Raw genomic sequence first — 57,671 nt, 5'->3', positions numbered from 1 at the left:
CTTTTTTTAACTTATATTTTCGAGTGAATTAACGTTATTGGCGAATTGGTTAATAAGACTATTTTCTTATACCAATTGCATTAATCAAATCTGTATAATTCTGTTATATATTTTTGAACACTGTCTTCCCATGAAAATCGACTTTGTCTGGCGCAGTTCGAAATGTCATACCATGTACTTTTCTCTTGGCAAAAAAGCTCAATAGTTAATTCAAATTGCTTCAATAAGTCTTCAACTTGTTCATGTTCATCTTTTCCGTGAAAAACAAAGCCATTTTCCAAGTGTTTAACGGTATCAGCCAGTCCGCCAATGCCATGTACTAAACAAGGTTGGCCATTGCGCATTGCTAGCATCTGGCTAATACCACAAGGTTCAAATGAACTTGGCATCAAAAACAAATTCCCCAGTTGATATAATATGTCGGGTAACTTGTCACTATAGCCGTTGAGAAAAAGTAGATTTTCGTACTGACCCATTAACTGGCACAGTTTATCCTCTATCAAGCCATCGCCTGAGCCGATCACTATTAAGCGACCACTACACGCCGCCAAAGATTCTAGAATTTGGATAATTACTTCACCGTTAGTCGTGCTTTTTAATAGCAGATCAAATTTTTGCCCTGTTAGCCGCCCTACACTGGTAACTACAAATTCTGCCATTGGCGAATTCTGCCACTGAATTAATCTTTGCTGAGCTAGGTAGTGGCAAGACGCTATGTGCCTATCTTGGCTCATCCATAATTGAACGGTGTTTAACGCTGATTGGTAAAACGTTTCCCAACTAACTTCGTTTAGCACTTCAACGGCATCATAATCGCAGCCATTTAATATGCCAATGAGCCGTCGTTGTGCTAGCGCGTTTTGTAAGTCAAGATGGAGATTTTCGCCGCCATAAAATCCACGTTGATGATCAGAGGCTTGGGTAATCTCCAGAGCATAAGTGGGCGATACCACATGTACCTTGTCTACCAGATTGATAGCTGAACGGACAGGATTAAAGCATTCTGGATACATCGGATCGGCAAGGAGCGACTTGTCATATGGCAAATTAGGAAACCACGCATTAAATGATGAAGTGGCACCGTTAAAAGGTCTAATACCTTGAATAGCAAGATTGTGAATAGTATAAGCGCATGGGTAGTGTTTCAACATGCTGAATCCAGGGTCAAATTCACGAATTACTGCAATAAAAGCAGCATGCCAGTCATGTAGATGTATTGTTCCAATTCTGTCTCGCCAAATATCACGAAGCAGCGTACATACTGCACTGCCAAACAATGCAAATTTATGTGCATCAAAGGCAAAAGGCCCTTCTTCAAATTCTGCATCACTGTATATTCCGCTCCTTGAAGCAGTAGTAAATGCAGGATGGTCCAGTACCCATTGATTACAACCTTCACTACTTATCTTTTGTAATTTATAAAGTCGAACTTTTTCGAAAAGCCCGCAAAACGGCACTTCAATTTCGCAACTGAACTCAGTTTGGTTTTCTTGAACAATAAAGCCATAACTCGGCAATATAACGTCTACGCAGACATCCTGCTTGACCAAATATTTGGGAATGTCGCGGATTACGTCACCAATGCCACCGACTTTTACATTATTTATCGCACCGTTTTCAGCCGCTACCATTAATACATTTCGCATGGCCGTACCTAAATTGCTTTCCGATTGTAATGTTTTTGCATGTACGCAATTACCATATCACGCGTGACTAACACAACGCCTTTGTCAGTCACCCTGAAACCATTAGCGCGGTCAACCGTATGATCTAAGCCAATGGTTAGCCCTTCCGGAATTTCGCAACTTCGGTCGATAATCGCTCGGTTTATTTTGGCACCACGACCAATAATTGCAGACGGCATGATTACAGATTCATTGATTTCACAGTAAGAATTAACGCGTACCTTTGAAAACAATAACGAGCGCCTAACAATAGAACCAGAAACAATCGCACCTCCAGCAACTGTTGAATCGATTGCAACACCACGTCGGCCGTCTTGATCATGAACAAATTTAGCGGGTGCAGTTTGTTCTTGATACGTCCAAATCGGCCAATTTTCATCGTACATGTTGAGTTGCGGATTGCAATTAACCAACTCCATATTGGCTTCCCAAAATGAGTCTAACGTTCCTACGTCACGCCAGTAGGGTTGATTGTCTGAATTTGGGTCAGTAAAGGGATAGGCATAAACTTTTGCGGAATCAATTATAGCGGGAATAATATCGTGACCAAAATCGCCGCCAGAATGTAGCGAGTTGTGATCTCTTTCAAGTACTTTAAACAAGAACTCGGTATTAAAAACATAATTACCCATGGAGGCTAAGCTATATCCGGGTTTTCCTGGTATTTGAGAAGGGAATGCAGGCTTTTCATCGAAACGACACACGCGATTTTCTTCATCGACTGTCATTACACCAAACGCTCCAGCAGCTTCTTCGGAAGGTGCTTCAATACAACAAACCGTCATATCAGCCCCCTTTTCCACATGTTTTGCCAGCAATGGGCCATAGTCCATGCGATAAACGTGGTCACCCGATAAGATCATCACATATTTTGGTAGTTCATAACGTATGATATCAATGTTTTGATATACCGCATTCGCGGTACCTTTGTACCAATCGTCTCCGTAGCGCTGTGAAGCCGGTAAGATTTCAATAGACTCACCCAACTCTTTTTTAAAGTGCCCCCACGCCCTATTAATGTGCCGTATAAGTGAGTGAGACTTATACTGCGTTGCAACGCCCACTCTACGAATTCCTGAATTTATGCAATTAGACAGCGGGAAATCGATAATCCTGAATTTACCACCAAAATATGTCGCTGGCTTCGCCCGCCAATCTGTGAGCTCATGTAGCCGAGAGCCTCGGCCTCCTGCCAAAATTAGTGCATAAGTATCTCTGGTTAAATTACTAATGTATCGATTTACATAGAGCGGCATAGCAACTCCTTTCAAATAGCGAACTTTTTCGCAGGTTCAATCCATGTAACCAAGCACAGTAACTTAGCAACACTTTATTTTAGACACGCAACAACCACAGGATTCAATGAACCCTCTAGCAATTTATAAAACGGTTCGTAACGTTTAATTAATCACGACGCTGTTTTCTGTACCATAGACATTAGGTACATAATGATCTGCTTTATAATCATTTTCCCATTCAGCTTCGTTTAACAAATACTTGAATTGAAACGCTTCACCTTTGGGTAAACGCACTTTGGTTTTAAACGCGTTCGATGATTTAACATACTTCATCGACAATGGTTTCCAATCATTAAACTCAGCGACTAGTTGAACTGAATCAACATCGCCACGGCTAAACTCAAAAGTCACTTCAACTTCATTTACAGTTTTAAAATACTTTTTTTTAAGCATGGTAAAGTCCCTTCACTGTGCGATTTGACACATTTTTACTCATTGGTGGTAAAGCTTTAACACGAGAAAATGAACGTTTTACTATCAATAACATTCAAAGATAAAAGTTTTATTAATCTTTTATTTTAGTGCAGAAAAAAGACTTCACTTGCGATCCATGAAACTTTTTTATGAGATTTTGATATTTGTTTATACCTTTAATGTTTACCTTGCAGCCATTCTGTTCATTCGTAGGTTATATATAAACAAAAAAACCGCCATCCGGCGGTTTTTCAAAGACTATTATGGTGGGAATTGCTATTCAGCTTCGTCCTCAACGCGAACACCCCAAACATCGTGTTCGTCGGCATGAATAATTTGTACCCAAATTTGATCGCCAGGTTCAACGTCAAATTCATCGGTTAAGTACACTTTACCGTCAACCTCTGGTGCGTCCATGTACGAGCGCGCTACTGCGCCTTCGCCATTCACTTCATCGATTAGCACGAGGTATTCTTGGCCAATTCGCTGCTGCAATTTTTGTGCACTAATTTCAGCTTGTACTGCCATGAATCGCTGTAACCTGTCTTCCATTACGTCTTCTGGTACATGATCAGGTAATTCGTTGGCTTTTGCCCCTTCAACAGGAGAGTATTTAAAGCATCCTACGCGGTCTAGCTGAGCTTCTTTAAGGAATTCTAATAATTCCTGAAATTCTTCTTCAGTTTCACCCGGAAAACCAACGATAAAAGTAGAACGAATCACTAGTTCAGGGCAAATCTCTCGCCATTTTTTGATTCTTTCAAGAACACGCTCTGAGCTACCAGGGCGTTTCATTAACTTAAGAATTCGCTTATTGGCATGCTGAAACGGAATATCTAAATACGGTAAGATCTTACCTTCTGCCATTAAAGGAATAACATTGTCAACGTGTGGGTATGGATAAACGTAGTGTAAACGCACCCAAACACCTAACTTAGCAAGCTGCTCACATAACGCCATCATGTGCGTTTTTACTGGCATGCCATCCCAAAAGTCAGTTTTGTGTTTAACATCTACCCCATAAGCTGAGGTATCTTGAGAAATAACCAATAACTCTTTAACGCCAGCGTTAGCTAATCGCTTCGCCTCGCCCAATACATCCCCGACCGGACGAGAATCTAAATCACCACGCATTGATGGGATAATGCAGAACGTACAACGATGGTCGCAACCCTCTGATATTTTCAAGTAAGCGAAGTGTTTCGGCGTGAGCTTAACACCGTGATCAGGCACTAAGTCGATAAATGGATTATGCTTAGGCTTCTCCACATGCTGATGTACTTGACTCAATACTTCTTCGTATGCATGAGGGCCCGTTACGCCTAATACGTTAGGATGAATTTCGGTAATTTCATCTTCCTTGGCACCCAAACAGCCAGTGACCAGTACCTTTCCATTCTCGGCTAAGGCTTCGCCAATCGTGTCTAAAGACTCTTGTACTGCAGAATCGATAAATCCACAAGTATTCACAATAACCATGTCAGCATCGTTATAGCTAGGCACTACATCGTACCCTTCAGTACGCAATTGGGTAAGAATACGCTCCGAGTCGACTAAGTTCTTCGGACAGCCCAAGGATACGAAACCAATCTTTGATCCCTTTGCTGTGTCACCTGTCTGGTTAATAGCTTGCTCAGCTAAGACTTTCTTTGGTGTTTCCATTGTGGTGGTTTGCTTAGGATCAAATTGCTCTACAGTCATTGGCTACCTTGGTTAAAATTACATCAAAATTCAAAGTGCGCGGATTATACAGGAAAGTTAACCTAAAATCAGCTTATGCGCACCGCTTGTAGATTTTTCGGGCAACAGACAACGCTTGTTTGCTCCTTGTTAAGATTTTTTGTTGGCCTTGAATGCTAAAACTAGTCTAATCTTTAAAGTTTCCATCATTGATGATTGGGCCAGCCTGGAATTTTATAGTCTAATTCAATATTAGTAACACTAAAAAAGATTCGCTCTGGATGAAGTATACGGAGACAGGAGAAGTTCAACGTTCTCCTACCAGTTTGTTGTAATCGATAGCATGACTTCAAACGAAGCCTGACTGCATTTAAGATTAGAGTGGGAAGCTAATTATAGCGCGGCAATTAAATACAAGAAAAAGCATCAATATACTAAATAAAGCTACTCCACCTCCCTTAGTTTCTTCTATAGAATTTTCATTAGTTAATGTATCTTCATTAAGCATTGTGTCTTCAACCATTACAAACCAGTTAGAACTGCCATTAATATAAAGCTCATCATCAGAGTGACTTTTTAGATAAAATCGTTTTTGCCCAGCTAATTTAGAGATACAATCAAACTCTACTTTATTTGAAGCATATGACACTAGTTTACAAGCCTCATTCTCTCCATCTATTCTTGCCTCACTAGTGGCCAGTAAGTCACTTCCTGTAACAGTGATCAAAGCAAATTCACTCTTTTTAAAGGTTTTTGGCGTAAAATCGTATACAACGGGCGAAACTGGTACCGGTTGCACATCAATGTACCAATCACCACTATTTTCGATAAAGGATTCATCTTCAGGGTGTGCTCTCAATTCCAGTCGTTTTTCGCCAACAGAGCTAAAGTCACAATCAAACTCGACACTGGTAGAAGAATAATAAACATTGATGCAAGACGAATCTTCACTTTCAATACGTGCAGTTACGGTATTAGGAAAGTTGTCACCCGTGATAGTAATTTTACTCGTTGAATTATTCTCAGCCGTTTTTGGATTAAAGTCATCCGCAAAGATTAGTGAAGAAATTGGAGATAAGCTTTCATCATCATTTACTTCAAATAGATAAGCATTATTTGCTGCTCCCGATACTAACAAGCGATCGCTATCTAGGTTTAAGTGTACAAAACTAAGTTTATCGTTACCTATCATTTGCTGATTAATTAAATCAAAACTCCCTACAAGGTAGATATTTACCAAAGTGTTATTGGCTTCATCTTTTGAAAGACAGTAGAGGTACTGATTGTTGGGCGACAATTCAATGTTGGTTACGTCATTACAAACAACTTTAACTAACTCCCCACTGTTAAGTGAAATGACCTCAGTTCCAGTAAACGTTGATACAAATAAAAACTCGCCATAACGCTTCACATGAAAAGCTCCATTGCTTCCCTCGTACACAGTATTAATGATATTGCCAAAGCTTGAACTTTGTGGTTCACCATCAACCTCGAACACGTTCACTTTGCCTGCATAAAATGCAGATAAGTAAACTAGGTTGCCTTCGCTAAAGCTTGAAATATTCAGGTTATACATGCCTGTATCAATTTCTTTAACAACTTGTCTTTTGTCTAAATCAATAATAGACAAGGCTCTTCCGCCGTTTGATGCTACCAGTGCAAATTGTTCAACCAACACTAAATTTGTCGGTTGAAAAGGCAAAGAACTCACTGACGCGATAACTTGATGGAAAGTTGGGCTACTTTCTTTGATATCGATAACATTAAGCTTCCTATTAATTTGATCTACTGTGTATAGTTCCATTTTGTCAGCTGAAACAGCAATATCATCAGCCATCCCTAAAGATTTCAGATATTTACCTGTAAGTTCATAAGGTGTATATTAACACCTCTAATCAGGTGGCCAAATTAACTATGCCACTACATAGTTCCTGATCGCGTTGCAGAAGCGACTGCCTTTCTCTTAGCAATTGCTCCTGTTGTTGTTTTAACTGAGATAACTGCTCATCAATATCAGTAATCTGTTGTTCAATTAACTTACGCTCATCCATAAAATTAAAGCCAATTATCCAAAACCAGTGTTAACTTGTCGATTGCCTGCACCTTCTTAGCAACCGGAATTTTATTAATGTTTATAAGCTTCCATTTCACAGCCGGAAGTTTGGCAATATTTGGATCCGGTGAAAGCTCCCAATCAGGCTCTCCTGTTTTAAACGACAACAGAAAATCATAGTCTTTGCGAGTAAACTGGTTTTTCAGTGTAGTGATTAATTGCTCCGGTATGACTTGTAATTCTTCCAACGACACCGCTTGTGTCGTCATGCCATTAAATTCATTGATAAAGGTTTGCTGTATATCTTTTATTCTTGGTGCCATTACCTCAGCAATTGGGCGTGGGTGACTGAGTAGATATGTGATAAACCCTTCAAATATATCTCTGTCTATGCCTTGTGATAGGCCTTTTTGTTCTAGCAATAATTTTACATCGAATAGATCTCTAGGGTGCTGTCTATCAAGTGCTGCGCAAATTTTTCCGCCATATAAATCTGGTAGAGAAACAACCGAGATATTGGCGTAACCAAATTCATCTTCAACTGCTTCTATCAGATCCATATCGGCTGCTAATTTTAATGTACCGCGCATAACTGGCGAAACTTCAACCTTTATTTGTGCTTGTTGGCCAGTTACGATAATGCGCATTTCATCGGGACGATTGAGTTGTAATTCAGCTTTTGCCAAGTTTGAGCTATTAATGTTGTTCGCTATACGACCTAGTGCTTCTCGTGCGTTTTTAATAGCTTCATCACGTTTATCTAACGCCATATAAGCTAAATCGATATCAACTGACAATCGAGGAAAGTCCTGAATGAAAAGATTGATAGCCGTACCGCCTTTTAGTGCAAAACATCTCTCTTTTGCAACATAAGGTAATACGGATACTAACAATTGTACTTGTTTGTAATATTGGCTATTTCTATCCATCGATTTGTGCTCTTAGCTGAAATTGTGATGGCACAGTGATTAAATATTTCTTATCAAGCGTACCCCCTTTAACTATTTGCCTTTTCCCGCTACCTAAATCGATTTTGGTTTCATTTAATCGTTTTAACCATGGATGATGGTAATAATGAGCTAAGAACAAAAATAGTCGTTTTACTTTTATCGCTTTTGACCGCTCTAACAATGACTGTAGGCGGCGAGGCCGAAGTGATGTTAATCCTTGAAATAATTCAGCGGCAAATGTAAAGCTGCTTTCATCGTTAACATTTTCCAATACTTCCAGTACGGCTAATTCTATAGTGCTGGCTTTTATTGTTTGGTTGTTTACTACCATTTCAGTTAAATCATTATCTTCTAAACCGTCTAGTACTTTTGAGGTTTTAAAAGATAAGCTCCAGTTACTATCAGTTAGCCATTTGGGTAAACGAAGGCTTGAAGTAGCGTTAACTTGTATATTTTCGTTATTGAATGACAGGTAATGGGATATGCCTTGTTGAGCCAAACTCGATGCGCCAGCTAAATGCACTGGCAAATCTAACTGAAACTGAACCGCAGATAATGCCGAACTCCAACTAAGTACTTGTTTTGGTTTTTTGTAAACGCCTTGAGTAAAGGATTCCAACCACCCGCTTTTAAGGTAGTTTTGTACATGAGAACGCATTATCTCATGCCGGCTCAAATATGAACTGAGCAAGAGATCATATTGAGATAATTCTGAATTTATCCATTGTAGCTTAGATGACATTAAGTTTACCAATTTACGTAAAGGTACATTTAAAGTGTACAAATATGTATTTAATTAAACTAGCAATAAAGACCGCATAAAGCAACGAAAGTGATATTTTAAGGGAGAATATTTGAAAGGGTAACAAAGTTATTACTTGGTCTAAATGAATTAGCCTTTATAACATGAGGGTTTTAGCTTGGGTTTACCTTTGGCTTTAGGTCAGCCCAAAGATACAAAACCATTCTCGATCAACACAATTGTCGACACTTGGAGTTTTTCCATATTCGCAGTCTGCTAAGTAACTATCACCTTTCACATGTAAAAAACCTCTTAAAAGCTAATAGCTTTGTGCAAAGAGCAAACGCAATCATCGCAAAAAACATCAACTAAGTTTTAGTACAAATATAGGTAGTGAGTACGCTTAATCGAGCGACCCTTTATCTATAATCAGATACCCCTACCCCAAAATACTGTGATAATCGAAACTTTACGTTAACTACAGTCACGAATAAATTGCGTAAATCCCCTCTTTTTTGAAATTACTAGCTATATTTAGAGATAATAGCAAAAACCATATTTGGGCATAATATGCATCATTCATTCAAATGGTTACCGACTCTATTCGTTTCATTTGCTTTGTTTTCCACCCAATGTCGCGCAGACCTTTCCGTCACTGTCACGGCTGCATCAGACTACCTCTTTAATGGCGTGTCTCAAACAAAGGAAAGTACGGCTTTGCAAGGTAGTATTGATTGGTCAAATGATCGTGGCTGGTACGCTGGAAGTTGGGCATCAAATGTAGACTTTGGCGACGATACCGATGCAGAAGTCGACTACTACGCAGGCTTTACGCAAGAAATAAATAACTCACTATTCTATGACGTTGGTCTAGCGCATTATACCTATGTGGGCGGCTCAGGTAGCAGTGATATTAATTACACTGAAATTTATTTCGCTATTGGCTATCAATCAACTCAAATCAAAGCTTGGTATACCAACGATTACGCAGGTACAGATGCAGGTCACTATATTGTCGCGTTATCCCACAGTATAGAAATGAATGAACAACTCACATTAACTTTTCAAATTGACCGCTCAGCAAGTTTAAATGACGATAAGTTTGTTTGGGATACCAATGATGATAGTTATATCCATGGAAAAGTCGAAGCCGCTTTCACCTGGCAGGATTTGGCGTTCACCCTATCAGTAGAAAAAACTGACCTTGATTATGATCGCGATATGAAACTGCTAGGCACGGTGAGCTACACCTTTGGTTTTTAATACAAAATTTCACCTTCATACCTATTAAACATTAAGGGTTAGGAAATGATTTTTAAAGAAAAAAGTTTATCTTTCAAGTTGCTTGCTGTTGTTGGAGCTTTGTTCATATTAATGTCAGTAGGCTTCATGGCAGTAACGGCATATTCCCTAGATAACACTGAAGAAATCATCGTCGACCAAGTTGGAAATGAAGTATCAAAACAAATTGAAGAAACCGTCCGCTCTAAAACAAACGCAATTGCACACAAAATATCTAATCTGTTTGAGCAATCTTTTGCAGTTCCCAATGCGTTAGCCAATCAGATTACCGGTAACATTGATGGTAAAATCGCTCAACCACTAAGCCGTGAACAAATTGAGTCCGTTGTTAGAAATACACTTGGTTCAAGTAATGTTTCATCGATATACGCGCAATTTGAAAGTGATCTATTCGATGGCAAAGACAGCGAATATAATGAAGGTTATACACATTCAGTTGCTGGAAGTGGCAATTTCGAAATCTATTTCGTAAAAGAAGACAGTGGCACTATTTCGCAAGAAATAATTGATGATGCAAGCGAAAAACATGACACCACGCTTGATGAATATGGCTTCCGCGCAGCTGAATGGTACTTATGCTCGATGGATTCACTTAAACCCTGCGCTTCAAATCCATACAATTATGAAATCCGTCCTGGCTACAGTGAATTAATGACCAGTTTGGTTGTTCCCGTTATCGCAAAAGGGACTTTTAGAGGGGTTGTTGGTGCAGATTTAAACCTCCCTATTTTGCAAAAACTGGCAAAAGAATTAAAAGCCTCTCTTTACGATGGCCAAGCTAAGGTTTTTATTGTAAGCCATAAAGGCTTCTTGGCGGCAGCTACTGAACATGAAGATAGCTTAACTAAGCCATTTAAGCGCATTTTTGAAAAGAGTGAAGCGTTAATTGCCACTTCAGGAAAAGACCAAACAACGACAATTAATGACTTTTTATACGTTGTCCAGCCGATAAAAATAGCCACAGCCAATGTCGATTGGCAATTAATCGTTGGCGTCAATGTAAATAGCGCAATGCAGCCAGTAAATGACGTTTCCAGCATGATTTCTGCAGAAGTAAACAGCATATTATCTAATACGCTCTTAGTTGCAATCATTCTGATAATTATTGCTTTAATCCTTATTAAGTCATTTACTTACAGTATCATACGCCCTGTACAAGCAGTTGCCGCCCGCATGCTCGAGCTTGCAGGCCAAGGCGGTGATTTAACCCAAAAATTGGAAGTGCACTCACATGCAGAGCTAATAAACTTAAGTAACGGTTTCAATCAATTTCGCGAAAAAGTCAGAGAACTGTTAGACCTCGCAAAGAATTCAGGTCTTCGCGTAATGGAAATGAGTAAAGAAAGTAAACATCATGCGCAAGAAACGCATGAGCACATTTCGACACAAAGAAATGAAGTGAATACAATCGTTACTGCTATTACTGAAATGTCTGCAACCGCACAAGAAGTTGCAAATACGGCCTCATCTGCCGCCGATAACGCCAGCGCAGCTACACTTTCCGTCAAAAATACAGAAAACGAAGTATCTATAGCATCAACACAAGCCTCTGAACTTTCGAACGAAATTGGCTCCGCGTCAGAAGCGGTAAAAGCAGTTTCTGTACGAAGTGACGACATTAAAAAAATACTTGATGTTATCGGCTCAATTGCAGAGCAAACCAATCTGCTCGCACTTAATGCCGCAATTGAAGCAGCAAGAGCTGGCGACCACGGGCGAGGATTTAGCGTAGTTGCAGATGAGGTTCGCGCCTTAGCGTCAAAAACAGCAGAGTCTGTAGACGAAATATCGCAAGTTATCACCGCACTTCAAAATGAAGTATCACATACGGTCGATATCATTGAGAATGGTAGTGTCAAAGCTAATAATACAGCGCATAGTGCAACGGGAGCGTTTGAAAAAATGCAAGAAACTGTGATTCAAATAGAGGAAATCAACCAGCATATTATTCAAATAGCCACTGCCGCCGAGCAACAAAGTAAAGTATCAGAAGAACTCAACAAAAATATGTTAGTTATGGGGGACGCTACTAATGAAGTTGCCGCACTTTCAGAAGCATCTGAGCAAAGTGCCGCAAACATTCATCAATCAGCGCAAGAATTATTTGAACTACTTAACAAATTGAAAACAAGCTAGTGGTTAACACGAAACCAGCCTGCGATTGAGTGTCGTTCGCGCTGCGTAGGTAAGACTTCATGGGGAAATTGTTCACTTAGGAACACAGCAACCGTGCCAAATGTTGGCGCTATTTTAATCCCAATGGTATCTTTTTCATTTCGATACAGCACCATTTCACCACCATCTTTAGGTTGCCAGTCTTTATTTAAATAGACAACGACAGATAAAACACGGTTAGCCTCGCCATGAAATGCGTCTAAATGTCGACGGTAATGCGCTCCTTCCTTGTATTTAGCAAAATGACTCTCAAAGGAAAATAGCCCCAAATATAACCGTTTATTCAAGTAAACTCTGAGATTTTCAATCCAAGCTAGCCAATGCTTTTCCGCGGTTGTTTCACCATAAATCCATGCTATTTCATCACTTCTAATGGTTTTAACGATGTCGTAATCGTCTCGTCGACCAACACCTGCACTGTCAAAATTTTCACTATTGCTAAGGTTTACTTGCATATACAATTGCTCTGCCAGTAAATCACCTAAGCATTCGTTATCAATACAGAATCCATAATCAGTGAGTTCTGAGGCAAATTTTTCAAAGACGTGTTCATAGCTGCCCACAGGGCAAATTAATTTATTAGGATTAAACATGAATGTAGGACTGATTAGGAAATATGGTTGATTGAATTAAAGAGAGAAAGGGCTTACCTTTCTCTCAGTACAAATTTACTCTTTGATATACGCAAGTAATTCAGCTAGGGAAGCGAATGTTTTATACCCTGATTCTGAAAGTTCTTCGTTTACGCAAGTGAGCAAGGCGGCATCTTTGCCACTCGTGATTTTTTCCTCTTCAACATATTCTTTACAGTATTGATAGGTTTCACGTACTTCTTCGACACTTGCTTGTTCATCGCTGGCAACAGCGCCAAAACTAACAAACAAAATTGCTAATAACCACTTTTTCATCGACGGCTTTAACCTCGTAATTATAAAACGCTGCCAGCATTCACTGACAACCTAACGTCGGATGGACGATATTAGATAACTGTTTGTGAGTACAACGATAAATTTTTGTCGTGAAGACAAATTTTTGAATAAAATTACTAAAACGTGTTGATTAATTCAAATATACAACCAACGAACCTAATAGTACCGACATCGCTTGATATTTTAGTCATAGTGGTATTGGCCAAAACGCCTGTAGTCGCCTTTTTTCAGTTTATATTGCTTTCTTATCCCCCTCACTAAATTTGATTAACTTAACTCATTAACGCTTAACAAATCCCCTCATTTGTTTACACAAAATAGTGTTACAGTTATAACTAACAATGAGGTGAATAAATACTGTGCAGGAACAAACTCTTAAATCGAAACGTGTCATTATCTGGCTGGTGCTATTTATATGCGCTCCCTATTCATACGCGCAAAAAATCAAAGCATATCTATATCACATGCAACCACCGTTTGTAGTAGAGCCACTACGCAACTCCAATATGCAAAACGGGCTCGCAGCAGATTTTGTCCAGTTGTTAAATCAACACAAACTCAATACCTCATATGTATTTGAATTAAGCCCTCGACCAAGGCAAAGGCTAAATCATGAACTGGCTCCTTGGATATCTGGGCGCTGTGACAAAAACAGTTTACATTGTGATAGCAATTGGATTGTGCTTTTCGTCACCCCACAATGGGGCTGGGGTGAAAATGCCGAGCGACGATTTCGTTGGATTGCTTTATTCGAGGATGCAGATCTCATAATTTCAAATGTGAATAACCGCGTGCACTTTGATGGTTTTCACTCGTTCAAAAATAAAGTATTTGGCACGATGCTAGGCCATAAATATCCGGCCGAGCTAGAAAAAATGTTTCAACTAGGAATTACCCAACGTGACGATGCTACGCAAATGAGTGTTGTCCTTAACCGAATAATGCACAATCGTGTTGATGTCGCTATGATCCAGCAATCACATTTACACTATCGAATGCGCCATGGCGATGAAGCGTTTAACATCAACAGTAATATTTATATCTCAAATTCACCGTTCAAATCGTTTACGGTGCAAGTAATGCTCCCGCTAACACAATCATCGGCGTTTGAAGAACTTATCAAATCCGTTGCAGCAAGCAAGGAATGGGTTGAACGGTTATGTTATTACGGTATTAAACCACTTAATGATGAAGCAGATTGTTTGTCAGAAAAAACATCCATTAAAAAGCCATAATCGACTTAAAGTCATAATTCAGCAAATTAGTGTCAACATTCTTTACAACATTATTTCTAAAACCTAAGGGTAGCCTTCTATATATTTGATAATTAATATAATTTCTATATTGGCTTGATAATTGCCAGTTCGCACAGTGAATGTTAAAAAGGCAGTAAACATTTCTAGAAAACATCTAAACAAAGGGAAAATTGAATGAAAAATAATACCATAAAAGCTTTGACTGCAAGTTTAATTTTATCAGCTAGCACCTTTGCTAACGCTGGCCTTGTGGTTACTCAAAATAACAATGTTAACGACCTTGTAGATACAATTTTAGGAGGTGGTATTGCTTCCACGAACCTTAACAGTACTGGTGCTTCAAATGCATTCGGTACATTTACTGGTGGTATTAGTGCAGGTATAGGCATTGAAAGTGGCATAATGCTATCGACAGGTAATGTAACTGACGCAGTAGGACCAAATACGTCAAATAGTACAACAACAGATTTTGGTACTGCGGGCGACACAGATTTAACGGCTATTGCAGGTTTCGATACGCACGACGCAGCTTTTATTACGTTTGACTTTGAAACTACTACTGGCAATTTATTCTTTGATTACGTTTTTGCGTCTGAAGAATACAATGAGTTTGTAAATAGTACATTGAATGATGTGTTTGCCTTTTTTGTTGATGGCGTAAACATAGCGCTGATTCCAGGAACAGATACACCAGTATCTATCAATACGGTAAACGGTGGTAACCCATTGGGTACTGACGCTTCAAACAGTCAATACTTTAACAATAATTCTTTGCAAGATGGAGGTCCATTCTTTGACATTGAATATGATGGTTTCACTGATGTATTTACTGCAAAAATCTTAGGCTTATCTGCAGGCACTCATACAATCAGTATTGGTATTGCTGATGCAGGAGACTCGTCTTACGATTCAACGGTATTTATTGAAGCAGGCAGCTTTTCAAATACTAACCCAATTGATGTACCAGAACCTACAACGCTTAGCATTTTAGCTTTAAGCGCACTAGGCTTGGCCTCACGCCGTAAATTAAAATAACAGCAAGTATCCTCTATATTTATAGGCGCATCTAAATGCGCCTTTAGTCAATTAACCTCAATTCGTTTATTTTAAATTAGCTGTTTTAACCGCTTCAGCATAAGTTCTTGAAACGGGTACTTTCAAATTATTACTCATTTCCAGCAGTTGTTTTCTGCCTTCTCGGGTAACCATTCTAACGTGTGACAAAGCCACCCACCATGAGCGATGAGTTTGAATACCATGAGCGTTTTCTAGCTTTTCAAGTGCGTCCTTAAAACGCATTAACAGCATATGGTGTCCTTTGTCGGTATACACTTTTAGGTAATGATCTGACATTTCAAGACAAATTAATTCACCACGTTTTTCAATAGGCAACAATGCCATAAATTGCGCTAGTTCTTTGTTCACCACCTCTTGCTCTTGCTGCACAAGTTGTTGTTCTATTTCTTTCGCATTCTGTTCATTTTCCGCAAGTTTATTTTGCTGAGTTTCAATATAGTCTTGCACATAGCCAATAAGCGTAAATACAGACCCTATCACTAACGACTTAACAAAAATACTGAAATACTGGGCTCGATAATCCGTTTCATAGCTAAAGATTCCCCAGGTAATTAAAGGCACAATCAAACTAAAAAGCGCGCTTCCTACAACAACAGCGATAGTCATTCGAACAAATCTTTGACTAATGTAATCTGCCAGATAACGCTCACTAAATTCAATGCATGGGCGATAAATTAAATAACCAATTGAACATACTAGCACCCAATAAACAATGGTTAAGTGAAGTGGAAATGTGTCCATTCCAAATGGTCGTAGAAAACCAATAAATACACCAACTATAGCAACAATAAAAAAGGGCTGTAATTTCTGCCGACTCAGTTCCATTAAACTTAAACTCTTAATTTTAAAGGTTACATTCGCGATTCGTGAACGACACGGGCCATTAAAAGTGCGCACTTTACGAAAAAATAGTATCAATCAACGAATTGCCGCTGTTCTTATCAATCTCCGCATTTTATCGTCAAAAACAACCGAAGCAAAACATTAACCACAATAAGAGTGAGAATTAACATGCACAATCTTAAAAAGCCGTTTTCGATGATTAGTCTACTAAGCCTTTCAGCAATTAATATTGCAACGGCAGCAGAAATATCCTTTAGTATCGACGGAGTAAAAAACAATAACGGAAAGTTATTAGTTGCGCTTTTTAAAGGCGAATCAGGGCACAAAAGTGGCAAACCTGCTCAATATAATGCCGTTGCAGCAAAACAAGGAAGTGTAATTGTTTCGTTTAAGGAAATAGAACAAGGCGAATATGCTATTCAAGTATTTCATGACGAAAACGACAACGGTAAGTTAGAAACTAACTTAGTTGGCATGCCAACAGAAGGCTACGGTTTTTCAAATAATGCGCAACCTAACTTCGGCCCTGCAAAGTACAGTGACATGAAGTTTGCCGTATCAAATGATGTCGCAGTAATTGAGAACAGCACCAGATTGATTTATTAAATACTGAGGAATCTCTTATGCATCGCCGTCAGATACTCAAAAGCTTAACAATGCTAGGTGCCAGTTCTATATTGTTAAAACCTTCGTTGTTAAATGCATTTCAAACAAAGACTCCTGATACCAACATTGTAAATGTAAAGGAGCTTTTCAATCAGGCATTGGCTTACGATCCATCGTTAATTGGTTTTGCCGACATAGACAACAACTTTAATTTCAAAGCATTATCTATCGAAGGAAAAATACCCGTTGATTTGCAAGGTTGGTTTTATAGAAATGGACCAGCGAAACACGAAAGACAGGATATTCGCTACCAACACCTTTTTGAAGGTGATGGCATGATACAAGAATTTGCGATATTTGACGGTAAAGTGCAGCACAGAGGTAAATTCATCGACACACCAAAATTTGATAATGAACAAGCAGCTAAGCGCTTCTTGTATTCTGGTCCAGATACTAAATTAGCAAATTCACTTCCCGTATCTAGTGCTGATGCAATCAATACCGCCAATACCAATGTAATTGCTGTTGGAGATGATTTGTGGGCATTGTGGGAAGCTGGTTCACCCAGCCTATTAGATACCGAAAACTTAGCGTTTAAACAACACGTTTCATTAGGTGAAGGTAGCCAATACGGCAACACACTTAACGGGCTTCCGTTTTCTGCCCACCCTAAAGTTGAATCGAATGGAGAAATATGGAATTTCGGTTTAGACCGCACTGGCAACGTGATTGTTTATCATTTAACGGCAACAGGGCGAGCCAAAAACGTTGGCATCATCAATGCCAGATACTATGGTGGCATGCTGCATGACTTTCTAATTACTCAAAATCATGTGCTGCTAATATTGCCCTCATTAATCAGAAAGGCATCAGACACAACGGTTAAACAAGGCTATTTTAACCAAGTAACTTACAACGATACTCAAGCAATGCGTGTTGTTGTTGTGAATAAGTCTGATTTAACAGTCAAGAGAGAATATGAGCTTACACCAGGCTTTGCTTTTCATTTCGGCAACGCTTGGGAAACGGCCGATGGCACTATTTATTTTGATGCCAGTTTGTACCCAAATGCCGATATAATTCAAACACTAGGCAATGTTATGAGAGGCCAAAAAAGTATGGTTCATCCTAACGCACAAACTACACTTTTTACGCTTCATCCTTCAGGAAAAACCACGCAATCAAACCTAGCGATTAACAGCGAGTTTCCCCGTATATGCAGCCATTTGGTAGGAAAGCGTAATAAAATGGTTTATTTTCTTTCGAGCAGAGACAGTGCGATATGGAGCGATAGTGTTTGCGCGTTAAATACCGACACGGGAAAAATTGATCGATATGATTTTGGTGAAAACTATTTGGTTGAAGAGCACATTCCTGTCTGCCCACAATTTAAAGAAGGCACTGGTTATTTGATTGGCACGGCCCTACATGTTCCAACAAAGCGCACATGTTTGAATGTTTTTGTCGCCAATAACCTTTCCGCTGGTCCAATCGCCAAAGCCTGGCTACCTTATCATTTACCCCTTGGTTTTCATGGCAATTTTAAAGCAGCAAGTTAGTAAATTAACAACGCTCATTCACATGACATGAATGAGCGTTAAATTTTTAACTGGTCAGACTAATTTCTTGCGATGAGTCTATTGCCAACTCTTACTTTCTGACCATCTCTTACACTTTCACCACCACGTATAATCACTTCATCGCTAGCACCAATCCGGCCGGTAACTGCGATCCAGTCACCACTACCTTGCCCTATTAGTACAGATACTTTGCTTGCGGTATCATCTTCATTTACTTTTAAAATAAACGTCTCTTTCTCCCTTATAACTAACGCATCTCTTGGCACTAACGTGGCCGTTTCTGGTGCATTTTTCGGTAAAGAAACCGTGACTGCACTACCAGGAAGTAGATTCAAATTATCGGCAGACAATCTAACGTCAAAGGTACGGGAAGTTTGGTCTCCCGCCATACTCCAGGTACGTACGGGTAATTCGGTGAGCTTGTCTTGCCACTTAACATTCACACTAGCACCGGCTTTCAAATAGTTAACTAATTGAATAGGAGCAGCAATTTGGATGTCCAATGCATTGGTATTTACCAACTGAACTAATGGCCTACCAATTGAGACTAATTCGCCCAGATGTGCGAATCGTTGACTGATATAACCGGTAAATGGCGCTACGATATTGGTTTTTTCTATCGCCAATTCAGTTAACTCCACCTGAAGTGAAAGCTCATCAACTTCAGCTTCGGCAATCGTTAAATCTTTAACAGTACGCTCCAACTCGCTCAACGCCGTGTTGTTTTTGGCGTTAAGCTTTGACAGTCGTTGTTTTTGCTTAGTTAAATATTCAACATCTGCTAGTTTTTGCGTGACGCGAGATTGTTGCTGAGCCAATTGTAATTTCAAATGTCGGTTATCGATTTTGGCGATTACTTGCCCCTTTTCGACTTTACTACCAACATCAAGAATCCACAACAATTGCCCGACTTGTTCAGCAGAAATTGGCGCATTCTCACGACTGACAACGTTTCCCGGCAACCATAGCGTTGGCTCCACCTTTTCAACTTTAACTTGATCTACGCTTACCAAATGAGACGTATCTTGCCCGAAACTATTAATGCTATGTAGTAACAATGAACACGCTAATATAGTAGAAATTTTCATTACAGATCCTTAACCTTAGTTACTTGAATTAATAGAGACGAAATCTGTCTCGTTACTAGAATTTGATGTATGTGGTCTTGTTTTAAAAAAGTCTGCTCGCGTTATTTGTAGCAAGCACGGTAATAAAATAATGGTAAATATCGTACTTACCGCTAAACCGCCAACAATTACCGCCGATAGTCCTCGGTAAATAACACTGCCAGTACCAGGCATAAGTAATAATGGCAACATGCCGAAAAAGCTGGTCGCGGTACTCATGAAGATTGGGCGTAATCTCAGGCTTAAAGCTTGCTCTACCGCTTCTGTGCGTGATAATCCCGATTGTTGCCCCATGCGAGTTTGATGCACGAGCAATATGGCATTATTAACAACAAGACCAAGCAAAATAACAAAACCAATCATGGTTAATAAGTCCAATGGCTGGAAAACGATAGTGTTTAACACTTGCAATGCTACAACGCCACCAACTGTCGCTAGCGGAATAGTAATGACAACGAGTAAGCTATCTTTGATTGAACGAAACAAGGCGGCCATCAGTAGAAATAAGATAACAAGTGCAAATGCAAAATTTTCCCCCATTACCTTAATAGCTTTTGCAAGCTGGTCAGCACTACCGTCATAAAGGATATTTCCGTCTTCAGGCATCGCAGCCATAATTTTGGGTGCAACCTGCTGCTTTAATACATCAATAGTTTGTTCTAGTGACCAGCCCTGTGGTGGCGATACATTTAAGGTAATAGTTCTGTTGCCATCAATTCGAGCTATGCGCGATGGTCCCACGGTTCTTTCGATGTCGATAAGTTCTGACAGTTGAGTTATTGAGCCATTGCCAGTTACTACAGGTACGTCAGCCAGTCCTTCAGGATCACTCCAACTATCCGTTCGCAAGATCATATTCAATCGTTTATTGCCATTGAAATATTCACCTACATACAAGCCATCGCCTAACGTGCGAACCACATTGCCCAGTTGGCGGCGATTCCACCCGTTTTCGAGTATCGCACGGTCATTAGGAATAAGTTGTAGCTCAGGTTCTGCAAACTCTAATCCCGGATTTGCACGTACGCTAACGTCAGGTATTGCTTCTCTCACCCAATTCAGCGCATTTGAAGCGACTTCTTGCAACTGTTCAGTTTCTCGTGATTGCAAATGAATTTGAACTTGACGTCCTCCGCCAAAGCCACCAAACAAATTCCCTTGAAATGCAAAAGCACGTGTATCAGGTAAATCTACTAGCACTTCGTTTCGTACGATTTCAAGTAATTCTTCTACACGATCTTGATCTTGCACACGAACGCCTAGATTACCGCCGAAAGGTCCAGTAAATAGATAATAATTCTTTAGTGCCGGTTCCTTGGTTCCATCCATATATGGCTTAAGGCGTTCAACAATAGGCTTAACCACTTCTTCTTCAATCGTTGCAATATTTGCGCCCGGAGGAAATTGTAAATTAGCATCAACTGCATCACGTTTTACAGGCGGAAGATAGTCAAGAGAAGGCATCGCCAAATAAGTTACTATGACAGGAATCATCAGCAAACTTCCCGACAACACGAGTCGCTTAGGTTTGCTATTTGTCGCTTTCATGACAAATTTGGTCATCGCTTGCCAAGTTTTAATATTCGGGTCTACATGGTTGGTTTTTTTGATAAAATATTTAGCTAGCACTGGTAGCAGAATTACCGCTACGAGCAAAGACACTGACACTGCAATTGCGATCGTTAGCGCAAGATCGCCAAATAACTGCCCTTCTATATCTTTTAAGAAAAACACTGGTAAGAAAATCGCCACTGTTGTCGCGGTAGACGCCAACAACGCTCCCCACACCTGTGCAGTACCTTGTAGCGAACTTTCATCGGCATCAAGCCCTTTGTCACGCATTCGAAGTATGTTTTCCAGAACCACAATGGCAGCATCAAGCACCATACCTACCGCAAAAGCTAATCCGGCTAGCGAAATCACGTTGAGTGATCGCCCTGTAATCTCCAGTATAATAAATGTAGTAAGTAAACTAATAGGAATGGCGGTCGCAATAATTAAAGTCGCGCGCAATCGTCGTACAAAGAACCACAGAATTGATAGCGAAAGTATCACACCAGCAAATAGATTGCTTGTTACAAGGTTTATTGCACGATATATAAAGACTGACGCATCAAATGATTGCACCATAACCAGTTGTTTGTCAGCCAGTACTTCTTTATTGAGCACTTCTATTTCTTGCTTAACGCGATTAAGCGTTTCTAACACGTTTGCGCCATTAACTCTATCGATGCGTAGTGAAAATGCTGGATTGCCATTTTGAACAGCAATTCCCTGACGATCATTGCGGCGCACTTCGACTTTTGCTACGTCGCTGAGCAAAATATTGCGACCATTTCTCGTTTCCAAGATTAAATTAGCAAGCTCATCAACTTTATATTTGCCGTTGAACCTTAATGTATACTGTCTTCGCCCAACATCAACAAACCCACCGGAAACATCATTGGTTTCAGATACTAAGGCGATAAGCTGTGGAATTTGAATACCGAACTCTGCCGCCTTAATTGGATCAAAGCGAATTTGTAATTCTTCTCGGTTTTGTTCGTTAAATGTTTGGACGCTTGAAACCCCTTCAACCGCTTCAATTCGGGGTCTTATCGTGTCATTGGCAAAGTCTATGTAATCTTCAATAGGGTTGGGATTACCTTCAAGTGCCTGTAAAAAATAAAAGGTTAAAGCTGGCGTTCCACCACCAAAGCCACCCAACATTATGCGTGGTGGACGTGCATCTCGAGGTAAGTTGTTAACCCGGGTCATACGGCTAATAACTTCGATAAGCGTTTGTTCCATATTGGTTTCAACGCCAAACTCTAAATTGATAAACGCAGCCCCTCTGTTCGCAAAAGCATTTAAGGAAGTTAACCCTGGTATTCCCCTAAGTACTTGTTCTTGAGGCTCTATTATTTCTGATTCTATTTCATGAGGAGCAGCAGCTCGCCAAAACGTTTGAATGGCGATTCGTGGGCGCTCTATATCTGGAAAAAGCTGCACAGGTAGCTTAAACAAACTGATAACACCAACAAGCAGTATAAGCGCTATGCCTACTGCGACAGCAGCAGGACTCGCAAGAGCCGTTTTGGTAAGCTTCATTTCTTACTCCAAATTCCCGTTTAACGTACAATTAGTTACTGATTAATAGCAGTAGATTACAAATGCACTAGCACCAGTACGACTAATGGGATTAAATTTCAGATGAACAGCAGCAATGACACGCTTTGTTATAGTCAGATATAAATAGAAACATTTTAACTGCGACAAAATGCAGTTAATACCAATCCGTATAAGTAATGGAAGACAGAAAGCAGTGAGATTTTCCAAAAACAGCAAGTTAACTTGCTGTTTTAGAAAGATTGTAATTAAAAGTACCTAGATTTGTTCTCTAGGGTAAAAGTAATGACTAAACAACAGCATACAACCAGCTAACAAGCCTAAGTCTTTGACAATAAACTGTCCACTCCCCGTTAACAAAGGTATTCCGCTATCAAGACTAAACGCAGGTAATGTAATGATAAATGTTTGCGTAGCAATAAATGTCAGCGCACACATGGCTAATCCCACGGCATAAAACGACCTATTCCATTGATAACAACAAATCGCTAAAACAGCAATTAATTCAACTACACCAATAAAATAAGAGCCATGCAATGAACTAAATAACGTATATATCCACGAAAAAAATGGACTGGTACTCATTAACCCATAAATACCATCAGCTTCAATTTGAGTAAACTTCATACCGCCAATCCACGTCATTACCAGCAAAACACCAAGTAACATCATGTACTTTGCCACCTTCTGGTAAGAATCATTTTGTTGAAAATAGCTAGCTATATACAAAATAACGCCAGATATACCAAGATATTTGATCAATCCTTGTCCAGCACCAATCGCAGGAAATCCCCCCAAACTATCAATCCAAACGGGATGGGTGAACAGCATCACCATTGGAATAAGTGCAAGCACGGCATATGTGTAGAAAAGACGGCGGCTCCACAAGCTTCTGGGTTTAAGCAAAGCAATAACAACCATAATCTGAATAAGTCCGATCATGAATGAAAGCCCCACTAACTCGGGTAAGCCAAGTACAGACAGTTGCTTATTAAAATACGCTACGTCTTCATTGTTAAAACGATTCATTGCGGTTGTTAACAAAAAAATACCAACCAAAACACGAGCACAGAGCACAGCATTGGTGCGATGAAATAAAGTCATTAGATCTCTCCGTATAAACGTACACGGATAGACCTGAGCTTCACATTGTTTATTTCAATCTTAAAGTTAAATTCTATTTATGGCGCGGATGAGAGTTACCATAAAATGCGCTTAATATGGGTGTTTTTCCACGTGCTTGTCGATAGTAACAACTGACCATTATCAACCGACATAGCCCTAATGCGGTGTGGTATGTGAATCTGTTCCACTTTTCCGTTAGAAAGATCCATTCTGTACAAAGCAGAGATACCATCACTACTATAAAAGTATTTCTGGTTAATTGTGCTAAATATTCTAGCGGCCAAAGGAATGTTTAAAGGAAAACTTTCAGAACCATCTAAATGTATTAATTGGTCTGCGTGGCTATAGTAAATTTCATTGTTCTCATCGCTAATTAACTTACGGCCCAATAAATTGTTATATCTTGTCAAATCTCGCGTTCGCATATCAAAATGCCAAATCTGACTTTCCTCACCTATCACCTGCGTATAAAGGATACCTAGCGAATCTTTTGTCCAAACATAGCTATCGACATCTATATTCTTTAGTTCTTCTACTGTATGAATTTTCTTATTGTTAAGTTCAATAAACTTTAGCGTCTTGTTATGCTTAAACAAAATGAACTCTTCGTTCGAAGACATCATAGGCTGTCCAATAGAGGCCGGAGACGTAAATCGAGTAAGCTGCTCTAAATTGTCACCATTTTTTTGCCAAATTTGATTGCTACCGGAACGATTTGAGACGAAATAAAGATGATTGCTTTCTAAACGAGATGGTAAGGCGTAATAACTATCGGACTCAGATTCAAATAATGCTTCAATCTCAGGTGTCTGATTATCAAAACCGCCAGAATACCGAACCACACTTAGTTGCTGGGTGTCTCTTTCAGAAACGAGCACCTGATTATCATTTTCTACTGCCAAATAAAAAGGCTTAATGTTTTGCGGCAATTCTACGTAGTCAGCAGCCCCTGTAGACGATTGAATTTTATAAATCTGACTTGCATCTGCGAAATATATAAATTGGTTATCACGAGACCAATCGAATGCAAAACCTATCTGCGTATTTTTCGCTTGAAACAGTAATTTGTTTTCCATTGATGAAAAGTCATACAAATAGAGCTTCAACGGCTGACCATACTCAGACATTAGATAAGCTAGTCGCTTTCCGTCGAGCGACAATTTAAGATGAAGTACACCATTGCCTGGCTTAAATGTAGGAATCAACAAGTCAGTAACACCTTTTTCAATGTGGTGTCGATAGAGAGCATTGCCTGTGGTTTCAGAAACATACTTAGCAAAGTACAAATAGTGGCCGTTTTCACTTATTTGCGCATAACCATGCGCCCTTGCTTCGCATGACATTACTATATTGACATCTCCCTGTTTAGGAAATGATGACAAATCGACAGTGGCATAGTAGCACTCGGATTTGTCTTCATTGGTCAGTAGTGTCAGTAGATTCCTACTTGCTAGTTGCCAAGACAAAACACCTACATTAAACCCAGGATACTCAATTTTGATTTCATGTTGGTCATGCGTTCTTTTTACTAGCGCATCAACTTGGTTATCATGTAAATTACTGTACGCGAATAACATTCCATCCGGCGATGCAACAGGATTACCTTCTGCGCCAATATTCCACGTTGCAGCGGTCACGGTTACTTTATCAACAGGCGTTATTATTTCTTTCGCATCAGTCCCCGATGTTTGTGATGTATCATTCGACTTGCTCAGCCACATCATCCCGACAACTATACTGACGATAAAAATACCAATATAGGTAGCATGAATAAAACGTCTACTGCGGTTATTAATGCTTGGAGGCTGTGTAGGTTGCGTGTTAGCTTCAGAATGAGGTTGCTCGTTAGCCGTTTGTTCAGCCAAAGACTTCGAGGGCGCAGCAACGTGTTGCTCTTCAGGTTGATTCGTTTCTTGCTTCTGTTCAACGGTTTCGGCTGCTTCAGTAACCGTCACGACCAGACTATAACCTTTACGATGATGGGTTTTGATAAATTGGCCGTCAAAACCGTCATGTTTGAGTAGCTTACGAAGGCCAGAAATTGCTCTGTTTATGGCGTTATCATCTACAAAAGGCTGTTGCCAAACATGTTCGATCAAATCATCACGCGAAATAATTTGGTGGGCATTTGCTACGAAATAACTTAATAACTTGAATGATAGAGGATCAAGTTCACGACAAATATTATTACTACTAATTTGGTAATGTGCAGGAGAAAATAACCAAGGGCCAATGAGATAATTCACAATTTAACGGCAAATAAACATAAAACGACGTGCAAGTTAACATATTCTCGCACTGCTTGAAATACATAAACTTAAAATAAACGCCATAATTCAACATGATGTAAAGTCGCTGACTAAGAACAACTTACATCACCACTCCAACAAGAGTTTGATGGAATCTATAGTTTCATAACACGAATTGTACCCGACATACCTATTATTACGACACGATTTTTGCCCGACAGGCAATTAAAACAACTAGTAAGCGATAATTAGTTTTTAAATTAACATTGATCTTAATTAGTATCGGCTAATACAATTAGGCAAAAAAAATGGCTCGAATGAGCCATTTTCAAATTTCTAAAATTTAGGGGGTGTAATAAATTGGAGAGCCAGGGCCAACCGGTAGGCCAAAACCAAATACCCAAACATAAAACAACGTCACCCAACCAACGAAGAAGAACATACTATAAGGTAACATCGTGGCGACTAACGTCCCTATTCCCATATCCTTCTTGTATTTACTCGCAACTGCCAGAATTAAGCCGAAGTAGCTCATCATGGGCGTTATTAGATTGGTGACAGAATCACCTATACGATAAGCAGCTTGAATTGTTTCAGGCGCATACCCTACTAACATCAGCATAGGAACAAAAATAGGTGCTGTAGCAGCCCATTGTGCAGAAGATGAACCCAGACTTAAATTGATCAGTGCACACATAAAGATAAAGAACACGAAAATTTCAGGTCCAGTCAGGCTAAGCGCTTGCAATAATTCTGCGCCATTAACCGCCATAATCGTTCCCAAGTTAGTCCACTTAAAGAACGCAACAAACTGTGCTGCAAAAAATACGAGTACGATGTACATCCCCATAGAACTCATGCTCTTCGACATGGCATTGATAACATCACGGTCATTTTTCATGGTGCCAACGACTTTACCGTAAACAAAGCCTGGAATTGCAAAAGTAATAAAGATAATGACTACAATACCTTTTAGGAACGGCGAACCTGCAACCGCCCCAGTTTCAGGGTGACGCAAAATTCCATTTTCAGGCACAATCGTAAGGGCAAGTAAAGATGCAGTAACTAGAAACGCAACCCCTGCCCACCTTAAGCCACTTTTTTCTGTGTGCGTTAAATGCTCAACTTTGTTGTTAGATAAGTCTTCTGACGCTTCAGATGGATCATAAGCGCCTAGTCGTGGCTCAACGATTTTTTCTGTAATCCAAGTACCCAAGATGGCTATCATAAACACTGATACAAACATGAAATAATAGTTGGCTTCAGGCCCTACTTGATAGCTTGGGTCAATAATTTGAGCTGCTGGTGTCGTAATACCTGCCAGCAATGGATCAATAGTACCAAGCAACAAATTCGCACTATAACCACCAGAAACCCCAGCAAAAGCAGCCGCTAAGCCCGCTAACGGATGTCGACCAAGACTATGAAAAATCATGGCAGCTAGTGGAATTAGTACAACATAGCCGAGCTCAGACGCGGTGTTTGATAAAATTGCCGCAAAAACAACAGCAAACGTTACGAAGCGCTTAGACGCCCCCATTACCATGCCTCTCATAGCTGCTGATAACATGCCAGAATGCTCAGCAATGCTCACACCAAGAAGCGCTACCAATACCGTGCCTAACGGCGCGAATCCGGTAAAGTTAGTGACAAGACCTGTCATTATACGTTGTAAACCTTCTGCACTAAGTAAGCTTACAACCTCAATTACACCGTCGGCTTCTCTACCTTTAGCACCTTCTGGACGTGGATCAATTGCGCTCAATCCCATCCAGTCTGCTATACCACTAAATACAACGATGGCAATACAGAAAATAGCAAAAAGTGTAATTGGATGTGGTAATAAATTACCGAGAAACTCTACGCCCGCTAAAAATCGGTTAAACCAACCTTTGTTTGCGTCGCGAGCTTCAGATACTGCTGTTGACATACTAGCCTAATCCCCAACTTCAATTTATGATTTATAAAAGCCCTGAAACATAACATAGTCACTTTCAATCTGCGAGTAAATCACAAAAAAACTTCCTGAAGACTAGGAAATACACGGGCTTCTCGCAGAATATCGCAGAGCATCTCAGAAACCCGAGCAAAATAGTCATTTAAGTAGCATTAAGGAGCAAAGATGGTACTTTGATAACGTTGTGCAAGCATTCGTCCTTGTAACGATGAAAACTCCACCATTTGCTCTGCAAGATGCGTAATACGTTCTGTAGGCGTCGGATGGGTTTTATATAGTAACGCTAAGCTAGAATCATCTGGAGCTATGGCTTCTAATAATTGCAAAGCACTATAAAACTCCATCGGATCGTAACCAGCTCTCGCGAGTAGTGCTATTCCCTTACTATCAGCCGACAATTCATCGTCGCGTTCTAATCCCTTACTATAGAGCTCTTGTGCAGCTCCGGACACAGTTCTGGCCCACGCGGTGTATTCTCTGTCTTTTTGATCAGCGTTAGTATTTCCCTGATAGGCTTCTGCAGAAATAAATAACGTTTCTGTTATTGCTGTGCGCATCGTACCAGATTTAATCGCATTGAGGTGATGCTGTTCTGTAACATGAATTATTTCATGGGCAAGCACCGCAGCTAACTGTGCTTCGTTGTCTAGTTGCATCAGCATACCGGAAGTCACAAACACAAAGCCTCCAGGCGCAGCAAACGCATTAATCGCATCACTATTTATGACGCCAAATCGCCAGTTCAAATTTGGCCGCTCAGACAAACTTGCTAACCATAGTCCCACTTTATTGACATATTGATTGATCGTAACGTTAGGGTGCAATTGGCGGGTTCCTAACAATACCGCAGACATGTTTTGTCCAAATTGCTCTTCTTGCGCTTCATCAATCGAACTAACATCCCATAATGCGATACCCTGATTAACTAACCCTCCGACATCCAGATTACCAATTTTTAGACCAGGCGCCTTACAAGCAGTCGCCAGCAACAGTATACCTACAAGGCTACAAATACGGATAAAACTAATCATCTGCTGGCTCCTCAGAGGTAGATTTAATTTTTCGTGCGCTTAACTGACCATTCACAACAAAACGTTTTAGATCACTTGAATCAATTACAAAATTCTCTAATAGTGCCACTTGATCTAAATTAGCACTTGCGCTCATTAAATCTTCTTCGTCAAAACCTCGAATACCAGTCGAAGTAGTTGGTTTTGACTTAAGCGGATTTACACTATCGAGCAATGTCACCACGCCCAGCTCACCTTCCCGTTTTACACGTCCAAGCATACGTAAATTAAGCATTTTCACCCACCCTTCGTACATATCCGAAGTGGTTACGCGATACCAAGCGCGCTGACGTTCATATACGTTTAAAGACTGATTTGGACTGAGTTGCTTGATATGTTCACTAGTATTGCTCGGGGTTTCTAAAAGTGGAGATTTCTTAACGACTTCTGCTTTTTTAGCTGTATGATTTTCAGCTTGAGCAAATGTTGATGATGTCAAAATTACCATCAGCACAAGCGCAATTTGATATTTTTGGTTCATTTCTTTCTCCCCGTCGGGCGATAGAGTTCAACTTGGTGCTCTCTACCCTTAACGCTAAATTTCCCTACAAATTCAAACGTAAAGGAACACTGAGCTGCTGTCATCGTTTCTTTCGAAACTAGGATACGCGATAAGCCTTTTGTCAGCCCCTCGATTCGACTGGCAACATTCACGGTATCACCAATGACAGTATAGTCCACTCTCAATTCAGTACCTACTAAGCCAACAATAGCTTCTCCCGTGTGTATGCCGATACCGATATCGAAATCAGTCAACTCATGTGGTAAAGATAAGCGAAACTCTTCGATAAACTCAGACATAGCAAGCGCTGCTTCAATAGCGTTGATTGCTTGGCGATCATCAGGCTTTGGTGCTCCCCAAAATGCCATTATGCAATCACCGATAAATTTATCTAATGTGCCATTATGTTTAAAAATAACACCAACCTGATAGGCAAAATACTGATTTAGTAATGCTAATACTTCATTTGCTTGATGTTGTTCAGACAAATGTGTGAAATTACGAATATCGCTAAACATCACAGTAACTTTCGATTTTTTATTGAGTTGTGCGATTTCCAATTCACCTTCTTCATATAAGGTGTTCACTATGTTGGGATCGAGAAACCGTCCAAACACTGACAGCGCATATTGCCGTTGGCTGTACTCCAAATAGCCGTGAACAATCGACAACGTTAGCAATATCAATAACCAGCACAGTATGGGCGTTACAACCAGTAACTGTTGTAAATGAACAAGAGACCAAAAGCTCCATAGGGTAGTGATCGCAGACGCAGCAGTAAATATTATGATGCCGCCCAATATTTGCTTGCTATAGCTATCAAAAAAGGCAAATGTTAAATGAAATAACACAAACACAATCAGGTAAAATGCGACCAACAGCGTTTGATCGGCGGGTTGGACAAATCGATTATTTTTCAAATTATCAATGGCTGCTGCTAACGAATAAACGCCGGGCAATTCGGCATGTATGGGCGTGTTGTGCGCATCGAACAACCCAGCTGCCGAGGCGCCAACCAATACAATTTTATTAGTTAGTTCACTTAGTAGCTGCTCATCACCTTCAACGACCGCTTTATAAACATCAACAAAGCTATATGTTTTATATGGACGCTGCCCCCCTGTTGGCCATGAAAGAATAATTTGCTGTTGATTGGGTAATTCATACCCCAATCCAAGCGCGACAACCGCAGGCAATGAATAGATTTTCCAACCATATCGTTGTTGAAAAATTGAATATCGTCGAAGTACATCATCAATATCAAAAGAGGCATTAATGATTCCAACATTTTCATAATTGGGATTGACAACGGTTGGCAAAACAAAATGCAACCTTGCCGCTTCATGTGCCGCGGGTGTCGCTTCCAATTTTGTTTGGTGGCTAAGCTCTGATAATAACGTACCACTACTAGAATCACTGTTTAGCATTAGCGAAGCAAAATAAACGTTCGTTGTTCCAGCAATCACTTCTTTAAAATACGCATCATCGTCAGGCCGATAAATATCGTTTTCAGCAAACAAGATATCGATAACGATAGCATCGCTACCTACCAATAGTAATTGTTCTATCACTTCAGCATAAACGCTTCGTGGCCAGCTCCATCGGCCAACTACCTGGTTCATAGCGTTGATACTGTGGTCGTCAATGTCGATGACCACTATATCATTGTCAGCGATGACATCAGGTGCCTTTGCATTAAGTTGCCAATCAAACATTCGGTAGTCTAGCGTAATAAAAATTTGCGTTTTAAAAACTAACACTGTGACTACAAAAAGTACGGCTGCGACAATTGACGTATTAATGTTTCTCTTACTGGTAATACTCATTTATAAGTGCAGAAGACTAAAAAATTATCAAAGGACATAACTCTAAGCCTAGTGGTAATTAATCAGAAATCTAACTTGAAATATTCATCACCGAATTTTCAGCAAATTTTTATTACGATCCTATACTTAAATCACAATAATCACGTAAATTGACAAATTGAGTACCATGTCGAGTATTGATCACTTTATTGAAATTGGTATTGCCCTTTCATCAGAAAACAACCACGCTCGATTGCTGGAAAAAATCTTGATCAGCACCATTGAATTGGCAAACTGTGAAGGAGGAACGATTTATTCGGTTTCAGCCGACCAAAAACTTGTTTTTGAAACGGTAATAAATCGCACTTTAAATATTCACCTTGGTGGCTGCTCTGGCAATCCGATAGATTTTGACCCTATACCTCTTAAAATTTATGGTAAGCCAAACGATACGGCTTTAGCAGCCATTGCAGCCGATTCACGTGAAATCATCAACGTTGACGATGCCTATACTTGCACAACGTATCCGTTAGATGCAGCTAAGAAAATGGATGAAACACTTGGGTATAGAACTACTTCCGTATTAACCTTACCCATGGCCAACCACCAAGACGACTTAAATGGTGTTATTCAGCTAATAAACGCAAAAGATAACAATGGCCAAATCATTCCTTTTTCAACAGAAGTGCAAAGAACCATACACGCAATGAGTTCACTTGCCGCTGTTATTCTAACGAACAAGCAACTGATTGATGAAATGGAGGAACTATTTAGTTCATTTTCAAAACTCATTGCCTACGCGATAGATCAAAAGTCTCCCTATACTGGCGAACATTGCCGACGAGTGCCAGAAATAACCATGCGGTTAGCCAACGCCTGTCACAAGGTACAAAATGGGCCATTGTCATCTTTTACAATGACACGCGAAGACTTTCATGAGCTCAGTGTAGCGGCTTGGCTACATGATTGCGGTAAGGTAGCAACACCTGAATACGTCATGGACAAAGCCACTAAGCTAGAAACCGTGTTTGATCGCATTGAGCTTATTAATGCGCGGTTTGAGGTTGCCGCTCGAGACATTTATAACTCGAGTAAGTTGTCACAAACAGAGAAAATAAAACAACTTAAAGACCTCGAGCAAGACCGTGACTTCATTAATATAGCTAACAAAGGTGGGGAATTCTTTACCGACGAAAACATTGAGCGCGTCTACCGTATTGCTAGACAGTACCAAATCACAATTAAGGGTCGCAAGTTACCCGTGTTAAGCGATGATGAAGTGTATAACCTGATTACCCAAAGAGGCACATTAAACGCCAAAGAACGCAGAATCATTAATGGACATATGGATGTTACGGTGCAAATGCTAGAGTCAATGCCATTTCCTAAACACTTACGTAATGTACCTGAATACGCTTGTGGTCATCATGAGAAAATGGACGGGACAGGATACCCCAAAGGGTTAAAACGTGATGAAATGTCAATTCCAGCGAGAATTATGGCGATAGCGGATGTATTCGAAGCATTGACTGCCAATGATCGACCTTACAAGCCGCCGAAAACGCTTACTGAAACCTTAACCATCATGGGAAGAATGAAGCTTAACGATCATCTAGACCCTGATTTATTTGACGTATTCATAAGTGAGAAGGTCTATTTAGATTTCGCCAATGACTTTCTCGATCCAAGTCAAATAGACGATGTTGATTTAAGCAAGATTCCAGGTATTGAGCTTTAAGCATTCTTTTGTAGATTTGCTGTTAACAGGCCTGCTGATACTAACATCCCGCCGCTTACTCGGTTAAATATGGATTTAACCTTTGGGCTATTAAGCCGAGAAATCAAACTTCGGGCGGCAATAGCATATGTAGAAGCAGATAATCCAGAAACGCAAATAAATGACAAGCTTAGTACAATAAGTTGACTAATGAGTGGGCTACTTGGATCAATAAACAGCGGGAAGAACGCCATAAAAAATATAATGCCTTTGGGGTTTAGTGCCGTGACTATTAATGATTGGCGAAAAGCCTTAACCTTCATCGCACAATCGTCATTATTAACATCACTCAATACAGCACTTTCAGTCAAATCAGGTTTTGCTCGAATCGCTTTTAAGCCAAGATAAATTAAGTATCCCGCGCCGCACCATTTCATCACAATAAAAAAGTCACTCGACATCGCTAATATTGTACCAACGCCAACAAGCGAAAGTGTCAACGCAATGATATCGCCACACAGTACACCCAACACGAGAGGAATTGACGATTTGCGACCATGTACAAATGATTGGCCTACTACTAGCAACACTGTTGGGCCGGGTGTAAAACAGAGCACACTACAGGCCACGATAAATGACAACCATGTTTCAAGCGACATCCAAATTACCTTTTTTAATCTTTTAGAACGACTACTCGCCCGCTACTTTGACAATATATTACCCAAAATATGACAAGTAAGCGAGAATGCACTTCATTGCCTTATTTGATACTGTCACTATCAGACACTTCAAAGGCATTTTCATGATAAATGGGTGATGTAAATGCTAGTCTTAATATCGGCGTTAGTTTAGCACCAACATAACTGAACAATGCGACGCTCACTAGCAAATAGAATTTCTCACCATTAATTAACTGCGTTATGTCATGCAAATCAAAAATATATAGCCCAAACGCACAGAAAATTACGCCTATCGCTAAAAATATTCGCATGATAGTTTCGGTTTGAGATGTGCCCTGTTTTAACTTTGCGATTTTGGGGTTAAGTTTATCTACGTATACTTCTATCGCTTCACCAACAACAAAGTTTTCTCGTTCGTATTCTTCATCTGCAATGAAACGATAAGTCTTACCATATTCGTATTCAACAATCGGCAAGGAATACGTTTTTGGGCTTTCTTCCGGGTGTTTTAATACTGAGGTGATATTTTCGATCGAGGAATAGCCAACAACTCGTCCAAAGACTTTATTGCTACGACGTAAGAAATGTTGATGTTTATCCTGCACTACGACACCAAACAATAAGCAAAATAACCCAACAATTAAGACAACCAATGCAACCATTGCGACTCTTTGAAAAGCTATATTCAACCTATATTAACTATTAACCAGAATACAAGAAATGTCACATTTTAGAGGTAGATAAATTAGAGATATAGAGATATAGAGAGATTACGAAAGGAAAATGCTGAGTGGCTTACATTCTGCGATAATCACGGCGATTAATTTTAAGCGCAATAAACAAACTGATTAGGCCCAACATTATCGCAGATAACGCATGAAAATTAGGCGATGAGTTAAAAGGTGTATTCGCGAACAAGTAGGCGATACCATAAACTAAGGTCCCCATACCTAACCCAGCCAAAAAACATCGACCAATTAGTAACGTAATTTGTTCGAATTTTTCAAAGTCCATTTAATGTCCTTTACCTAAACTTGTACCTAACCACGGCACAACAATTCACACATAGTTAACACAAGTGTTACACAGAAACGGTTATTTGGCCAATCATTATTAGCATTAAATGAAAATATTTTGTTAACCATGTGGAATGATTTAAGAAGTGTACAGTTCTAATTCTATTGTACTATATAGCCTGCAACATAGCCTGCAACGACGAACTGTAAATTAATCGTTAACAAGAGAAACATAAAAAACACCGTGACACACTATAGATGTCACGATGCCCTTTACAGTAGTGCTGACGTCAATACGAAAATATGTTTACCTGATTTTCCAGCGACGGCATATCACAACAAAGAACGTCTTTAGCAAATGGTATATCGAGCGTCTTACAGCGCTGCATTTAAACGTTCGAAGCCTCGTGCGAGATCCTCAATTAAGTCATCAACATCTTCAAGACCTATGTGCAACCGAATAAGTGGGAACTTATATGGCCATTGTGTAGCAGTTCTTAGTCGACCTACATTAGTATTCCCTAGTATAAGACTTTCAAATCCGCCCCAAGAGTAACCCATCTTAAAGTGCTCCATGCCATCTAAAAGCGCATCAATTGCGCGTTGATCGCCACGATTCAAAACAACGGAAAACAATCCATTTGAACCTGTAAAATCACGTTTAAAAAACTCATGACCAGGGCATGAAGAAAATGCTGGATGCAAAATGGTAGCTACTTCATCACGTGCAGCAAGCCAATTAGCAACCTTTAATGCGTTTTCTTCATGTTGCTTAAGCCTTACCGACAGCGTACGCATTCCACGCATCGCTAAATATAAATCATCCGGTGATGTACATTGCCCCATCAGATAACTATTTTCTCTTAGTTCTGGCCAATACTTTTCAGTCGCAGTTGCTGTTCCTAACATCACATCTGAGTGGCCTACTATGTATTTAGTCGCCGCTTGAATAGAAATATCAACACCGTAGTCGAATGGTTGAAAGTTAACACCCGCTCCCCAAGTGTTATCTAACATGACTATGCAGTCATGTTGATGAGCTACTTCAGCAATCCCCGGGACATCCTGCACCTCCATAGTGATCGAGCCGGGAGACTCTAAAAATACAATACGGGTGTTAGGTTGAATGAGTTTATCAATGTCTTTGCCGACTAATGGATCATAATATGTAGTTTCAACACCGATGCGAGATAAAACTTTATCGCAGAAATCACGCGTAGGTTCATAGGCAGTATCAACCATCAAGATATGATCGCCAGTTTTAACAAATGCTAAAATCGCGTTAGTGATTGCAGCAGTTCCCGAAGGATACACAGCACAACCAGCTCCGCCTTCGATGGCAACCATCGCATCACTAAATGCAAATGTTGTTGACGTTCCCCTTCGTCCATAAAAATGTACTTGATTGCCGCGATTTACCGTTGCATGTTTCATGTCTTTTACCGAATCAAAAACTACGGTTGACGCTCTTTCAACAGGTGGATTAACAACGTTTCCAGTCCATTTCTTAGCCCGTCCTGCATTGACAATCTTTGTATCTTTTTTCATTTTAAACCTTTTAGTCGCGAAAACCTTCGTCGTTTAACACTCATCTTTTGGCATTCTAGCCATCTAAACCAATACATTTATACCTACATAAATACAAAAACTCACGCACTTTTTTGTTATTGCTTAGAGCGTGTTGCTCTAGGTTAATTATTTAATGCTAAGCGTTTTTTGGAAAATCAAAACAATGATAGCTGCTGATCAACCGCCTGTTCAAAACTGGTGTTGATGAACGGCAATATATCATCTGCAACCGCTTTCAATTGTTTATCAATGTAATGCTGGTAATTTAATGGTGAACATACATGTTCAATTGCTTGCGGGCCTGCATGCGTAATTACGTATTCTATCCAGCCTTTATTTTGATACTTTAATGGTTTACCCAATGCATCATTTTTATCATCTGCAAACCGAGCCGCTTTAACATGCGGTGGCACATTTTTCACATAATGTGCCAATTTCCTTCTTAATCGCTTACGGTAAACCAGTTGGTGATCAAATTCTCCGTTTAGCGTTTGTTCAACTATTGTTCGAATATACTGGTTAATCTCAATCACGGAATCTTGGTCAAATACTTTTTGATATAGTGCTTGCTGAAACGATTTCGCAAGTGCGGTCCAATCACTTCTAACCGTTTCTAATCCTTTAAAAATAAGCCGAGAATCACCATCTTCTATCACCTGCCCTACATAGCGTTTTTTTGTTCCTAACTGATTAGCCGTGCCACTTTGCATTGCTCCTCTAATAGCTGGCATAAAGAATTGACGAAAATGGGTCTCAAATTCTATTTCCAACAAGCACGGTGTTTCAAACTGCGCTTCGATCTCTTGTTGCCATTGTGTATTTATGAATTGCTGTAACTCTGAACCGAGTTTTTTGCTATCTTCCAGCGAAAATTCATCGCCTATATGTACGAATATCGAATCCGTATCACCATAAATCACTCGATGGCCTAATGCTTCAATCCAGACTTTGGTCTGTTTAAGTATGGCATGACTGCGCTTAGTGATGGAGCCTGATAGTCTCGGATCAAAAAATCGACAACCAGTAGAGCCCAAGATACCGTAGAACGAATTCATAATGATTTTTATCGCTTGCGACAATGGCGCATTTTGATCACGTTTCGCTTTGTCCCTTTCCTGCCACAATTGTGTAATGATTTCAGGTAAAAAATGCTGCGTTCGTGAGAAGTAAGCTCCGTCAAAGCCAGCAATTGCTTGTTGCGGTGATTTCAACCCTTCTACCATACCAATAGGGTCAATATTAAATGTACGAATGATCGATGGGTACAGTGATTTGAAATCTAACACTAACACGTTTTTGTATAAGCCAGGGATAGAGTCCATTACGTATCCCCCCGGCGAAACTAGCCCTTTTAATCCATCACCTAAATTAGGTGCAACATAACCATGGCGATGTAACTTAGGTAGGTACAAGTTGGTAAAGGCAGCGACAGAACCGCCAATTCTATCGATTGCCAATCCGGTTAATTGTGCGCGCAACATGGCAAAATCAATGAGCTGCGTATGAGAAAAGATATCATAAACCAACTTGCAATCTTGGAGGTTATAGGCCGCTAACGCCCATTTATTATGATGAAAATTATGGACAATTTCGGCAACTCGATTATCGACGTCCTCAACTTTTTTGCCAACACCTAGTAACGCGTTTGCGACAAAATCTAATGAAAAGCTAGTAAAACTGTAAGTAGCCGTTTTTAGCAGGTCAATGCCATCTAGCACTACGCGACCATCTATATCCAGAAATTGTTGTTCACTATTTCGGTTTTTTCGCCAGCGAGGAATTTGCCGACTGCGACCAATTGCAAAATCAATGCGATGGTGGTCAAAGCGTTTTTGCAAAACATTAAAATCAAAGTTAACAATGTTCCAACCAATGACGATATCAGGGTCGTATTCAGCAAACCAATTCACAAGCCCTTTCAATAACGCGGGTTCATCTTCAAACCAATCTACAACAAATTCATCTGCTCTTATTGATGGATCATCACAGGTGCGCTTTTCGCCTATCATAAAAACACGAGCATCGTGCTCGCTATAGAACCCAATAGAAAACAACTTACCTTGCATAGAACATTCAATATCAAGCGAAACTACCTGAAGCTTAACTTCTGCTCTAGCTGGTCTGCATTTTGCGTTTTCAATCAAAAAAGTGTGATTCTCGCCAGCTTCGCCAATTGATCCACTGCAGGTTAAACCGGCAGTAATAAAACGCTCCATTAGATAACGGTCGTCGGGTCTAATATCGTCTTCATAGCATTTGATATGGTATGACTTTAAATGTTCCCGAGCACTGTATAAGTCGCGCAAGCAACGAAAATACACGCCAACAACAGGTTCACCACCAAATGTTTTTAACGTTAATGGCACCATTTTCACATAGGAAATGTTTGCGTTTTCCAGCAGTTGTTTCGCTTTCTGGTGCGCGTTTTCTTCGATGAAAAATAATGCCAGTTCATCGTTAATCAGTAATTGGAAATTGTGATTATTGGATTTAATCCAGAACTGCAATTGTAATCGACCATTCACATCCAGTGCTCTTCTTGTCAGCAAGAACCCCGTTGGATGACGATTCGCAATTTGTTCTAAATTATTTAACATTAAGGATTCTATTTTTCAGTAATAAACTGTTAATATATACAGTCTATCACTATTTAAAATGAAAAAAACAAAAAGGTCGGCCCGACAGATGCTAAACGATAATATAAAACAAGTCATTAGAACATCGTATAAGCATATTGGAGAAAGCCTGCCCAATTTTAATCCGAGAAAACAACAAACCTTTCTCATTGCAGAAATCGCCAAAACACTCGCAGGTGAGTACGACAAAACACGCAAAATAATTGTTATTGAAGCTGGCACTGGTACGGGTAAATCGCTCGCCTATTCTTTAGGTGCAATTCCGCTTGCACTTTCTAGACAAAAAAAGGTTTGTATTTCAACAGCAACCGTTGCTTTACAGGAACAGTTAGTAGACAAAGACCTTCCCTTTCTGCAGGAACAAGGTGGCATTCAGTTTAAATACACCTTAGCTAAAGGCAGAAATCGCTATGTTTGCCAACACAAATTGCAAATGGCGGCTAGTCCTTCAGACGAGCCTCAGGCAGGGTTTACTTTTGCTGAAAAACCTAGCGAATACGATATTAAATTACTAAAACAACTGCATCTGGCGTTGAAAGAAGGCCGATGGCAAGGTGATGTTGATTCATGGTCTGACACCATTCCACATCACATTTGGCAACAAATTCAATGCGACAAGCATAGTTGCCTCAAGCATTTGTCTGAACATTCACATTGTCCGTTTCATAAAGCCAGAGAAACAATGGCCGAAGCTGACGTATTGGTAGTTAATCATAGTTTGTTGCTGGCAGATCTTGAGCTAGGTGGAGGAAAAATCCTCCCCGAACCGGAAGATACATTTTATATTATTGACGAAGCTCACCACTTGCCGAAAGTCACACGCGACCACTCTAGCGCGAGTGTTATGTTGAAAGGTGCCATAGATTGGCTAAATAAACTAAAAGAAAGTGGCGATAAGGTGTCAAACCTGATCAAATCACAATCAAGTATTTCACCAGCGCTAAAATTGGGCGATGATTGTCAAGAACTACTGGTAGACATGCAAAAAGTTGTCACATTTTTCGAAAATAACAAAACTGGCTATTTTTCCGAAGCATTGAACAATGATAAAGAAGCGCTGTTTCGTTTTGAAAATGGCCTCATTCCTACTACATTGAAGCAATGGGCAGAAGACCTCGCTGAACTGAGCAAAAAGTGCTTAAACCACACCAATAAGCTTTATAATCAATTAATTGAATCGGTAAAAGACGGCGATATTGCCATGTATTTGGCCGAAGCTCAACTCGCTGAGCTTGGTTTTTTAATCCAACGACTCGAAAACTTTAATGCCTTGTGGACAATGTACGCAAAGACTGACAGTGACAAAGGGGCACCGTTAGCGAGATGGGTTGAGTATGTAAGCGGCAAAAGACAAGATTACCTTTTAAGTGCCTCCCCCATCGAAGTCGGATTTGCACTGGAAGATATGTTGTGGTCAAAATGTGAGGGTGCGGTACTGTGTTCTGCAACAGTTAGAGCGCTTAATTCGTTTGATCATTTCAGACGTCAAGTTGGCTTACAAAGTAATGATGGAACGCAATATCAAGCAGTAAATTCGCCATTTGATTACCAAAACAATGCCGTGTTGCGTATCCCCAGTTTGATTAATGAACCCAGCCAACCACAATTTACTGACGAATTAATAAAAGTGCTACCTGAACTCATCGCCCAAGATAAAGCGACATTAGTACTTTTTTCATCCTATTGGCAAATGGAGCAAGTGGCTAAGACATTGCGTGAAAAGCACAAGTTACAAATACAAGTTCAGGGAGAACAATCACGCCAGCACATAATCGACAATCACAAAAAGCGTTGTGACAACGATAAACCAAGTACATTATTTGGTACCCAAAGTTTTTCTGAAGGTCTTGATCTTCCAGGTAAGTATTTAACAAACTTGATAATCACCAAATTGCCTTTTTCGGTACCTACATCGCCCGTTGAAGAAGCGCAGTCGGAATACATCACAGCTAAAGGTGGCAACCCCTTTATGTCTTTGTCTGTACCTGAAACATCTAAGAAGCTTATTCAAGCAACAGGTCGTTTATTAAGAAATGAGAAAGATCATGGCACCATTACCATATTAGATAAACGACTCATGACTAAACGATATGGCAAAGATTTACTTGACTCGCTACCACCATTCAAACGTAAATTGGGCTAGAGCAACCACTGTACTTTATTGTATGCGTGTCAAAATATTATATGCGTGTCAAATTAACGTAATTGCTTTTCGCTACCTGGTATTGAGAAATACTGATCTTGATTATTTTTTAAAACATTGGGGACATTTACCGGCACATGGATGCCTATATGCGACTTGGCATTAATAAGTTCATTGAGAATATCTCGCCCTTCAGCTGAATAGAAAAACCAATATGGAGGAAAGGCAGTATCGGTTATTACTTCCTGCCAATAAGCTCGATATGGTATGTAATGTTCGTCATTTGGATCTGCATCCCCCATATGCATCACTGTTGACCCCTGCTCAAAAGACACACGGAAAACAATGTTTTGTACATCAGCTCTGCCTGGCCAACCAGCGTGAGGGATACGTACTGCGCCAATGTTGAGCCCGTTGAGTTGTTTATGCCAAGCGGCATCACCAAACGCTAAATTAACTGCGATTAAATTTTCTTGATTGATCTGCTCAAAAAATGGTGACAATTTATCAATAGCTTGTTGCGGTGCAATAAGTTTTACATGAGGGAAGTTTGCCAAATATTCCGCTACCGTTTTAGCTGTGAAATGATCATCATGTGCATGGCTAATGAATATCGCAGAAATATTGTCATATGGCGACTGGCCGCGATGAATCTTATCGATGATGTCCTTAGGAACCGATTGATATTGATTGAAATCTTTATGAAAAAATGGGTCGAACAAAATTTTATGCTGACCATCAACTAACAACAATCCCTCATTTCCTAAATAGTGGGCATAGCTATTATGCCGATGTTCCGTTTTTACTATTGTAATGTTTGGCTGACTAAAGTCGTGAGCCAATACCAGAGTCGAAAAATCTAACGATAATATAAGCGACGCGCCTACTATGAATTTTCTTTTGAGCACTTAGATTTCCGTAACAATAAAGATTTTAGTAAGTTAGCGTTATACAAAGTACCACGCAAGTCAATATTTACCCGCTAGAAACTCGAGCAACCCTCTCATTAGCAACAAACATTTTTCTTCGCATGCTCGGGATCACACCTAGGCGGTACATCGCCACTCTTTGCTATTCATAGCACCGCGACTTACCGTAGTTCCTGTACATCGTCGCTCTTTTGTATTTCCGCGCGTCCTGAGTGCGAGGGACGAGTAATCGAAGGGCCATGGCACCGCGACATACCATACTTCCTGTATATAAAAAAGCCGATGTCGAACATTCATGACATCGGCAAACCATTAACAATAAGTAGGGTTGATAGTTAATTTACAGGTAATTGACCTCCTTATTTCTATTTACTAAACATTACTAGTTTCATTTGACGGGGGAATTAGTTTCTTGCCATGGTCGATTCGTCTTGGCGTAGTTTAATAACCACTCGACGGTCATAAAAGCTCACTTTGTTTTGAGCGTTAGCTACAACCGGCGCATTAGCGCCAAAAGCTGTAACACTGATACGTTCTGAATCAATTCCTTGTTGTACCAACGCATTTTTCACCGAAGTAACACGTGCCATGGAAAGCTTTTCGTTAATCTCGTCGTTGCCTTGTAAGTCGGTGTATCCGGATAAATCTAGATTTAGCGTTGGTGTTTGCTTTAACATGTTAGCCAGTGCTGAAATCTGCTCAAGATAATGTGGTTTAATCTCGCTCGATCCAGTTGAAAACTGCAAGCTCATCATCAAGTTTTCAGCTTGTAATTGTGCAGATTGCTTGTAATTTTTCTCCATAGCATACAGATGTTGTTCATATGCCATTTCTGATTGCTCAAGCTTTTGCTGATATTGTGCAATTTCCTGGTCTGTCATCGTTTTCTGTTCAGAAAGTGCCACCTCAAGATTGTCACGTTCATCAAGCACATTAATGTGTTTGGCAATAAAGTTACCTGCTATGCCGGTAAAGAAGGCACCCACTGGACCTGCAACGATGGCGCCTATTACCATGCCAGCACCGAAGCCAATTTCTTCATTCTTTGTTGCTTGTTCACGTTGCGTTTTTTCATTCGCCATTACAGGTGCTGCTACAAGTGTCGCCGAAATAAATGCTGCGGTAGTTAAAGTTTTAAATGATTTGTTCATGTTTATACCCTTTCAAATGTAATTGGTGTGCTAGACAAAAACGACGCTAGCTGTTTGATGGGGTTAATTAAAACAATAAAAAAAGACATTCATTGGGATAAAAAATGGCAATGTCATGAGCAATAATGGCAACAATATGGCAATTTGCATAAAAGCATACCAATCTTGGAAATTTTCGTTATAGTGCAGCCATACACTCATCTATAAGGTAATTATTTAGATTTATGACCAAACGTATTGCAATTGTTGAAGATGAAGCAGCCATTCGTGAAAACTATGCCGACGTATTACGAAAACAAGGTTACCAAGTACAAACCTATGCTAACCGTGAATCAGCGCAAGCCGCTTTTAATCTACAATTGCCGAACCTCGCTATTTTAGATATAGGTTTGGAGCATGAATACGATGGTGGCTTTGCGCTTTGTCAGTGGCTTAGGCAAATGTCACCTACGCTGCCGATTATATTTCTAACCGCTCGCGATAATGATGTCGACACAGTGTCTGGTCTGCGTATTGGCGCAGATGACTACTTAACTAAAGATATTAGCTTACCGCATCTAACCGCGCGTATTGCAGCTCTGTTTAGGCGTCAAGACGCAATGAACAAACCTTCGAAGAATGAACACGTTGTCATTAATGGGCCATTAACGATTGATAGTCAGCGTTTAACGATATGCTGGCAAGACAAAACTATTGATTTGACTATTACCGAATTTTGGATGGTTCACGCACTAGCGAAGAATCCCGGTTTTGTAAAAAATCGTCAGCAGTTAATGCAAGAGTCTAAAATTTATGTGGATGACAGCACGATTACGTCACACGTAAAGCGGATAAGAAAAAAATTCATTAAGATTGATCCGAACTTCGACTGCATTGAAACCGTCTATGGCATGGGTTATCGCTGGAATCAGGTGCTCGAATCCTAATGAGTTTAAGATTTGGCCTAAGAAGCAAGTTATTCTTACTATCCGGCTTTTTGTTCACAATTCCATGGTTTGGTTATCAATACGTCTGGGAAATGGAAAAGTACTTACGTTACGGACAAGAACAAACGATTTTAGGTACCGCACGTGCGCTTGCTACCGCACTTCACGAGCGCCCTAACTTGTTCGACAATCAGGCAAGCTTTTTACCAAGTGTACACAAAGGCAAAGATCTTTATGGTTACAAACTAAAACAGGCAATCCAGTTAGATGGCCTATCCAATGATTGGCCGAATTACGATAGCCGCATTCATTTGTATGATCGTGAGCACTTAATCTACCACTCAAATCCTGCGCAAGAAGACAACCATAGTTTCACGGCTACTATCGGAAAATATGACAAGTATTTATATTTATTTTTCAGTGTTGTTGACAACCAAGTAATTTATCGCGAAAAAAACAGCCTTAGCATAGATAGAAATGATCATCTGGAAATTGGTCTGGTTGAACCTGATGGTACCTTTAACCGCTTTATTGTCAGCAATAAACAACCTGGCTGGCTCGATGCTTATCGAACAACCAACCTAAGTGGTCGTTTTCCCGAAGTCGCGCCACACATTCAAGGGCAATGGCTCACAACAAACCAAGGATACAACATAGAACTTCGGATCCCGCTTAATCGAATTGGCGATAAGATAGCATTTGCAATTCATGACGTTGAGGAGCTAAGTGGTGAAATCACGTCTAGTATAGGCTCTGCCGACCCTTCGCAAGAGGCCACTTTGGGCACTATTTTAGTCCCCTCTCCTGAAATCGAGCGTATTGTAAAGGGAATGAGCCATACCAACTCCAGCATCTGGGTAGTTGACCAGCATAGCCGTGTATTAGCGAGCGCAGGAGATCTCACCAAAGCCGGTGGTGTGTGGCAACGTTCAGCGTTACCAAATGACAATAGCGCCTGGTGGCATCATATTGAGCAAGAGTGGCTCATTCCAATTTACTATAAGTTTTTGTCCAAACCGCCGAAGTCATTCATTGATAAACTATATGACGCGCAAAACCTAACGGGTAAACATATAGATGCGGCTTTAGCTGGAACGCCGCAATCTCAATGGCGATTGACAGATGATCAAAAGGCCGTAGTTCTGTCAGCCGCTTACCCAATTTATATTAATGATCAAGTGCATGGCGCGGTTATTGTTGAAGAAACAACTAATGGTATTAGAACATTACGAAACAAGGCACTAGAAAAACTATTTTCGGCTATTTTGGCGATTTTATTAATTGGTGCAATCGTCTTCTTAGTGTTTGCATCTCGTATATCTCACCGAATAAGAACATTACGGAATCAAGCAGAAAAAGCGATTGATGAACACGGCCGGATCAAAGCCCCGATAAGTGCATCTAGGGCAAACGATGAAATTGGTGATTTGTCACGCAGCTTTGCGCAGGTTGTTAATCGACTCAGCCAATATAATCACTATCTTGAAAATATGTCGTCTCGATTATCGCATGAATTAAGAACACCTGTTGCCGTGGTACGCACTTCACTTGAAAACCTGTCGATGACTAAACTTCCCAAAGAAAGTGAGCCATATATTGAACGAGCACAAACAGGGATTAAGCGATTAAATACCATCTTAACAAATATGAGTGAGGCGACACGCATTGAACAAATGCTGCGCTCAACAGAGGCGATAGAATTTAACCTCAATCAGGTACTGTCGGGTTGTATTCAAGGATATCAGCAGGTGTTTCCTGCAATCAAATTCGACTACACAGAACCAAATAAGTCACTCACGTTAAAAGGGTCACCAGAACACATCGCACAACTCCTAGACAAAGTCATCGCCAATGCGGTGGAGTTTAGTAGCGATAACACCGTTACAGTTTCAACCCAAGTTCAAAGTAATCATGTGGCGATTCACATTAGCAACAATGGCATTTTGCTTCCAGAGCAAATGCATGAACGACTTTTCGATTCTATGGTGTCGATAAGAGAAAGTTCAATGGATCAGCAACCGCATTTGGGACTAGGGTTGTACATTGCGCGGTTAATTACCGACTATCACAAAGGAAAAATCCTTGCACAGAATCATCACGCCCCACAAGGAGTAACTATTTCAATTACCTTGCCAGTAACTGTGGGTAAAACGCCGTATACATAGTGCACTATGCATTCGGCGTTTCGACTACGTTGATATTTGATTTGAATTAACGATTTATTCAATACCAATGTATTTGTGTACTTGAATAGACAGTCGCCAATTATTTTCAATGCAAGTACGAATTGCGAGTTCCGTTGCCCGTTGTTTTTGGCTAATTGGTTGAAGGTAGACTTGCTTTTGCCAAACGTCATGTTGGGTCAATAATGTTCTTAGATCGTCGACATGTTGTTCTGTCGCCACAGGGTGCTTTATCTCATTGGCTCTGTGCATTGCCGTTGATAAAATCTCGTAGCCACCTTTCATATTTACTTTAGGTGAAACCGTAACCCAACATTTATCGCTCACTTTGATTTCAAAAGTTCCAGACGTTTCTAACTGACAGCTATAACCTTCTTCTTCTAATGCCTCACACAAAGGTTTTAAATCCACCATTGCAGGTTCTCCGCCAGTGATCACCACATGTTTTGCCTTAAATCCCTTTTCAGAAAACAATGCGATAATTTCGGCCACAGTCATATTAGCCCATAGCGCATTCTCACTCGCTTTGTTAAACATAGTGTCAGTCGACACTTTGTCATCGAGATTAATCTCCCAGGTATGTTTTGTATCACACCATGAACACCCCACAGGACAACCCTGCAAACGGATAAAAATAGAAGGTTGGCCAGTAAAAGCCCCCTCGCCCTGAATGGTTTCGAAAATCTCGTTAATCTTGTAACTTGTCGTCATACTTTAATGCTAAGGTTAATTGGAGTAGAATGCGCACCCTTTTGAGAGATTTTAGATGAAATACTCGACTAAGTCCCAAAATGCCAGCGCATTATAAATGATCTTAGTCGTTAACCAAAGTGTTATGCAAGCTAGTGTTTTATCGGCACGTTAGATAAAGTGAGAGAATGAAAGAAATGAGTAATAAAGTAGTTGTGATATATTCTGGTGGTATGGATTCATTCACGGTACTTAATCGTGCGATTAAAGATGGCAAAGAAGTTTATGCGTTATCATTTGATTATGGTCAAAAGCATGTCAAAGAACTTAAATGTGCCAGCGCCGTTTGTCAGGAACTAGATGTTCAACATAAAGTTATCGACATTTCTGCAATAAATCAGCTACTTGCTGGTTCATCGCTCACCGACGACATTGAAATCCCTGAAGGTCATTACGAAGCGGAAAACATGAAATCAACCGTAGTGCCTAATCGGAACATGATTTTATTGTCACTTGCCGTAGGATATGCTGTTTCTGTTGGTGCGAGTCAGGTTTATTACGGTGCGCATTCTGGCGATCACGCTATTTATCCGGATTGCCGTCCAGAATTCGTCTTGAAGATGAACGATGTCTGTCAAATTGCTAACTACGAACCCGTAGAGATATTCAGTCCTTATTTAAATGTCAGCAAAACGGATATCTTAACTGACGGATTAAAAATGGGGCTCAACTATAGCAACACATGGACATGTTACAATGGTCGTGAAAAAGCGTGTGGTAAGTGTGGCGCCTGTCAGGAAAGGCTAGAAGCTTTCAGAGACAACAACGCAACCGATCCTTTAGCTTACGAATAGTTCAAACAGCGAAAATTCATAGAAAAAACGCTACTGATTGTAGCGTTTTTCATTTTATACCAAGTGAAATAAACCTTTGTCCGGTTCAGCGCTATACAAATAAGGTTGAATGTAGTTTTTCCACGACTTGATTGGCATCACCTTCAGGTACAAGAAAGCACAAATTGTGCTCGCTGGCACCATGGCATATCATGCGAATATTGTGATTGATAATATTGTCGAATAACTTTGCACCAACGCCTTTCGTTTGATGAATGTTATTACCAATTACCGCGACTAACGACAGGCCATGTTCAACTGATACTTCACAAAGCTGTTCCAACTCTTGTACCACTGTACTGGTGATTAATGCCTGTGTAGAACCTGTAGGGTTATCAAACGTTAACGCGACGCTAATTTCACTGGTCGTTATTAAATCTACACTAAGCTCATGTTTCGCTAAAATCGAAAACACTTTAGCTAAAAAGCCACTGGCGTGTAACATTGCTGGACTTTTTACTGTAACTAGGGTTTGCTCACGACGCAATGCAATAGAACGGTAAGTGGGTTTTGAATCAACAAACTGCTGAATGCTAGTTCCGCCTTTTTCAGGCTCTTTACTTGAACCAACAAACACCGGAATGTTTTGACGCATCGCAGGTAATAACGTAGCTGGATGTAAAATTTTAGCACCAAATGTTGCCATTTCAGCTGCTTCGCCAAAACTAATTTCACGAATTGCGCGTGCCTGATCGGTAATTCTAGGGTCTGTCGTAAAAATACCGACGACATCTGTCCAAATGGATAAATCACTGGCGCCGAGCGCTTCAGCAAGTAATGCCGCGCTGTAGTCTGAGCCACCTCGTCCAAGGGTTGTGGTATTTTCAGCAGCGTCTTGACCGATAAAACCTTGCGTTACAATTACCTTGCTGGCAAGTTTTGATTTTAACAGTGCTTCACAACGCAAACGCAATTGCTCAATATTGACTTCCGCTTTGCCATACAAACTGTTAGTTAACATGACCTGTCTAACGTCAAAATATTCAGCATCCACGCCTAACGCATGTAATACACGAACAAATATTCTCGAGCTCATTTGCTCACCGAATGACAAAATAGCATCGGCAATACGTGTGCTGTGATTTAAAGATTGTGCATTAGCATAGGCCGCCAACTCACTTAACAATGCATCAATATCATTATAAAGTTCGCTAACATCAGTTAGTTTGCCTAAGATATTTAGCTGAATCTTTCTAATGGACTCAATAATTTCAGCTTGTTCGCTTTCAGGAACGTTTTGTTGGCTTAATCTCACTAAATAATTTGTAACGCCAGCACTGGCTGATACAACGACAACGCGATTCTCGTTATGATTGGCGATAATATTCGCGCAGCGCGACATCGCTTCAAAATCAGCTAAGCTAGTGCCACCAAATTTGGCTACAGTAAAGTTAGAATTAGGCATTGTTTCTCCCCGCACAAGGGTAAACGATTTGGTGATAGGTTATCACGGTAACATTAGACATACATAGTCTCCCTAGCAAACCAACTTAGCATTTATCTTATTTAAGCTGGTACAACATTAAAGGAAGAGCGTGACTGAACAGAAAAATATTAATGAGATTAGCAAACATTTCCTGCCAGAAGCTCTCCACCAATTGGTGACAGCCCTAAGGATTCAGCCCTAGCGACCGAACAGCCCTGCCCACATTACATGGCTGTTCTCGGCGATAGTCCCCCTCAACAATGCGCATTAGAGTTGTGGCTCTTTGCATTATCTACCTGGCTATCGCACCTCTTCTGGTGTGTATTTAACCTTTTTATTTACGCCCTATGGCAGTTTTAACACTGACAAAATTGAGTAAATAGTCTAAATACAACGGTATTATTAGACATGAACGCGCAATAAAATGCAACAGACTTTTAGACGGCTAATTAAAGAAAACTTAGTCGCTCTGTAGAATACTAAGACTCATAAATTGATACACTTTATCAATTTCAACAAATAATCAATAAATACAATAAGATACAGAAAAACTTTACAACCCACTACGAAATCACCTCTACTTTTGACACTTCATTAGTTAACTGCCTCTATCTATTGATAAATTTTTTTGATACAAACTAAAGCGCGTCATGTATTACCTAGAGCGACAGGATGTTATGTGGTCAACTGCCGGATTTTGGCAATTTGTTAATATCTCTGGTCAATAGGATTTGACAACGATAACAATAAATTAAAAGGAAATTCAAAATGACAAAACCTCTCATAAGAAAGACCTCTCTTGCGCTAAGTATTTCGGCTGCCCTGCTCTCAACTGTGAGCAGCCAATCATTCGCCGCAGAAGAGCAAATAGAACGTATAGAAATTACAGGTTCTCACATTAAGCGCACGAGTATGGAAGGCCCATCGCCAGTCGCTTCAATTTCACAAGAAGATATTCAAAAATCAGGTGTAACTGACCTCATTAGTTTATTTACAAAGTTACCGATTTCAGGCCAAGGTACATTCTCAACACAGGCAAATAGCAGTGATGATACCGCTAATGGTGGCTCATCTGTTTCTTTACGCGGTTTAGGTGCTGATTCAACCTTAATTTTAGTTAACGGTCGTCGTGTATCTGTAAGCCCTTTTGCTAAAGGTATAGACACAGCGTTCGTCGACATTAACAATATCCCACTTTCAGCCATTAAGCGTGTAGACATTTTAAAAGATGGTGCATCTGCAACATACGGTTCAGACGCGGTTGCTGGTGTAATCAATGTTATTTTGCGTGATGACGTTGAAGGCGTGGAATTAACAGGTAAAGTCGGTTCAACGGCCGATGGCGGTGGCGACGAGCAAAGCTTTAGCCTTGTATTTGGCGACAAGACAGACAAAACTAGCCACACATTCATCTTAGAATATTTTGACCGCGAAGAAGTGTTATATGCCGATCGTAGTTATTCAAGGACCGCAAATCAGCAGGCAAGAACTGGCAATGCCAACGCAACTGATTTCCGCTCAACATCCGGTATTCCTGGCTCAATCATGCTAGCTGATGGTACCGGCCGAATTGCTGATACATTTGGCAATGATAGTTGTCCATCGGAGGATATAACACCAATTCTCGATGATGAAGGCAACCAAGTTGGCAGCAACTGTCGTTACGATTATGCACCTCATATGACGATGATTCCAGATGCAGAACGCTTTAGCTGGAACTATATGGGTAAATACGAAATTAATGACACCATGCGAGCATTTGCCGAGTTAAACGGCCAAAATGCTAAATCTATTGTTCGTGGTGCTGGTAGCCCTAGTTTTAACGAGCTATTTATGTCAGGCGATAATCCAAACCATCCATTTGCCGATATGCCAACTCATGCGTTTTATCAGCAAGATTTAACTATGCGCCGCCGTACTGTAGACATTGGCAACCGTGAAAAGCGTGTTGATTCGGACTATTACCGTGTAATCTTGGGTATGCAAGGGGAAATCAAAGATTGGAGTTGGGAAGCAGCGTACAGTTATATCAAAAGTGAATCAACTGAGCGTGGTGTAGACGGTTTCCCTAACTCTCGCCGTATTCAAGAAGCGATTGACTCTGGACTTTGGAATCCGTTCGAGCCGTCAATGAACAGTCAAGAATCGCTAGATTACATTGAAACCACTACCACACGTGTAGGTAAATCAACCAATAAGTCACTTGATTTTAAAGTGTCAGGTCCATTAATGGAAATGTCCAACGGTGACTTAATGTTAGCGGTTGGTGCTGAATACCGTGAAGAAACAATCCTTGATAACCCGGATGACCAGTATCTTCGTGGTGATATTTTCGGTACAGAAGCCACGCAAGCAAACGGTTCTCGCGATAACACTTCGATTTTCGCTGAACTTGCGATACCTGTACTCGATAATTTTGAAATGCAATTTGCTGTTCGCCATGAAGATTATAGTGACTTTGGAACAACCACAGACCCTAAAGTATCTTTTTTATGGACGCCAACAGATGATTTAAGCTTGCGTGGCTCGTATGGTACTGCATTCCGTGCGCCGTCGTTGCATCAGTTAGGTCTTGGTCGTACCGATGAATCACCAAACCTTGTAGATAATAACCGTTGTCAATTAACAAATGGCGCTGATAATTCTTGTAGCCCTCAAGAGTATACCGCGATATTTGAAGGTAACCCTGATCTAGGCCCAGAAGAATCAAAAAGCTATAACCTAGGCGTTATCTATAACGTCACGAATGATTTGAGCTTCTCGATAGATTACTACAATTACGATATTGAAAATATTATTGATGCCGATACTCAAGCGTTATTTGATGAAGAAGGATTAAATCCTGATGTAGTCGTACGTAGAGCAACAAATATCGCAAATGACCCTGGTGAAGTTGTCCAGATTAACGATAAATTTATTAATATCGGTGATTTAGAAACGTCAGGTTTAGATGTGGATGTTCGTTATAACCTTGAAACTGATTATGGTCAATTCAAATTTGGTTATGTGATGAATTACGTGCTTGATTTTGAAGATTACAAAAACACAAAAGAAGGTGGTTTTGAGCAACCTGAAATCCGCTGGACAACTTCTGTTGATTGGACGAAAGATGATTACAGCGCTACTATGGCCATCAATTATATCGACGATTTTGAGCAAAAAGATCCAACAAAAGGTAAAGTTGATTCAATGACCACAGTTGACGCTTCATTCAATTATTTCGGCATTGAAAATGTTGTGCTAACCGTTGGTGCTACTAATTTATTTAACGAAGAACCTCCGTTTGCTTTCCACGATTTTATGGGGTTTGCGGTAAACGTGCATAGCGGTCAAGGTCGATTCACATACGCACAAGCAACATATAAGTTCTAATAGCGAACGTTTAAATTATCGTTTAATAAACGTAAAGGGCAATGACACATGTTCAGTCATTGCCCTTTTTTGTTGTTAATAGATAACGAAAATTCTCGCACAATCGCTCCATAAATTAGTGACAATCATTCGTTTCTCACCCTCAGCATGTTATTGTATATAGGTCATTCTCAATAGTTTGAAAATTATGGATTTATTCACGCTAAAAAAAATAATTGGTGTCATGTTAATGCCAATTAACCTTATTCTCCTGTTAATGATCTTTGGCCTGCTATTTCAGCGAAGTAATCATGTTAAGAGCACGGTTTGCTTTGTGAGTGCCACGATATTGTTATTGCTCTCTTCACTGGCCCCCGTTTCTGATCGATTAATGCAACCGATAGAAGCAAACTATGAGGCGTTTTCGCGTTCTAGTAAACCGGTAGATTACATTGTAGTTTTAGGATGCGGCCACGTTAACGACGATATGTTACCCGCCACAAGTCAATTGAATGTTTGTTCATTACAACGAATGGCTGAAGCATTACGCATATATCAGATGCACCCTGAGGCGATGATACTCACATCCGGTGCGGCATTTAGTCAGCCTAAGTCAAATGCTGAGACGGTGAAACAAGCTCTGGTGGATTTAGGTGTCGAACCTCATAAAGTGATTGTCGAAGTATTTCCTAAAGATACCGAAGAAGAAGCACAATTAATCGCGCCCCGCGTTAGAGGGACAAACGTTGTGCTTATAACCAATGCCGATCATATGCCTCGCTCAGTCACCTATTTTGAACGCCAAGGCGTTACTGTACATCCTGCTCCTGCAGGCAACTGGGTAAGAGGTATGCATCAACCTAAAGCATGGGGCTACTACGTGCCAAATGCTAAAGAATTGCAACAAACAACAAATGCTTGGTATGAAACTTTGGGTCGAATCGTGCAGTGGTTCAAAGGCTTGGTATAAAGGATTAATTTAGAGAATTGATGTAAAGAATTGCTCTTAAAGACAGTATCTAAAAGCCCTAATTGATATTAATTAGGGCTATACAGATTAATTAATTGGCATGTTCTTTGGAGCTAAATTTGAAGAATTTCTAGGCTTTTACACAGGATTGTCAATATCAACAAACTCGGCTGAAACGCCCAAATTTTCATTGATATATTCCGCTAAAGCCATCGCCCCATATCGTTCCGTAGCGTGATGACCCGCTGCAAAAAAATGAATATCCATTTCTCTGGCTACATGCGTTGTTTGTTCAGACGCTTCACCAGTAATAAATGCGTCAATGCCCTGTTCTGCCGCCAAATCGATATAACCTTGTCCACCACCGGTACACCATGCAACGGTCTTGATTGACTTATTAGATGGTGGCGCTATGTGTAAACACTCTCTTGCAAGTACTGAGTCGATTTTGGTTTTAAGTTCATCGCCTGTCAGCGCTTTAGCGAAACTTCCTTGCAAAGACACACAGAGCTCATTACCTATTTCCAGTGGGTTAATATCACCAATGTTTAATCGTCTTGCCAATTGTACATTGTTGCCAAGTTCTTCATGTATATCTAAAGGCAAATGATAAGCAAACAAGCTGATGCCGTTATCAATCAACGCTTTTATACGTTGATACTTCATGCCACGAATAACATATGATTCGTTTTTCCAAAAATAACCATGATGTACGACCAAAGCATCAGCCTCGCGCGCAATTGCGGCTTCTATAAGTGATTGCGTTGCCGTTACCCCTGTTACTACTTTATTGATCGTGCCTTTGCCTTCTATTTGAAGACCATTGGGACAAAAGTCTTTGATCCTGTTTGGTGAAAGTAACGCATTTAATTCACGTTCAAAAACGGATAATTTCATGATATTTCCTGTAATGATTCTCATGTATGCTCGGTTTTCAGTAAGACTATGCTCCGGCGACACATGAGTGATAATTTATTTATTTTTATTAGAGCGTGTTGACCTTTGCTGTTCATTTTTGCAGCTGACAGTTTGGCATTTAGACTAGGCAGAGCCTTCGTCGTGTAGTTATTCTCCTCCAGTAAGGCGATAACACAGTATAAATGCCAAACGGGCGCTGCCCGAAGGGTTCAATTGAGCGCGCTTTGCTCATTGTTGCTCGATTTTTACGTAGAACAACTATGCTACAAACCGAGCGCCGCGATCAAAGCACGCTCAAGTTGAACAAAAATTTGTACCTCAAAGATCAACACGCTCTAGTAGCAAATGAGTTTAATAATTTCTAATTTGCTGTGAAGATGGCTCAAGGAAGATTTATATGCATGGATACAACCAACAAGGTCAGTATTGGGATTTGCTGTATAGTTATATGGTATTAGCTGAACATGGTAAGATGCGTAAGGCGGCTGGCGCCTTGAGTGTCAGTACGTCAACGTTAAGCAGGCGTATGGAGAAGCTTGAACTAGTATTGAACATTTCACTTTTTAGAAGACACCCCGATGGTATTGTTCTGACAGAGGAAGGTCGACAACTCGCTGAGCATTGTAAAACGTTAGATAGTAATCTAACGGATATTATCCAATCAATTCGACATTACAATTCAAGTTCACCCAAGATTATTCGTTGCTCTATTGTTGCTGATATCGCAAGGTTTATTGTGCTGCCTCATTTACAAGAATTTTATCGAGACAACGCTAATGTGATGATCGAAATTGATACTGCGATGCAACTCGTGGATTTGGTCAGTGAAGATTGGGATTTGGCGATTCGTTTTTCCCGCCCTGAAAAAGGCGCCTTGGTAGTCAAACGACTAGCGTCGACAAGAATTAGTCTTTACCGGCACAAAGATATGGAAATTGATTTACAGGTGCCCATCCCTTTCATTGGCTGGCACATAAGAGATGCCGACTTTCTCCCCAACAAATTGATTCAAAATGTAGGTAATTGGCACGAAGCTCTAAGGGTTTCAGATTTTTCTGAAGCCTTAGCAGCAATGCAGGCAGGAATTGGCACTGGGTTTATGCCGGATTATGTCGCACGTCAACTCAATGAGTATGTTCCTGTAGCGTTACCCAATACTAATCAGCTAGTCAATATCTGGCTGGTTGTACGTGAGGCTTCTTCACGTCAGCCTCACGTTAGGAAGTTTATGCAATTTATCGACGATATATTGCATCAACACAATGGGTTGAATTTGAACTAACCACGCGAACATGAGTTGTGTTGGTTAAATAGCGCGATTGGTAATCGCGCAACTTTCCCATTTTAAGCGATGAAAATTTCTTCAACGGCGTACGTAAGATCTGCTGGCAGCTCATATTGACAGGCAACGATGTTGCTTTGTATTTGCTCCAATGATGAGACGCCAATCGCAATGTTGCTTACAATATTTCGCGATATCAGCCACGACAACGCCAAAGTGGCCATTGGTACGTCTGCTTCCATACTCAACACTTGTAACTGCTTGGCCTTTTCGAGGTTGGCCGTATTATGATATTTATCTCGCATTTGTTGACTGTAATTGCCTATGAGTGAAGAGGAGGGAATCTGGTTTGTTAAGTTTTTTCCTGCGAGAATGCCCGACGCCAATGGGCTCCAACACATTAACCCTAACCCCTTGGATTCAACAAGCGGTGACAGGTGTTTTTCGACGTAGGCACGCTCTAAAAGTGAATATTCTGCCTGCTCCAAAATTGGCGGTTCGTAGCCCATGCGCTCACAAATATCGTAGGCTGCTATGAGTTGCTCAGCCGTCCATGCACTTGTACCCCAATAAAGAATCTTGCCTTCTCGAATCAAGTCATTGAATGTTCTAATCGTTTCTTGCAGAGGTGTATTGTTGTCATAGCGGTGACAAAGAAAAATATCGATGTAGTTAGTTTGTAATTGTTTCAAGCTATTTGTGACTGACGCTCGTATGTGTTTCCGCGATAGTCCACGATCATTTACGTTGTCGCTCATAGGCCAGTAGCACTTGGTACAGATAACCAGATTGTCGCGGTTTAGCTGGCTAAACACTTTACCCATAGCGGCTTCGGCCGGACCATAGACATCGGCAGTATCGAATGTGGTGACACCATTGTCGACAGCGTATCGAATAATGCTATCGGTTTCTTTTTCATTCAATCGAATGCCAAAGTTTTTCCACCCTCCAACTGATAAGATACTCGTGTATAGACCTGAATGACCAAACTTCCTGTATTTCATAATAAATCCTAATTGAACTGTGGCAACAACAGCCGTCATGTAATGTGGAAACAGTATGAGTGGATAAATAAGCAGGCGCAACGCTCAAGATTGAAACAGCTGTTGCATGATTAGTGTAACGGCAATAGAAAAGTACTATTGCATAGCTAATTGACTATTGGTAGACAAAAAGAATTAATAGATAGGATCTATGAAAAAAAGAGAAGGCACGCAAAGATTACCGTGGGAAATTAGTCAGCAGTATGACCAAGTATAGATAAGCCCCCACTATATCTAAATTCGGTAGTTCCGCTGTCGTAGGTTTCCCCTTAGACCGGTAACTTTGCGTCACTAGTTTTCACTAGTTTTGCCCTTTTCGAGCTTTAGCGGCTCTGATAATCATTATAGGTATAAATATCTTAATGTAAACCTTTTTTGTATTTGCTTGATTAATTTCAGTATTATGCATAGCCTAGTGGTCGAATTTATTTGTCGTTCATCGTTATGGAGTGGCCGTGCTGTCTGAAAATCACGATTCATTTAATCGGATGATTAGCCGCAAACTAATCCAGTGTGTTTTGATTGCTCATTTAGTCTATGCAGCAGCGTCACAAGCTAATATTGTCGAAGACATTAGCCATAATACTGCGCATGTTGATAAATATTACACGATGA

General features: G+C 40.3%; 45 protein-coding genes and 2 riboswitches (1 of these 47 running past the window's edge). Of the genes, 15 read left to right on the top strand and 30 right to left on the bottom strand.

The annotated features are described in order from the left end of the window. Positions 1-80: 80 nt before the first annotated feature. The 8 genes from ACSLUK_RS03800 to ACSLUK_RS03765 all read right to left on the bottom strand — a co-directional run bounded on the left by ACSLUK_RS03800 (position 81) and on the right by ACSLUK_RS03765 (position 8,822). A complete protein-coding gene (locus ACSLUK_RS03800) occupies positions 81-1,646 on the bottom strand; it encodes a glycogen synthase (protein ID WP_448547185.1) in 1,566 nt (521 codons plus the stop codon). An 8-nt stretch (positions 1,647-1,654) separates the two neighbouring features. Then, entirely contained in the window at positions 1,655-2,941 is a 1,287-nt protein-coding gene (gene glgC, locus ACSLUK_RS03795; RefSeq protein WP_448547184.1) for a glucose-1-phosphate adenylyltransferase, read from the bottom strand. 144 nt (positions 2,942-3,085) lie between these two features. Beyond that, positions 3,086-3,376: an isoamylase early set domain-containing protein gene (locus tag ACSLUK_RS03790; protein ID WP_448547183.1), complete on the bottom strand. Its 291-nt coding sequence runs from the start codon at positions 3,374-3,376 to the stop codon at positions 3,086-3,088. Between the two features lie 297 nt (positions 3,377-3,673). Beyond that, entirely contained in the window at positions 3,674-5,098 is a 1,425-nt protein-coding gene (gene rimO, locus ACSLUK_RS03785) for a 30S ribosomal protein S12 methylthiotransferase RimO (protein ID WP_448547182.1), read from the bottom strand. Positions 5,099-5,453: 355 nt separating this feature from the next. Further along, complete coding sequence (locus ACSLUK_RS03780) at positions 5,454-6,914, bottom strand: YncE family protein (RefSeq protein WP_448547181.1); 1,461 nt, start codon at positions 6,912-6,914, stop codon at positions 5,454-5,456. Positions 6,915-6,972: 58 nt separating this feature from the next. Then, positions 6,973-7,128 (bottom strand): hypothetical protein, encoded by a 156-nt coding sequence (locus ACSLUK_RS03775; RefSeq protein WP_448547180.1) that lies wholly within the window; start codon positions 7,126-7,128, stop codon positions 6,973-6,975. Positions 7,129-7,132: 4 nt separating this feature from the next. Beyond that, a complete protein-coding gene (locus ACSLUK_RS03770; protein ID WP_448547179.1) occupies positions 7,133-8,059 on the bottom strand; it encodes a nucleotidyl transferase AbiEii/AbiGii toxin family protein in 927 nt (308 codons plus the stop codon). After that, positions 8,052-8,822, bottom strand: coding sequence for a type IV toxin-antitoxin system AbiEi family antitoxin domain-containing protein (locus ACSLUK_RS03765; RefSeq protein ID WP_448547178.1), 771 nt, complete (start codon positions 8,820-8,822; stop codon positions 8,052-8,054). Before ACSLUK_RS03765 ends, ACSLUK_RS03770 begins: the two co-directional genes overlap by 8 nt. Positions 8,823-9,392: 570 nt before the next feature. Here ACSLUK_RS03765 and ACSLUK_RS03760 point away from each other — a divergent pair. Beyond that, positions 9,393-10,085 (top strand): TorF family putative porin, encoded by a 693-nt coding sequence (locus ACSLUK_RS03760; protein WP_448547177.1) that lies wholly within the window; start codon positions 9,393-9,395, stop codon positions 10,083-10,085. A gap of 45 nt (positions 10,086-10,130) precedes the next feature. Continuing rightward, on the top strand, positions 10,131-12,260 hold the full coding sequence (locus tag ACSLUK_RS03755; RefSeq protein WP_448547176.1) for a methyl-accepting chemotaxis protein: 2,130 nt from the start codon (positions 10,131-10,133) through the stop codon (positions 12,258-12,260). Here the strand turns inward: ACSLUK_RS03755 and ACSLUK_RS03750 are convergent. Continuing rightward, entirely contained in the window at positions 12,257-12,892 is a 636-nt protein-coding gene (locus ACSLUK_RS03750; RefSeq protein WP_448547175.1) for a 2OG-Fe(II) oxygenase, read from the bottom strand. The two genes, ACSLUK_RS03755 and ACSLUK_RS03750, sit on opposite strands and share 4 nt — an antisense overlap. A gap of 75 nt (positions 12,893-12,967) precedes the next feature. Next, the gene (locus ACSLUK_RS03745) at positions 12,968-13,207 is read right to left on the bottom strand and encodes a hypothetical protein (protein WP_448547174.1); all 240 of its coding nucleotides are present in this window, start codon (positions 13,205-13,207) and stop codon (positions 12,968-12,970) included. A gap of 380 nt (positions 13,208-13,587) precedes the next feature. On the opposite strand from ACSLUK_RS03745, the gene ACSLUK_RS03740 reads away from it, so the two are divergent. After that, positions 13,588-14,463, top strand: a complete 876-nt coding sequence (locus tag ACSLUK_RS03740) for a hypothetical protein (protein ID WP_448547173.1) — start codon at positions 13,588-13,590, stop codon at positions 14,461-14,463. A gap of 195 nt (positions 14,464-14,658) precedes the next feature. Next, on the top strand, positions 14,659-15,519 hold the full coding sequence (locus ACSLUK_RS03735) for a choice-of-anchor L domain-containing protein (protein WP_448547172.1): 861 nt from the start codon (positions 14,659-14,661) through the stop codon (positions 15,517-15,519). 66 nt (positions 15,520-15,585) lie between these two features. Here ACSLUK_RS03735 and ACSLUK_RS03730 read toward each other — a convergent pair whose 3' ends face one another. Then, complete coding sequence (locus ACSLUK_RS03730; protein WP_448547171.1) at positions 15,586-16,386, bottom strand: LytTR family DNA-binding domain-containing protein; 801 nt, start codon at positions 16,384-16,386, stop codon at positions 15,586-15,588. A gap of 186 nt (positions 16,387-16,572) precedes the next feature. Between ACSLUK_RS03730 and ACSLUK_RS03725 the strand changes: the two genes are divergently transcribed. Continuing rightward, on the top strand, positions 16,573-17,010 hold the full coding sequence (locus ACSLUK_RS03725; protein WP_448547170.1) for a DUF2141 domain-containing protein: 438 nt from the start codon (positions 16,573-16,575) through the stop codon (positions 17,008-17,010). 17 nt (positions 17,011-17,027) lie between these two features. Next, complete coding sequence (locus tag ACSLUK_RS03720) at positions 17,028-18,569, top strand: carotenoid oxygenase family protein (protein WP_448547169.1); 1,542 nt, start codon at positions 17,028-17,030, stop codon at positions 18,567-18,569. A 59-nt stretch (positions 18,570-18,628) separates the two neighbouring features. Here the strand turns inward: ACSLUK_RS03720 and ACSLUK_RS03715 are convergent, their stop codons facing one another. The 8 genes from ACSLUK_RS03715 to ACSLUK_RS03680 all read right to left on the bottom strand — a co-directional run bounded on the left by ACSLUK_RS03715 (position 18,629) and on the right by ACSLUK_RS03680 (position 31,554). Continuing rightward, positions 18,629-19,678 carry an efflux RND transporter periplasmic adaptor subunit gene (locus ACSLUK_RS03715; protein ID WP_448547168.1) on the bottom strand — a complete coding sequence of 350 codons (1,050 nt, stop codon included), beginning with the start codon at positions 19,676-19,678 and terminating at the stop codon, positions 18,629-18,631. Positions 19,679-19,693: 15 nt separating this feature from the next. Continuing rightward, positions 19,694-22,807 (bottom strand): efflux RND transporter permease subunit, encoded by a 3,114-nt coding sequence (locus ACSLUK_RS03710; RefSeq protein ID WP_448547167.1) that lies wholly within the window; start codon positions 22,805-22,807, stop codon positions 19,694-19,696. A 276-nt stretch (positions 22,808-23,083) separates the two neighbouring features. Beyond that, complete coding sequence (locus ACSLUK_RS03705) at positions 23,084-23,929, bottom strand: DUF417 family protein (RefSeq protein ID WP_448547166.1); 846 nt, start codon at positions 23,927-23,929, stop codon at positions 23,084-23,086. 95 nt (positions 23,930-24,024) lie between these two features. Beyond that, complete coding sequence (locus ACSLUK_RS03700; protein WP_448547165.1) at positions 24,025-26,196, bottom strand: winged helix-turn-helix domain-containing protein; 2,172 nt, start codon at positions 26,194-26,196, stop codon at positions 24,025-24,027. Positions 26,197-26,542: 346 nt separating this feature from the next. After that, positions 26,543-28,129: an AbgT family transporter gene (locus tag ACSLUK_RS03695; protein ID WP_448547164.1), complete on the bottom strand. Its 1,587-nt coding sequence runs from the start codon at positions 28,127-28,129 to the stop codon at positions 26,543-26,545. 179 nt (positions 28,130-28,308) lie between these two features. After that, complete coding sequence (locus tag ACSLUK_RS03690; protein ID WP_448547163.1) at positions 28,309-29,187, bottom strand: M48 family metalloprotease; 879 nt, start codon at positions 29,185-29,187, stop codon at positions 28,309-28,311. Next, positions 29,180-29,707 carry an SH3 domain-containing protein gene (locus tag ACSLUK_RS03685; protein ID WP_448547162.1) on the bottom strand — a complete coding sequence of 176 codons (528 nt, stop codon included), beginning with the start codon at positions 29,705-29,707 and terminating at the stop codon, positions 29,180-29,182. Before ACSLUK_RS03685 ends, ACSLUK_RS03690 begins: the two co-directional genes overlap by 8 nt. Then, positions 29,704-31,554, bottom strand: a complete 1,851-nt coding sequence (locus ACSLUK_RS03680; protein WP_448547161.1) for a CHASE2 domain-containing protein — start codon at positions 31,552-31,554, stop codon at positions 29,704-29,706. Before ACSLUK_RS03680 ends, ACSLUK_RS03685 begins: the two co-directional genes overlap by 4 nt. A 166-nt stretch (positions 31,555-31,720) precedes the next feature. Between ACSLUK_RS03680 and ACSLUK_RS03675 the strand changes: the two genes are divergently transcribed. Next, positions 31,721-33,271, top strand: a complete 1,551-nt coding sequence (locus ACSLUK_RS03675) for an HD domain-containing phosphohydrolase (RefSeq protein WP_448547160.1) — start codon at positions 31,721-31,723, stop codon at positions 33,269-33,271. On the opposite strand, the gene ACSLUK_RS03670 is transcribed toward ACSLUK_RS03675, so the two are convergent. The 5 genes from ACSLUK_RS03670 to ACSLUK_RS03650 all read right to left on the bottom strand — a co-directional run bounded on the left by ACSLUK_RS03670 (position 33,268) and on the right by ACSLUK_RS03650 (position 39,112). Further along, entirely contained in the window at positions 33,268-33,909 is a 642-nt protein-coding gene (locus ACSLUK_RS03670) for a LysE family translocator (RefSeq protein ID WP_448547159.1), read from the bottom strand. The genes ACSLUK_RS03675 and ACSLUK_RS03670 overlap by 4 nt on opposite strands. Positions 33,910-34,010: 101 nt before the next feature. Beyond that, the gene (locus ACSLUK_RS03665) at positions 34,011-34,592 is read right to left on the bottom strand and encodes a DUF3592 domain-containing protein (RefSeq protein WP_448547158.1); all 582 of its coding nucleotides are present in this window, start codon (positions 34,590-34,592) and stop codon (positions 34,011-34,013) included. 133 nt (positions 34,593-34,725) lie between these two features. Beyond that, positions 34,726-34,944 carry a hypothetical protein gene (locus tag ACSLUK_RS03660; protein WP_448547157.1) on the bottom strand — a complete coding sequence of 73 codons (219 nt, stop codon included), beginning with the start codon at positions 34,942-34,944 and terminating at the stop codon, positions 34,726-34,728. Positions 34,945-35,321: 377 nt separating this feature from the next. Then, positions 35,322-36,494 (bottom strand): cystathionine beta-lyase, encoded by a 1,173-nt coding sequence (locus tag ACSLUK_RS03655; protein WP_448547156.1) that lies wholly within the window; start codon positions 36,492-36,494, stop codon positions 35,322-35,324. A gap of 176 nt (positions 36,495-36,670) precedes the next feature. Continuing rightward, the gene (locus ACSLUK_RS03650; RefSeq protein ID WP_448547155.1) at positions 36,671-39,112 is read right to left on the bottom strand and encodes a DNA polymerase II; all 2,442 of its coding nucleotides are present in this window, start codon (positions 39,110-39,112) and stop codon (positions 36,671-36,673) included. A gap of 88 nt (positions 39,113-39,200) precedes the next feature. Here ACSLUK_RS03650 and dinG point away from each other — a divergent pair, with 88 nt between their 5' ends. After that, entirely contained in the window at positions 39,201-41,294 is a 2,094-nt protein-coding gene (gene dinG, locus ACSLUK_RS03645; protein ID WP_448547154.1) for an ATP-dependent DNA helicase DinG, read from the top strand. Positions 41,295-41,347: 53 nt separating this feature from the next. Here the strand turns inward: dinG and ACSLUK_RS03640 are convergent, their stop codons facing one another. Both ACSLUK_RS03640 and pdsO read right to left on the bottom strand, forming a co-directional pair. Continuing rightward, entirely contained in the window at positions 41,348-42,202 is an 855-nt protein-coding gene (locus tag ACSLUK_RS03640; RefSeq protein ID WP_448547153.1) for an MBL fold metallo-hydrolase, read from the bottom strand. Positions 42,203-42,627: 425 nt separating this feature from the next. Further along, complete coding sequence (gene pdsO, locus ACSLUK_RS03635) at positions 42,628-43,374, bottom strand: sortase-associated OmpA-like protein PdsO (protein ID WP_448547152.1); 747 nt, start codon at positions 43,372-43,374, stop codon at positions 42,628-42,630. Positions 43,375-43,598: 224 nt separating this feature from the next. Here pdsO and pdsR point away from each other — a divergent pair, with 224 nt between their 5' ends. Both pdsR and pdsS read left to right on the top strand, forming a co-directional pair. Then, positions 43,599-44,300: a proteobacterial dedicated sortase system response regulator gene (pdsR, locus tag ACSLUK_RS03630; RefSeq protein ID WP_448547151.1), complete on the top strand. Its 702-nt coding sequence runs from the start codon at positions 43,599-43,601 to the stop codon at positions 44,298-44,300. Further along, positions 44,300-46,465 (top strand): proteobacterial dedicated sortase system histidine kinase, encoded by a 2,166-nt coding sequence (pdsS, locus tag ACSLUK_RS03625; protein ID WP_448547150.1) that lies wholly within the window; start codon positions 44,300-44,302, stop codon positions 46,463-46,465. Before pdsR ends, pdsS begins: the two co-directional genes overlap by 1 nt. Before the next feature lie 54 nt (positions 46,466-46,519). On the opposite strand, the gene queE is transcribed toward pdsS, so the two are convergent. Next, positions 46,520-47,194 (bottom strand): 7-carboxy-7-deazaguanine synthase QueE, encoded by a 675-nt coding sequence (gene queE / locus ACSLUK_RS03620; RefSeq protein ID WP_448547149.1) that lies wholly within the window; start codon positions 47,192-47,194, stop codon positions 46,520-46,522. Positions 47,195-47,370: 176 nt separating this feature from the next. On the opposite strand from queE, the gene queC reads away from it, so the two are divergent. Then, a complete protein-coding gene (queC, locus tag ACSLUK_RS03615) occupies positions 47,371-48,027 on the top strand; it encodes a 7-cyano-7-deazaguanine synthase QueC (RefSeq protein WP_448547148.1) in 657 nt (218 codons plus the stop codon). A gap of 91 nt (positions 48,028-48,118) precedes the next feature. On the opposite strand, the gene lysC is transcribed toward queC, so the two are convergent. Beyond that, positions 48,119-49,471: a lysine-sensitive aspartokinase 3 gene (gene lysC, locus ACSLUK_RS03610; RefSeq protein ID WP_448547147.1), complete on the bottom strand. Its 1,353-nt coding sequence runs from the start codon at positions 49,469-49,471 to the stop codon at positions 48,119-48,121. Between the two features lie 171 nt (positions 49,472-49,642). Further along, a riboswitch (Lysine riboswitch) is annotated at positions 49,643-49,814 on the bottom strand. Between the two features lie 446 nt (positions 49,815-50,260). Between lysC and ACSLUK_RS03605 the strand changes: the two genes are divergently transcribed. After that, complete coding sequence (locus ACSLUK_RS03605) at positions 50,261-52,864, top strand: TonB-dependent receptor plug domain-containing protein (protein WP_448547146.1); 2,604 nt, start codon at positions 50,261-50,263, stop codon at positions 52,862-52,864. Positions 52,865-53,051: 187 nt separating this feature from the next. Next, positions 53,052-53,813, top strand: coding sequence for an ElyC/SanA/YdcF family protein (locus tag ACSLUK_RS03600; RefSeq protein ID WP_448547145.1), 762 nt, complete (start codon positions 53,052-53,054; stop codon positions 53,811-53,813). 138 nt (positions 53,814-53,951) lie between these two features. Here ACSLUK_RS03600 and ACSLUK_RS03595 read toward each other — a convergent pair whose 3' ends face one another. Next, entirely contained in the window at positions 53,952-54,710 is a 759-nt protein-coding gene (locus tag ACSLUK_RS03595; RefSeq protein ID WP_448547144.1) for a Nif3-like dinuclear metal center hexameric protein, read from the bottom strand. 418 nt (positions 54,711-55,128) lie between these two features. Here ACSLUK_RS03595 and ACSLUK_RS03590 point away from each other — a divergent pair, with 418 nt between their 5' ends. Beyond that, complete coding sequence (locus tag ACSLUK_RS03590) at positions 55,129-56,013, top strand: LysR family transcriptional regulator (protein WP_448547143.1); 885 nt, start codon at positions 55,129-55,131, stop codon at positions 56,011-56,013. A 62-nt stretch (positions 56,014-56,075) separates the two neighbouring features. Here the strand turns inward: ACSLUK_RS03590 and ACSLUK_RS03585 are convergent, their stop codons facing one another. Next, positions 56,076-57,017 (bottom strand): aldo/keto reductase, encoded by a 942-nt coding sequence (locus tag ACSLUK_RS03585; protein ID WP_448547142.1) that lies wholly within the window; start codon positions 57,015-57,017, stop codon positions 56,076-56,078. 278 nt (positions 57,018-57,295) lie between these two features. Continuing rightward, positions 57,296-57,378: riboswitch (cyclic di-GMP riboswitch) on the bottom strand. Positions 57,379-57,511: 133 nt separating this feature from the next. Here ACSLUK_RS03585 and ACSLUK_RS03580 point away from each other — a divergent pair. Then, positions 57,512-57,671 carry the beginning of a tetratricopeptide repeat protein gene (locus ACSLUK_RS03580; RefSeq protein ID WP_448547141.1) on the top strand. Its footprint extends 1,730 nt past the window's final position, so 160 of the gene's 1,890 nt are visible here — the first part of the coding sequence; it begins with the start codon at positions 57,512-57,514; its stop codon lies off the right edge, out of view.

Source organism: Thalassotalea fusca (genome assembly GCF_053485835.1).
This window is presented reverse-complemented; position numbering and strand designations above follow the sequence as displayed.

Bases quoted from the DNA above. Each gene is read 5' to 3' on its own strand.
- ACSLUK_RS03655 (WP_448547156.1), bottom strand. From the start codon at position 36,494: ATGAAAAAAGATACAAAGATTGTCAATGCAGGACGGGCTAAGAAATGG.
- glgC (WP_448547184.1), bottom strand. From the start codon at position 2,941: ATGCCGCTCTATGTAAATCGATACATTAGTAATTTAACCAGAGATACT.
- ACSLUK_RS03585 (WP_448547142.1), bottom strand. From the start codon at position 57,017: ATGAAATACAGGAAGTTTGGTCATTCAGGTCTATACACGAGTATCTTA.
- ACSLUK_RS03650 (WP_448547155.1), bottom strand. From the start codon at position 39,112: ATGTTAAATAATTTAGAACAAATTGCGAATCGTCATCCAACGGGGTTC.
- ACSLUK_RS03595 (WP_448547144.1), bottom strand. From the start codon at position 54,710: ATGAAATTATCCGTTTTTGAACGTGAATTAAATGCGTTACTTTCACCA.
- ACSLUK_RS03725 (WP_448547170.1), top strand. From the start codon at position 16,573: ATGCACAATCTTAAAAAGCCGTTTTCGATGATTAGTCTACTAAGCCTT.
- ACSLUK_RS03760 (WP_448547177.1), top strand. From the start codon at position 9,393: ATGCATCATTCATTCAAATGGTTACCGACTCTATTCGTTTCATTTGCT.
- pdsO (WP_448547152.1), bottom strand. From the start codon at position 43,374: ATGAACAAATCATTTAAAACTTTAACTACCGCAGCATTTATTTCGGCG.
- ACSLUK_RS03705 (WP_448547166.1), bottom strand. From the start codon at position 23,929: ATGACTTTATTTCATCGCACCAATGCTGTGCTCTGTGCTCGTGTTTTG.
- pdsS (WP_448547150.1), top strand. From the start codon at position 44,300: ATGAGTTTAAGATTTGGCCTAAGAAGCAAGTTATTCTTACTATCCGGC.
- ACSLUK_RS03730 (WP_448547171.1), bottom strand. From the start codon at position 16,386: ATGGAACTGAGTCGGCAGAAATTACAGCCCTTTTTTATTGTTGCTATA.
- ACSLUK_RS03685 (WP_448547162.1), bottom strand. From the start codon at position 29,707: ATGAACCAAAAATATCAAATTGCGCTTGTGCTGATGGTAATTTTGACA.
- ACSLUK_RS03790 (WP_448547183.1), bottom strand. From the start codon at position 3,376: ATGCTTAAAAAAAAGTATTTTAAAACTGTAAATGAAGTTGAAGTGACT.
- ACSLUK_RS03695 (WP_448547164.1), bottom strand. From the start codon at position 28,129: ATGTCAACAGCAGTATCTGAAGCTCGCGACGCAAACAAAGGTTGGTTT.
- ACSLUK_RS03590 (WP_448547143.1), top strand. From the start codon at position 55,129: ATGCATGGATACAACCAACAAGGTCAGTATTGGGATTTGCTGTATAGT.
- ACSLUK_RS03710 (WP_448547167.1), bottom strand. From the start codon at position 22,807: ATGAAGCTTACCAAAACGGCTCTTGCGAGTCCTGCTGCTGTCGCAGTA.
- rimO (WP_448547182.1), bottom strand. From the start codon at position 5,098: ATGACTGTAGAGCAATTTGATCCTAAGCAAACCACCACAATGGAAACA.
- ACSLUK_RS03770 (WP_448547179.1), bottom strand. From the start codon at position 8,059: ATGGATAGAAATAGCCAATATTACAAACAAGTACAATTGTTAGTATCC.
- ACSLUK_RS03750 (WP_448547175.1), bottom strand. From the start codon at position 12,892: ATGTTTAATCCTAATAAATTAATTTGCCCTGTGGGCAGCTATGAACAC.
- ACSLUK_RS03660 (WP_448547157.1), bottom strand. From the start codon at position 34,944: ATGGACTTTGAAAAATTCGAACAAATTACGTTACTAATTGGTCGATGT.
- ACSLUK_RS03780 (WP_448547181.1), bottom strand. From the start codon at position 6,914: ATGGCTGATGATATTGCTGTTTCAGCTGACAAAATGGAACTATACACA.
- queC (WP_448547148.1), top strand. From the start codon at position 47,371: ATGAGTAATAAAGTAGTTGTGATATATTCTGGTGGTATGGATTCATTC.
- ACSLUK_RS03745 (WP_448547174.1), bottom strand. From the start codon at position 13,207: ATGAAAAAGTGGTTATTAGCAATTTTGTTTGTTAGTTTTGGCGCTGTT.
- dinG (WP_448547154.1), top strand. From the start codon at position 39,201: ATGCTAAACGATAATATAAAACAAGTCATTAGAACATCGTATAAGCAT.
- ACSLUK_RS03715 (WP_448547168.1), bottom strand. From the start codon at position 19,678: ATGAAAATTTCTACTATATTAGCGTGTTCATTGTTACTACATAGCATT.
- ACSLUK_RS03800 (WP_448547185.1), bottom strand. From the start codon at position 1,646: ATGCGAAATGTATTAATGGTAGCGGCTGAAAACGGTGCGATAAATAAT.
- ACSLUK_RS03605 (WP_448547146.1), top strand. From the start codon at position 50,261: ATGACAAAACCTCTCATAAGAAAGACCTCTCTTGCGCTAAGTATTTCG.
- ACSLUK_RS03665 (WP_448547158.1), bottom strand. From the start codon at position 34,592: ATGGTTGCATTGGTTGTCTTAATTGTTGGGTTATTTTGCTTATTGTTT.
- ACSLUK_RS03670 (WP_448547159.1), bottom strand. From the start codon at position 33,909: ATGTCGCTTGAAACATGGTTGTCATTTATCGTGGCCTGTAGTGTGCTC.
- ACSLUK_RS03735 (WP_448547172.1), top strand. From the start codon at position 14,659: ATGAAAAATAATACCATAAAAGCTTTGACTGCAAGTTTAATTTTATCA.
- ACSLUK_RS03675 (WP_448547160.1), top strand. From the start codon at position 31,721: ATGTCGAGTATTGATCACTTTATTGAAATTGGTATTGCCCTTTCATCA.
- ACSLUK_RS03755 (WP_448547176.1), top strand. From the start codon at position 10,131: ATGATTTTTAAAGAAAAAAGTTTATCTTTCAAGTTGCTTGCTGTTGTT.
- ACSLUK_RS03765 (WP_448547178.1), bottom strand. From the start codon at position 8,822: ATGTCATCTAAGCTACAATGGATAAATTCAGAATTATCTCAATATGAT.
- ACSLUK_RS03690 (WP_448547163.1), bottom strand. From the start codon at position 29,187: ATGATTAGTTTTATCCGTATTTGTAGCCTTGTAGGTATACTGTTGCTG.
- lysC (WP_448547147.1), bottom strand. From the start codon at position 49,471: ATGCCTAATTCTAACTTTACTGTAGCCAAATTTGGTGGCACTAGCTTA.
- ACSLUK_RS03720 (WP_448547169.1), top strand. From the start codon at position 17,028: ATGCATCGCCGTCAGATACTCAAAAGCTTAACAATGCTAGGTGCCAGT.
- pdsR (WP_448547151.1), top strand. From the start codon at position 43,599: ATGACCAAACGTATTGCAATTGTTGAAGATGAAGCAGCCATTCGTGAA.
- ACSLUK_RS03680 (WP_448547161.1), bottom strand. From the start codon at position 31,554: ATGAGTATTACCAGTAAGAGAAACATTAATACGTCAATTGTCGCAGCC.
- queE (WP_448547149.1), bottom strand. From the start codon at position 47,194: ATGACGACAAGTTACAAGATTAACGAGATTTTCGAAACCATTCAGGGC.
- ACSLUK_RS03775 (WP_448547180.1), bottom strand. From the start codon at position 7,128: ATGGATGAGCGTAAGTTAATTGAACAACAGATTACTGATATTGATGAG.
- ACSLUK_RS03600 (WP_448547145.1), top strand. From the start codon at position 53,052: ATGGATTTATTCACGCTAAAAAAAATAATTGGTGTCATGTTAATGCCA.